General features: G+C 66.4%; 49 protein-coding genes, 1 tRNA gene and 11 pseudogenes (1 of these 61 only partly in view). 26 read left to right on the top strand and 35 right to left on the bottom strand.

Translation table 11 applies throughout. The features are described 5' to 3' along the window. Positions 1–76, bottom strand: partial view of a carbohydrate ABC transporter permease gene (locus MSM1_RS17625; protein WP_213444897.1) — the 5' end (the start) only. 809 nt of this gene lie to the left of the window's left edge; only the first 76 of its 885 coding nucleotides appear in the window; it begins with the start codon at positions 74–76; its stop codon lies off the left edge, out of view. A gap of 137 nt (positions 77–213) precedes the next feature. Between MSM1_RS17625 and MSM1_RS17630 the strand changes: the two genes are divergently transcribed. From MSM1_RS17630 to MSM1_RS23070, 6 genes and pseudogenes are all read left to right on the top strand, one after another. Next, positions 214–1,737, top strand: a complete 1,524-nt coding sequence (locus MSM1_RS17630) for a TldD/PmbA family protein (RefSeq protein WP_213444899.1) — start codon at positions 214–216, stop codon at positions 1,735–1,737. Then, entirely contained in the window at positions 1,734–3,104 is a 1,371-nt protein-coding gene (locus MSM1_RS17635) for a metallopeptidase TldD-related protein (protein ID WP_213444901.1), read from the top strand. Before MSM1_RS17630 ends, MSM1_RS17635 begins: the two co-directional genes overlap by 4 nt. 406 nt (positions 3,105–3,510) lie before the next feature. Then, complete coding sequence (locus tag MSM1_RS17640) at positions 3,511–3,960, top strand: helix-turn-helix domain-containing protein (protein WP_213444903.1); 450 nt, start codon at positions 3,511–3,513, stop codon at positions 3,958–3,960. Between the two features lie 200 nt (positions 3,961–4,160). Next, a pseudogene (locus MSM1_RS17645) lies at positions 4,161–5,174 on the top strand (IS256 family transposase); the annotation flags it as partial. A gap of 139 nt (positions 5,175–5,313) precedes the next feature. Further along, a pseudogene (locus MSM1_RS17650) lies at positions 5,314–6,348 on the top strand (tyrosine-type recombinase/integrase). A 1,049-nt stretch (positions 6,349–7,397) separates the two neighbouring features. Continuing rightward, positions 7,398–7,868, top strand: a pseudogene (locus tag MSM1_RS23070) (tyrosine-type recombinase/integrase); the annotation flags it as partial. A gap of 39 nt (positions 7,869–7,907) precedes the next feature. On the opposite strand, the gene MSM1_RS22780 reads toward MSM1_RS23070, so the two are convergent. Both MSM1_RS22780 and MSM1_RS17665 read right to left on the bottom strand, forming a co-directional pair. After that, complete coding sequence (locus MSM1_RS22780; protein ID WP_213445697.1) at positions 7,908–9,734, bottom strand: tyrosine-type recombinase/integrase; 1,827 nt, start codon at positions 9,732–9,734, stop codon at positions 7,908–7,910. After that, on the bottom strand, positions 9,731–10,771 hold the full coding sequence (locus MSM1_RS17665) for a tyrosine-type recombinase/integrase (RefSeq protein WP_213441018.1): 1,041 nt from the start codon (positions 10,769–10,771) through the stop codon (positions 9,731–9,733). The genes MSM1_RS22780 and MSM1_RS17665 overlap by 4 nt, the downstream gene beginning before the upstream one ends. A gap of 84 nt (positions 10,772–10,855) precedes the next feature. Between MSM1_RS17665 and MSM1_RS22100 the strand changes: the two are divergent. From MSM1_RS22100 to MSM1_RS17680, 3 genes and pseudogenes are all read left to right on the top strand, one after another. Next, positions 10,856–11,269 (top strand): annotated as a pseudogene (locus MSM1_RS22100) (integrase); the annotation flags it as partial. A 46-nt stretch (positions 11,270–11,315) separates the two neighbouring features. After that, positions 11,316–11,553 (top strand): annotated as a pseudogene (locus MSM1_RS17675) (transposase); the annotation flags it as partial. A 112-nt stretch (positions 11,554–11,665) separates the two neighbouring features. Beyond that, a tRNA-Ile gene (locus tag MSM1_RS17680) sits at positions 11,666–11,739 on the top strand. A gap of 45 nt (positions 11,740–11,784) precedes the next feature. Here the strand turns inward: MSM1_RS17680 and MSM1_RS17685 are convergent. From MSM1_RS17685 to MSM1_RS17695, 3 genes are all read right to left on the bottom strand, one after another. Further along, positions 11,785–12,300, bottom strand: coding sequence for a hypothetical protein (locus tag MSM1_RS17685; RefSeq protein WP_213444905.1), 516 nt, complete (start codon positions 12,298–12,300; stop codon positions 11,785–11,787). Positions 12,301–12,411: 111 nt separating this feature from the next. Beyond that, positions 12,412–12,639 (bottom strand): hypothetical protein, encoded by a 228-nt coding sequence (locus MSM1_RS17690; protein WP_213444907.1) that lies wholly within the window; start codon positions 12,637–12,639, stop codon positions 12,412–12,414. 126 nt (positions 12,640–12,765) lie between these two features. Beyond that, entirely contained in the window at positions 12,766–14,505 is a 1,740-nt protein-coding gene (locus MSM1_RS17695; protein ID WP_213443518.1) for an IS1634 family transposase, read from the bottom strand. 524 nt (positions 14,506–15,029) lie between these two features. On the opposite strand from MSM1_RS17695, the gene MSM1_RS17700 reads away from it, so the two are divergent. Then, a complete protein-coding gene (locus MSM1_RS17700) occupies positions 15,030–15,926 on the top strand; it encodes a hypothetical protein (RefSeq protein WP_213444909.1) in 897 nt (298 codons plus the stop codon). 339 nt (positions 15,927–16,265) lie between these two features. On the opposite strand, the gene MSM1_RS17705 is transcribed toward MSM1_RS17700, so the two are convergent. The 3 genes from MSM1_RS17705 to MSM1_RS17715 form a co-directional block, all read right to left on the bottom strand. Beyond that, complete coding sequence (locus MSM1_RS17705; RefSeq protein WP_213444911.1) at positions 16,266–17,159, bottom strand: IS3 family transposase; 894 nt, start codon at positions 17,157–17,159, stop codon at positions 16,266–16,268. Continuing rightward, a complete protein-coding gene (locus MSM1_RS17710) occupies positions 17,156–17,446 on the bottom strand; it encodes a transposase (RefSeq protein WP_213443526.1) in 291 nt (96 codons plus the stop codon). The genes MSM1_RS17705 and MSM1_RS17710 overlap by 4 nt, the downstream gene beginning before the upstream one ends. 512 nt (positions 17,447–17,958) lie before the next feature. Then, positions 17,959–19,356, bottom strand: coding sequence for an IS1380 family transposase (locus MSM1_RS17715; protein ID WP_213444914.1), 1,398 nt, complete (start codon positions 19,354–19,356; stop codon positions 17,959–17,961). 141 nt (positions 19,357–19,497) lie between these two features. On the opposite strand from MSM1_RS17715, the gene MSM1_RS17720 reads away from it, so the two are divergent. Continuing rightward, positions 19,498–20,844: an IS256 family transposase gene (locus tag MSM1_RS17720; RefSeq protein ID WP_213444916.1), complete on the top strand. Its 1,347-nt coding sequence runs from the start codon at positions 19,498–19,500 to the stop codon at positions 20,842–20,844. A 63-nt stretch (positions 20,845–20,907) separates the two neighbouring features. On the opposite strand, the gene MSM1_RS17725 is transcribed toward MSM1_RS17720, so the two are convergent. Continuing rightward, the gene (locus tag MSM1_RS17725) at positions 20,908–22,185 is read right to left on the bottom strand and encodes an IS1380 family transposase (protein ID WP_374101752.1); all 1,278 of its coding nucleotides are present in this window, start codon (positions 22,183–22,185) and stop codon (positions 20,908–20,910) included. A 161-nt stretch (positions 22,186–22,346) separates the two neighbouring features. Here MSM1_RS17725 and MSM1_RS17730 point away from each other — a divergent pair, with 161 nt between their 5' ends. After that, a complete protein-coding gene (locus MSM1_RS17730; protein ID WP_213444920.1) occupies positions 22,347–23,201 on the top strand; it encodes a site-specific DNA-methyltransferase in 855 nt (284 codons plus the stop codon). Here MSM1_RS17730 and MSM1_RS17735 read toward each other — a convergent pair. Further along, a complete protein-coding gene (locus MSM1_RS17735) occupies positions 23,167–23,745 on the bottom strand; it encodes a hypothetical protein (RefSeq protein ID WP_213444922.1) in 579 nt (192 codons plus the stop codon). The genes MSM1_RS17730 and MSM1_RS17735 overlap by 35 nt on opposite strands. A 670-nt stretch (positions 23,746–24,415) precedes the next feature. Between MSM1_RS17735 and MSM1_RS22105 the strand changes: the two genes are divergently transcribed. The 3 genes from MSM1_RS22105 to MSM1_RS17750 all read left to right on the top strand — a co-directional run bounded on the left by MSM1_RS22105 (position 24,416) and on the right by MSM1_RS17750 (position 26,927). Continuing rightward, a complete protein-coding gene (locus MSM1_RS22105; RefSeq protein ID WP_236056853.1) occupies positions 24,416–24,757 on the top strand; it encodes a hypothetical protein in 342 nt (113 codons plus the stop codon). Positions 24,758–24,859: 102 nt separating this feature from the next. Next, on the top strand, positions 24,860–26,323 hold the full coding sequence (locus tag MSM1_RS17745; protein ID WP_213444926.1) for an APC family permease: 1,464 nt from the start codon (positions 24,860–24,862) through the stop codon (positions 26,321–26,323). Positions 26,324–26,540: 217 nt separating this feature from the next. Then, the gene (locus MSM1_RS17750; protein WP_213444928.1) at positions 26,541–26,927 is read left to right on the top strand and encodes a DUF2237 family protein; all 387 of its coding nucleotides are present in this window, start codon (positions 26,541–26,543) and stop codon (positions 26,925–26,927) included. A 162-nt stretch (positions 26,928–27,089) separates the two neighbouring features. Here MSM1_RS17750 and MSM1_RS17755 read toward each other — a convergent pair whose 3' ends face one another. After that, on the bottom strand, positions 27,090–28,586 hold the full coding sequence (locus MSM1_RS17755) for an amidase (protein WP_213444930.1): 1,497 nt from the start codon (positions 28,584–28,586) through the stop codon (positions 27,090–27,092). A gap of 104 nt (positions 28,587–28,690) precedes the next feature. Between MSM1_RS17755 and MSM1_RS17760 the strand changes: the two genes are divergently transcribed. Further along, complete coding sequence (locus MSM1_RS17760; protein ID WP_213444932.1) at positions 28,691–29,662, top strand: aldo/keto reductase; 972 nt, start codon at positions 28,691–28,693, stop codon at positions 29,660–29,662. Positions 29,663–29,770: 108 nt separating this feature from the next. Continuing rightward, positions 29,771–30,622 (top strand): family 16 glycosylhydrolase, encoded by an 852-nt coding sequence (locus tag MSM1_RS17765; RefSeq protein WP_213444934.1) that lies wholly within the window; start codon positions 29,771–29,773, stop codon positions 30,620–30,622. Between the two features lie 227 nt (positions 30,623–30,849). Here MSM1_RS17765 and MSM1_RS17770 read toward each other — a convergent pair whose 3' ends face one another. Together MSM1_RS17770 and tnpA are read right to left on the bottom strand one after the other, a co-directional pair. Continuing rightward, positions 30,850–32,589 (bottom strand): IS1634 family transposase, encoded by a 1,740-nt coding sequence (locus MSM1_RS17770; protein ID WP_213443518.1) that lies wholly within the window; start codon positions 32,587–32,589, stop codon positions 30,850–30,852. Positions 32,590–33,172: 583 nt separating this feature from the next. After that, entirely contained in the window at positions 33,173–33,586 is a 414-nt protein-coding gene (gene tnpA, locus MSM1_RS17775) for an IS200/IS605 family transposase (protein ID WP_213445699.1), read from the bottom strand. A gap of 22 nt (positions 33,587–33,608) precedes the next feature. Between tnpA and MSM1_RS17780 the strand changes: the two genes are divergently transcribed. Next, the gene (locus tag MSM1_RS17780; RefSeq protein ID WP_307857427.1) at positions 33,609–35,276 is read left to right on the top strand and encodes a transposase; all 1,668 of its coding nucleotides are present in this window, start codon (positions 33,609–33,611) and stop codon (positions 35,274–35,276) included. Positions 35,277–35,333: 57 nt separating this feature from the next. Here the strand turns inward: MSM1_RS17780 and MSM1_RS17785 are convergent, their stop codons facing one another. The 5 genes from MSM1_RS17785 to MSM1_RS17805 form a co-directional block, all read right to left on the bottom strand. Further along, positions 35,334–35,831: a hypothetical protein gene (locus MSM1_RS17785; RefSeq protein ID WP_213444936.1), complete on the bottom strand. Its 498-nt coding sequence runs from the start codon at positions 35,829–35,831 to the stop codon at positions 35,334–35,336. A gap of 83 nt (positions 35,832–35,914) precedes the next feature. After that, the gene (locus tag MSM1_RS17790; protein ID WP_213444938.1) at positions 35,915–36,583 is read right to left on the bottom strand and encodes an arsenate reductase ArsC; all 669 of its coding nucleotides are present in this window, start codon (positions 36,581–36,583) and stop codon (positions 35,915–35,917) included. Between the two features lie 101 nt (positions 36,584–36,684). Continuing rightward, complete coding sequence (locus MSM1_RS17795) at positions 36,685–37,074, bottom strand: hypothetical protein (protein WP_213445703.1); 390 nt, start codon at positions 37,072–37,074, stop codon at positions 36,685–36,687. Between the two features lie 597 nt (positions 37,075–37,671). Then, positions 37,672–38,610 carry a hypothetical protein gene (locus MSM1_RS17800; RefSeq protein ID WP_213444940.1) on the bottom strand — a complete coding sequence of 313 codons (939 nt, stop codon included), beginning with the start codon at positions 38,608–38,610 and terminating at the stop codon, positions 37,672–37,674. 71 nt (positions 38,611–38,681) lie between these two features. Continuing rightward, a complete protein-coding gene (locus tag MSM1_RS17805) occupies positions 38,682–38,945 on the bottom strand; it encodes a hypothetical protein (protein ID WP_213444942.1) in 264 nt (87 codons plus the stop codon). Between MSM1_RS17805 and MSM1_RS17810 the strand changes: the two genes are divergently transcribed. Both MSM1_RS17810 and MSM1_RS22110 read left to right on the top strand, forming a co-directional pair. Then, complete coding sequence (locus tag MSM1_RS17810; RefSeq protein WP_213444944.1) at positions 38,935–39,147, top strand: hypothetical protein; 213 nt, start codon at positions 38,935–38,937, stop codon at positions 39,145–39,147. The genes MSM1_RS17805 and MSM1_RS17810 overlap by 11 nt on opposite strands. Before the next feature lie 53 nt (positions 39,148–39,200). After that, positions 39,201–39,347: pseudogene (locus MSM1_RS22110) on the top strand (hypothetical protein); the annotation flags it as partial. Positions 39,348–39,349: 2 nt separating this feature from the next. Here the strand turns inward: MSM1_RS22110 and MSM1_RS17815 are convergent. Genes MSM1_RS17815 through MSM1_RS17825 form a run of 3 tightly spaced genes read right to left on the bottom strand, consistent with a single transcriptional unit; the run spans position 39,350 to position 42,055 of the window. Continuing rightward, positions 39,350–41,056, bottom strand: coding sequence for a hypothetical protein (locus tag MSM1_RS17815; protein WP_213444946.1), 1,707 nt, complete (start codon positions 41,054–41,056; stop codon positions 39,350–39,352). Then, on the bottom strand, positions 41,053–41,682 hold the full coding sequence (locus tag MSM1_RS17820) for an IS607 family transposase (RefSeq protein ID WP_213444948.1): 630 nt from the start codon (positions 41,680–41,682) through the stop codon (positions 41,053–41,055). The genes MSM1_RS17815 and MSM1_RS17820 overlap by 4 nt, the downstream gene beginning before the upstream one ends. Before the next feature lies 1 nt (position 41,683). After that, positions 41,684–42,055 (bottom strand): hypothetical protein, encoded by a 372-nt coding sequence (locus tag MSM1_RS17825; RefSeq protein ID WP_213444950.1) that lies wholly within the window; start codon positions 42,053–42,055, stop codon positions 41,684–41,686. Between the two features lie 166 nt (positions 42,056–42,221). Here MSM1_RS17825 and MSM1_RS17830 point away from each other — a divergent pair. After that, positions 42,222–42,728, top strand: a pseudogene (locus MSM1_RS17830) (hypothetical protein); the annotation flags it as partial. A gap of 45 nt (positions 42,729–42,773) precedes the next feature. Here the strand turns inward: MSM1_RS17830 and MSM1_RS22115 are convergent. The 6 genes and pseudogenes from MSM1_RS22115 to MSM1_RS17850 form a co-directional block, all read right to left on the bottom strand. After that, positions 42,774–42,863: pseudogene (locus MSM1_RS22115) on the bottom strand (hypothetical protein); the annotation flags it as partial. 212 nt (positions 42,864–43,075) lie between these two features. Further along, complete coding sequence (locus MSM1_RS17835) at positions 43,076–44,125, bottom strand: DDE-type integrase/transposase/recombinase (RefSeq protein ID WP_307857428.1); 1,050 nt, start codon at positions 44,123–44,125, stop codon at positions 43,076–43,078. 8 nt (positions 44,126–44,133) lie between these two features. Continuing rightward, positions 44,134–44,457: a helix-turn-helix domain-containing protein gene (locus MSM1_RS22120; RefSeq protein ID WP_236056857.1), complete on the bottom strand. Its 324-nt coding sequence runs from the start codon at positions 44,455–44,457 to the stop codon at positions 44,134–44,136. A 621-nt stretch (positions 44,458–45,078) separates the two neighbouring features. Further along, positions 45,079–46,422, bottom strand: coding sequence for an ISL3 family transposase (locus MSM1_RS17840; RefSeq protein WP_213444953.1), 1,344 nt, complete (start codon positions 46,420–46,422; stop codon positions 45,079–45,081). Positions 46,423–46,760: 338 nt separating this feature from the next. Further along, positions 46,761–47,018 (bottom strand): DUF732 domain-containing protein, encoded by a 258-nt coding sequence (locus tag MSM1_RS23075; protein WP_213445705.1) that lies wholly within the window; start codon positions 47,016–47,018, stop codon positions 46,761–46,763. Between the two features lie 447 nt (positions 47,019–47,465). Then, positions 47,466–48,278: pseudogene (locus tag MSM1_RS17850) on the bottom strand (serine/threonine-protein kinase); the annotation flags it as partial. A gap of 346 nt (positions 48,279–48,624) precedes the next feature. On the opposite strand from MSM1_RS17850, the gene MSM1_RS17855 reads away from it, so the two are divergent. Genes MSM1_RS17855 through MSM1_RS17865 form a run of 3 tightly spaced genes read left to right on the top strand, consistent with a single transcriptional unit; the run spans position 48,625 to position 50,541 of the window. Further along, positions 48,625–48,906 carry a type II toxin-antitoxin system Phd/YefM family antitoxin gene (locus MSM1_RS17855; RefSeq protein ID WP_213444603.1) on the top strand — a complete coding sequence of 94 codons (282 nt, stop codon included), beginning with the start codon at positions 48,625–48,627 and terminating at the stop codon, positions 48,904–48,906. A gap of 19 nt (positions 48,907–48,925) precedes the next feature. Next, positions 48,926–49,195 carry a type II toxin-antitoxin system RelE/ParE family toxin gene (locus MSM1_RS17860; protein WP_213444957.1) on the top strand — a complete coding sequence of 90 codons (270 nt, stop codon included), beginning with the start codon at positions 48,926–48,928 and terminating at the stop codon, positions 49,193–49,195. A gap of 50 nt (positions 49,196–49,245) precedes the next feature. After that, positions 49,246–50,541 (top strand): tyrosine-type recombinase/integrase, encoded by a 1,296-nt coding sequence (locus tag MSM1_RS17865; protein WP_213444959.1) that lies wholly within the window; start codon positions 49,246–49,248, stop codon positions 50,539–50,541. Here MSM1_RS17865 and MSM1_RS17870 read toward each other — a convergent pair. Together MSM1_RS17870 and MSM1_RS17875 are read right to left on the bottom strand one after the other, a co-directional pair. Beyond that, entirely contained in the window at positions 50,506–51,291 is a 786-nt protein-coding gene (locus MSM1_RS17870) for a transposase (protein ID WP_213444961.1), read from the bottom strand. The genes MSM1_RS17865 and MSM1_RS17870 overlap by 36 nt on opposite strands. Before the next feature lie 333 nt (positions 51,292–51,624). Further along, positions 51,625–52,590 carry a hypothetical protein gene (locus MSM1_RS17875; RefSeq protein ID WP_213444963.1) on the bottom strand — a complete coding sequence of 322 codons (966 nt, stop codon included), beginning with the start codon at positions 52,588–52,590 and terminating at the stop codon, positions 51,625–51,627. A 99-nt stretch (positions 52,591–52,689) separates the two neighbouring features. Here MSM1_RS17875 and MSM1_RS17880 point away from each other — a divergent pair, with 99 nt between their 5' ends. Further along, a complete protein-coding gene (locus MSM1_RS17880) occupies positions 52,690–53,280 on the top strand; it encodes a transposase (RefSeq protein ID WP_213444965.1) in 591 nt (196 codons plus the stop codon). Between the two features lie 375 nt (positions 53,281–53,655). Here the strand turns inward: MSM1_RS17880 and MSM1_RS17885 are convergent. The 3 genes and pseudogenes from MSM1_RS17885 to MSM1_RS23080 form a co-directional block, all read right to left on the bottom strand. Then, positions 53,656–53,859: pseudogene (locus MSM1_RS17885) on the bottom strand (SDR family NAD(P)-dependent oxidoreductase); the annotation flags it as partial. Positions 53,860–53,935: 76 nt separating this feature from the next. Then, positions 53,936–54,367 carry a lipase family protein gene (locus MSM1_RS17890; protein WP_213444967.1) on the bottom strand — a complete coding sequence of 144 codons (432 nt, stop codon included), beginning with the start codon at positions 54,365–54,367 and terminating at the stop codon, positions 53,936–53,938. A 94-nt stretch (positions 54,368–54,461) separates the two neighbouring features. Further along, positions 54,462–54,689: an LppA family lipoprotein gene (locus tag MSM1_RS23080; RefSeq protein WP_213445707.1), complete on the bottom strand. Its 228-nt coding sequence runs from the start codon at positions 54,687–54,689 to the stop codon at positions 54,462–54,464. A 75-nt stretch (positions 54,690–54,764) separates the two neighbouring features. Here MSM1_RS23080 and MSM1_RS17900 point away from each other — a divergent pair. Then, a pseudogene (locus MSM1_RS17900) lies at positions 54,765–56,080 on the top strand (ISL3 family transposase). 224 nt (positions 56,081–56,304) lie between these two features. Here MSM1_RS17900 and MSM1_RS17905 read toward each other — a convergent pair. Beyond that, a complete protein-coding gene (locus MSM1_RS17905) occupies positions 56,305–56,652 on the bottom strand; it encodes an LppA family lipoprotein (RefSeq protein WP_307857429.1) in 348 nt (115 codons plus the stop codon). A gap of 54 nt (positions 56,653–56,706) precedes the next feature. Then, positions 56,707–57,033 (bottom strand): hypothetical protein, encoded by a 327-nt coding sequence (locus MSM1_RS17910; protein WP_374101739.1) that lies wholly within the window; start codon positions 57,031–57,033, stop codon positions 56,707–56,709. Between the last annotated feature and the right edge of the window lie 28 nt (positions 57,034–57,061).

Genomic DNA, 57,061 nt, shown 5'->3' on the forward strand with positions numbered 1-57,061 from the left:
CGAACAGGCTGGGGGCCAGCAGGGCATACCCCAGTGCGGTGACCCGGCGACCCCGTGCGGGCCCGCTGCCCTTCATTGGCGCCATTGGTGCGCGTCTCGGCCCGCAAGCGCGTCGCCCCCCGAAAGCGCAAAACGGCTCTCTTCGGCGCGACATGCCGGGGTGTCGCCGCAGCAGGTCATGAAGGTATTAAAGCCGGTCGCTACGGTGGTGCTGTGACAGCCGGGATCGATGCCGAATTTCTGGCCCTGCCGCGCCACGAGTTCGCCGACGCCGCCCTCTCGGCGGCCACCGCCGCCGGAGCCAGCCACGCCGACCTGCGGATTCACCGCATCGTCACCGAGCGCATCCAGCTGCGTGACGGGGAGCTGGAGACCGCGGTGATACACCGCGAGCTCGGCCTGGCGGTCCGGGTGATCGTCGACGGCACCTGGGGATTCGCCTCCCACGCCGAGCTGGCCTGCGACGCCGCGGCGGCCACCGCGCGCCGGGCGGTGCAGGTGGCCAGTGCGCTGGCGGCGCTGAACACCGAGCGCATCGAGCTGGCGCCGGAGCCGGTGTACTCCGACGCCAGCTGGGTGTCGAGCTATGAGGTCGACCCGTTCACCGTTCCCACCGCCGACAAGATCGCCGTGCTGGGTGAGTACTCGGGCAGGCTGCTGGCCGGTAAAGACGGCGGGGTCGGCGTCGATCACGTGTCGGCCGGTCTTACCGCCGTCAAAGAGCAGACGTTTTATGCCGACACCTTCGGATCCTCGATCACCCAGCAGCGGGTGCGGCTGATGCCCACCCTGGAGGCGGTGACCGTCGACGCTGCGCCCGGAGGGTTCGATTCAATGCGCACCCTGGCGCCCCCGATGGCTCGCGGCTGGGAGGTGATGGCCGGCGACGCGGTGTGGAACTGGACCGACGAGCTCGCGCAGATCCCATCGCTGCTGGCCGAGAAGGTCAAGGCGCCCAGCGTCACCCCCGGGCCCACCGACCTGGTGATCGACCCCACCAACCTGTGGCTGACCATTCACGAATCCATCGGTCACGCAACCGAATACGACCGGGCAATCGGCTACGAGGCCGCCTATGCCGGCACTTCGTTCGCCACACCCGACAAGCTGGGCAGCCTGCGCTACGGCTCACCGGTGATGAACGTGACGGCCGACCGGACCGTTGAATACGGCTTGGCCAGCGTCGGTTACGACGACGAGGGGGTCGCGGCCCAGCGCTGGGATCTGGTGCGTGAGGGAATCTTCGTCGGTTATCAGCTTGACCGGGTGTTCGCGCCGCGGCTCGGGCTGCCGCGCTCCAATGGCTGCTCGTATGCCGATTCGCCGCACCATGTGCCGATTCAGCGGATGGCCAACGTGTCGCTGCAGCCGGCCGAAGAGGACGTCACCACGGCCGACCTGATCGGCCGGGTCGATGACGGCATCTACATCGTCGGGGACAAGTCGTGGTCGATTGATATGCAGCGCTATAACTTCCAATTCACCGGCCAACGGTTCTTCCGTATCCGAGGTGGCCGCCTCGACGGCCAACTGCGCGATGTCGCCTACCAGGCCACCACGACCGACTTCTGGAACTCGATGGAGGCCGTGGGCGGCGCGTCGACGTGGCGCCTGGGCGGCGCCTTCAACTGCGGGAAGGCGCAACCCGGGCAGGTGGCCCCGGTCAGCCACGGCTGCCCGTCGGCGTTGTTCCGCGGCGTCAACGTGCTCAACACCCGGGCCGAGGGTGGCCGATGATCGGCGCGCAACTGGCCATCGAGATCGCGTTGGACGCGGCCCGCTCGGGTGGGGCAGACGAGACCATGGTGCTAGTCACCGATCGCTCCGAGGCATCGCTGCGCTGGGCGAACAACACGATGACCACCAACGGGGTGTCGACCAGCCGCAGCACGACCGTGATTTCGATTGTGCGCGACGGCGACAACGCGCGGGTTGGCACGCTGCGCTCCACCGAGGTGGACCCGTCGGTGCTGCCCGCCCTGGTGAGGGCATCCCAGGAGGCGGCCGCGTCGGCCCCGAGGGCACGCGATGCCGCGCCACTCATCACCGGCACGGACGTAGCGGATGACTGGGACGACGCGGTCTTCGGCACCGGGGCCGAGGTGTTCGCCGGTGTCGCCGAATCGCTGGCCCGGGGGTTCCGCGGCGCCGACCGGCTCTACGGCTTCGCGCATCACACGGTGGAGACCACCTTCTTGGCAACGTCGAGCGGGCTGCGGCGGCGCTTCACCCAGCCCACCGGATCGGTGCAGATCAATGCCAAGCGTGGCGGGGCGAGCGCCTGGGCCGGTGTGGGTACTCCCGATTTCGCCGATGTGTCAACGGATTTGCTGCTCGAGCAACTGGCGGCCCGGCTCGGGTGGGCGCAGCGGGCGGTGGCCCTGCCCCCCGGCCGGTATGAGACGATCATGCCGCCGTCGGCGGTGGCCGACATGATGATCTACCTGCAGTGGACGATGAGCGGGCGCGGTGCGCAAGAGGGGCGCACCGCATTCTCCGCTCCCGGCGGCGGGACCCGCGTGGGGGAGCGGCTCACCGATCTGCCGCTGACGCTATACTCCGATCCTTTCGCTGCGGGGCTGGAATGTTCGCCGTTCGTGGCGGCCAGCGCCTCCTCGGAGACGGTGTCGGTGTTCGACAACGGGATGGATATCGCTCGAGTGGACTGGATCCGCGACGGGGTAATCAACGCGCTGGCCTATCCGCGGGCGACGGCCGCCGAATTCGGCGCCCCGGTCGCGGTGGCCGCCGACAACCTGCTGATGACCGGCGGCAGCGGCGCGCTGGACGACATGATCGCCCGCACCGAACGCGGCCTGTTGCTGAGCACGCTGTGGTACATCCGCGAGGTCGACCCCACCACGCTGCTGCTCACCGGGCTCACCCGCGACGGAGTCTACCTGGTTGAGGACGGCCGGGTGAGCGCGGCGGTCAACAACTTCCGGTTCAACGAGAGCCCGCTGGATCTGCTGCGGCGCGCCACCGATGTCGGTGCCAGCGAGGTGACACTGCCGCGGGAATGGAGCGACTGGGCCACCCGGGCGGCGATGCCGCCGCTGCGGATCCCCGACTTTCACATGTCGTCGGTGAGCCAGGCGCTGTAGCGCACCCGATGGACCCGGCAAGGGGTCGCCGAGGTTGGGGGCGCCTATCGGCGGCCAACGGCTCTGGCCGGGCCCCGTGATACACACGGCATTGCTTGCCGTCTCCGGGTCGCACCGCCGACTCGTTATCGGTGCTTCAAGACGTTTGCCGCGTCGGCTCGCATCGGCCGGTGTCCCCGGGCGTCTGCTGCGCTGGGTCGCGTTGGCGTGTTCGGGACATACCGGCTTCTAGCTGGGCCGATAGGGCTTGTCGCGTCGGCCGGGACCGGCCGGGTCTGGAAATGCTGTGGTATCGACTGCGGTATCGGCCTAACAGAGCCTTACGCAACGGCGACACCACCGCCATGGATTCACACCCATGCGCGCCTCCTCGACTTTTCGTTTCTTTCGTTTTAGCCTGGGGTGTATGACAGCCCCGCCCATCCTTGAAGAACGCACCGTTTTACCACCTCAACAACCCGAGGACTTCTCGGCGCTGCTGGCGGCGCTGGGCTCGGACCAGGTTTTCGTGTGCGGCGGCGACGCCCATCCGATCAGCCTCCCCGACCCTGTCCGGGAGGCGCTGTACAACATCGTGCTGGCCCTCTCGCAGGGCAAGGGCATCACCCTAGTGCCGCGCCAGAGCAAGCTCACCACTCAGGAGGCAGCCGACCTACTCAACATCTCCAGGCCGACGCTGGTGAAGCTTCTCGAAGAGGGCCGCATTCCTTTCGAGAAGCCAGGACGGCACCGCAAGGTCAGCCTCGACGCGCTGCTGCAGTATCAGCGGGAGACGCGGACCCGCCGGCGCGCGGCGCTTGATGAGCTGACCCGAGACTCGGCGAACGAGATCAAGGCGATCCTCCAGGCGCGGTGAGGGTTTAAACGAGCATGGCGTTCCCGGTGTTGTTGGATGCTTGCGTGCTCGTCCCCATGCCGCTTGTTGATTTTTTCTAGTTGCTTCCAGGGAGGGGTGTACGACCCGCTGATTAGCGGGTGTGTCGCAGCCCGGTAGAGGGCGGTCATCGCGTGATCCTTCGAAACGACGGATCAAGTCACCCGAAGGAGAACAACGCGATGACCAACCACCACCCTATCGATGTTGAGAAGCTGTTGGAGGAGCAACTCGCCACGGCGAGCCCGGATTTGCTGCGGGCGCTGTTGTCGACGTTTATTCAGGCCCTGATGGGCGCGGAGGCCGACGCGGTGTGCAGCGCTGGCTATGGGCAACGTAGTCCGGGTCGCACCAATCGGCGCAACGGGTATCGGCCTCGGGATTTCGATACCCGCGTCGGCACGATCGAGCTGGCAATTCCCAAGTTGCGCCAGGGGAGCTATTTCCCGGACTGGCTGCTGGAGCGGCGCAAGCGGGCCGAGCGGGCGCTGACCAGTGTGGTGGCGACCTGCTATCTGCTCGGTGTGTCCACCCGGCGCATGGAGCGCCTCGTCGAATCCCTCGGCGTGACAAGCCTTTCTAAATCGCAGGTCTCGGTCATGGCTGCCGAGCTCGATGAGGCGGTGGAGGCGTTTCGCACCCGCCCACCAGATGCCGGCCCCTACACGTTTGTGGCCGCGGACGCCCTGGTGCTCAAGGTGCGCGAGGGCGGGCGGGTGGTCGGGGTGCACACCCTGATCGCCACCGGCGTCAACGCCGAGGGCTACCGCGAAATCCTGGGCGTGCAGGTCACCTCCGCCGAGGATGCAGCGGGCTGGTTGGCGTTCTTCCGCGACCTGGTGGCTCGCGGGCTGTCCGGGGTGGCCCTGGTCACCAGTGACGCCCATCCCGGGCTGGTCGAGGCCATTGGCGCCACCTTGCCCGGAGCAGCCTGGCAGCGCTGCCGCACCCATTACGCGGTCAACCTGATGACCGGCACCCCGAAATCGTCCTGGCCGTGGGTGCGCACCCTGCTGCACTCGATCTTCGACCAGCCTGACGCGGAATCTGTTGCAGCTCAGTATGATCGAGTACTCGACGCGCTGAGTGGCAAGCTGCCGAAAGTGGCTGAGCACCTTGATGCCGCCCGCGCCGAGCTGCTGGCGTTCACCGCCTTCCCCAAACAGATCTGGCGCCAGATTTGGTCGAATAATCCCCTATCCGTTAACCGGCCCTCGCAGGGCGACACGAACCGCGCAGCGGCGTGAGATCCGGGTCGGTCGGTGACGACCGGTGGATGCTGCTGAGGACAGAGCACGGCAGGAAGGGCAGACGGTGATGATAGTGCGGGTGCGCATGGTCGATGGCGGGTAGCGGGTCGAGGGAGACTGGGCTGATCGAGATTCGGCGAACGCGTTCCTGACGCATTTGGTCGGGCGCGGGTTCAGTCTGGCCACGGTGCGCGGGTACGCATTCGACGTGGTGAACCTGGCGCGGTTTCTCGGCGAACGGGGTATGGGGCTGGCCGAGGTCGATGCTCCGGTGGTGTTCGACTGGATCGATTGGCAGGGGGTGCACCGCGCCGACGGCCCTGGCGGTGCGGATCGGTCCCGCGCGGCTGCGGCGTCGACGGTGAATCGTCGGGTGGCGGCGGTGCGAGCCTTGTTTGAGTACCTGGTGATGACCGGCCGACGTGGTGATACTCCGGTGCCGTCACCGCGGCGCGGGCAGGGACTGCGCCGCTCAGAACGGGGGCTGCTGGGTCATCTCGGTCCAGGGCGCGCTCGCCCCGGTGGCAGGCTGGTGCGGCAGCCGCGTCTGCTTCCGGAATCGTTGCCGGCCAGTGACATCGACGCGTTTGTCGCGACCTTGGCGACGCACCGAGATCGGGCGATGGTGTTGGCGATGCTGCTGGGCGGGTTGCGGTCGGCAGAGGTGCGGGGGCTGCTGCTGGCCGATGTAGATATGGGTCGACGACGGCTGCGGGTGATCGGCAAGGGCAGCAAGGAACGCCACGTGCCCGTGGATGCCGCTTTCTTCACCGAGGTCGCAGCGTATCTGCGGTGGGAGCGCCCACCGGGCCTGGCGGCACCGCAGTGTTTCGTAGTACTGCGGGGCCCGACCGCCGGCGCACCGGTCAGCGAGGCAGGGCTGCGCAGCCTATTTCGCCGCCACCGGGAGCTCTCCGGCGCGACCCGGGTGCGCCCGCATCGGCTGCGCCACACCTACGGCACCGAATTGGCTTCCGGGGGAATTGATCTGCTCGCATTGCGGGCGTTGATGGGGCATGTCTCGCCGGAGACCACGGCCCGCTACGTGCACCTGTCGGTGGAACAACTCGCCGCCGAATATTGCGCCGCGCGCGCGAGTCTGGCTGGAGCACTGCGATGACCGCGCCGGCAGTCGACCGGGGTGTCGACACCGATGCACTGCTGGGCGGCTACTTCGATTACGTCGCGGGCCTGGGCCTCGGTGAGCGGGCGGTGCGCGACCGCATTCGCATCGCGCGCGACTTCCTCTCCCGCCACCGGAATCTTGCCGCGTGGATGACTCTGCCCGCCACCGTGCGGGCCGCCGAGCTGCAGTCGAGCAGAGCCTGGCCGCTGGTGTGCTACGCGATTGGCACCGACCGGATCCGGCTGGATGTCGAGCTGGCCGCGGTCAAGCAGCTGACCAGGCTCGGCCACGCCGTCGCGGCGCGTGATCCGGGTGGGTTCGCGGCGATACGAGATGCGGGAAACCGGTTGGGCTGGACCAGCTCCTGGGTCGAAACGGTGCTCGGTGAGTGCCTGGCGGTGCTGCTGGCCTGCCGCGGAGGGCTGGTTGCCGACCTCACCGTGCAGGGCATCGACGAGTTCGATGCCGCGCTATCGGTCAGCTCGATCCCACCCTCGTCGCGGCGCGCCTACCGGGCACGGCTGGCCAGCCTGCGCCAGCTGCTGTTCGAGACCGGTGTGGTCGACACCGCACCGCGGCGGCGAGTCTGGGCGCGCAGCCTCGAGCCGCGCTTCGCCGACGTGGCGATGGCCGAACCGATCCGGGACACGTTGTTGCGCTATGTCCGGGTGCGCGCAGCGGTGCTGCGCCCGAAGTCGGTGGAGTCGCTGATCAACGATCTGCTGCCGTTCGCCGAATACCTCACCACCCACCACCCCGATATCACCTGTTTGAGCCAGCTGGACCGGGCCTGCATCGAGGGCTACCTGACCTGGAACCGCACCCGGGGCTGGCGCGGGCAACGCGCCGCCGCCGGCGCGCGGCGCACCATCTCGGCCGCGGTCGCCCAATCGGCGGTGCTGAGCCTGCGCAACCTGCTCGACGACATCACCGCCTGGGGCTGGCAGCAGGCACCACCGCGGCGGCTGGTCTTCGCCGCCGATGTCCCCAAACTCGACCAGCCGCTGCCGCGTGCCCTGGCCCCCGACGTCGATGCGGCGGTGATGAACGCCATTGCCGACCTGGATGATCCGTTCACCCGCGTCGGGCTGACCGTGCTGCGCGGTGCCGGGCTGCGGGTCGGCGAACTGCTCGACCTGGAACTGGGCAGCATCATCGATTACGGACCCGCCGGCACCTGGTTGAAAGTGCCGCTGGGCAAGCTGGCCACCGAACGCATGGTGCCGCTGTCGGCGGCCACCGTCGCCGTCCTCGATGAGTGGGTCAGCTACCGTGGTGCGCACCGGCCGTTGCCGCACCCACGCACCGGTGTGCTCACCGACTTTCTGTTCACCCAGCGCGGGCGTCGCCTCGGCTATACCCGGCTTCGCAATGGGCTGCTCGCCGCCGCCAAAGCCGCCGGGCTACGCGCACCCCACGGCGGCGCACTCGTCGTCACTCCTCATCAGCTGCGCCACACTTGGGCCACAGAACTGGCGAATGCCGGCATGAGCCTACAGGCGTTGATGGCGTTGCTCGGGCATTATGCGGGTGATCTTGTCAAGTGGGTGCGGTCAGGAGGCGGCATCGTCGAGGCGGGCGAGCAGTCCGTCGAACACTTTCTGGCGGCCGAGTTGTCCTTTCTCGGCGGCGTCGTCGCGTTGTGCCTGCAGAGTCGGGCGGAATTCGATGGTGGTCTGGAAGAAAGTGCAGGATTCGCAGATGGATTCGAAGTGGCAGTCCAGGCCGACGGGTCGGGCGCAGTAGCCGTTGCCGAGCATGCGGCGGTGCATCTCGGCACGGAGCTTGCGCATTTCAGCGCCTTCGGCGTCGGCGGGAAGTGCGCGCGGCTGATCGTAGAGGGCTTCGACTTTTTCACTGACGGAGAAGTATTCGTCGGCGACAGTGCGATCGGCGATTCGGGCGTAAACGAGCGTCATACGCATAGATCGGTGACCCAACAGCGCGGCCAGCGCTTCCAGGGACATGCCGCGGTTGATCGCCTGGGTCGCCAAGGTATGCCTGAGACGATGCGGCGAAACACGGCCGATGCCAGCCGCTTTCGCGGCTTCAGCGACTGCCCGATCGACGCGGCCCTCGCCGATGCGTTGGCCGTATTCGATAAACAGGTAGGGGCTGCGCAAGCTGGTGGGTCGGTTGGCGATCCAGGCGTCGAGGAGGTCCTTGAGTTGGGGGTGCAAGGGGATGTAGCGGTCGGTGCGCAGTTTCCCCAGCGGCACGTGCAACCAGTATGCCGCCCCGATCTGCACCACGGAATCAACTGTGAGATCGAGGAATTCGCCCTTGCTCAGCCCAGTGCGGGCCAGAAACTCCACACACAGTCGAACGAACGGATCATCAGCGGTGCGCGCGGCCTGCAGCAGCTTGGTGAACGCGGCGTCGTCGAGGAAGCGGGGCAGCGGGTCGTCGCGCAGCGGCAGGTCGCCGGTGAACATGAGCACGCGGGCGGGAATGTCGTCGCCGCACCATTCGGTGAGCCGGTCGAAGCAGGTGCGCAGGGTACCGAGGTGTTCGGCGAGACTGATCTTGGACAACCGCCCACCGCGGGCCGAGGGCCGGGTGCTCAGGTGCAGCTTGTAGGCCTCGATGTGTGTCCGACGCAGGTCGGCGACGCAGACCACCTCGGGGGCGTTCGCGGCGAGCCAACCGGCGAACTCCCGCAGCACGCCTTCGACGCGCACCATCGTCGACGCCCGCAGCGACAGCCGTGTCTGGGCGATGTAACCGGTCAGGGTGGCCGCCAGCCGCGGCGGGACCGCCGCCCACTGGGCGGCCCGTTCAGCCGAGCGGTTTGGGCTGGTCTTGCGGGGCGCGGTGTCCAGGACGCCGAGGTGGAACAGGGTGGTCTGCGCACCGAACAGCGCCGCGCTCAGTGCCTTGGCGCCGTGGCTGCCGGGTCGGTGGCGAGTTATCGCGCTGATCAACGCTTTTCGCTGCGTATCGATCACCGGCTGGGTCAGCTTCTCGGGAGTCAGCCCGGCCAGCGCGGCCACCTTGGCCAGGGCGGACCACTGCAGGCGGGTCACGACGGGACCGAACCCGAGCTCAGTGGAGGTCGCCACGAACCGTTGGTGGAACCTGCGGTGATGGTGAGCGGCGACTTCGCCGAGGTAGGGCCGGCACGCCACGAGATAGTCCGGGCTGGGCCGCAGCCGTCCCGTCACGATCAGCCAACCGACCACCCGTCGATCCTTCAGCGGCAAAGCGCACTGGGTTGCCAGCGGCAACGCAGACCAGCCCGCCACACCCACGCGGGTGAAGAACGTGCGGGCCACCGAGGTCACCGGGTGTCCCGCGAACATCCTGGCCGCAACGAGGTCGGCCCTATACGCCTCGACGAGCTCCTCGATGTCGGGGCGAGGTGCCGGTGACCGGTTCATTTCTCGGCCGCCTCACCGGACGCGACGACCTGCGCCTCGATCGCCTCGGCGGCCCGCAGGTACTCCCGTTCCAGCCAGTCGTTGGCCAGATGCAGATAGATGCGGGTCGAGTCGATCGATGCGTGGCCGGCCTGAGCCTGGATCGCCTCCAGCGCCATCCCCGCCTCCCGCAGCCGGGTGAAACAGGTGTGCCGCAGCTGATGGCACGTCGCCTGGGTCAGCCCGGCGCGACCGCGCGCACCCTCGAGGATCTCGTCCAGACCGGCAGCCGACAACGGCTCGCCACGCCGGGATCCCTTCAACACCACGAACACTCGATCGGTCGACGTCTGCGGGCGCTCCTGATCCAGATAGTCCCCCAGCGATGCGAAGAACCGCGCCGATACCGGCACCATCCGCTGCCGACCGCCCTTGCCTTCGGCCACGAACACCCGCCGCTCGCCGGCGTTGACATCGTCGAGGCGCAGTCCCAGCACCTCACAGCGTCGCAGACCACCCAGCAGCATCGCCTCGACCATGGCCCGGTCGCGGTGGGTGCGCAGCGCCGCCCGCAACGCGTCGACCTCGCTTGGCACCAGCACCCGGGGCAGCGTGCGCGGGGTGCGGATCAACGGCACGCCGCCCTTGCCGCGCCGAGCACCGGGGCGACGCGCCGCCAGGCTTGTCGGGACGGGGTTGCAGGTGACGCCGGTATCACCGCGGGCCGCGAGGTAGGCATACAGGCCACGCACACTGGACAACCGGCGGGCGATCGTGCGCGACGCCAACCCTGGCTCGCCGTCCTCCAACCGCACCACCTGCTCGCCCAAGCGGGCAGTGCGTTGAGAAGCCAAGAACGCGAAGACATCTGCGGCGTTCACCTGAGCCGGTTGCTTGGCAACTACACCGAAGAAGATCTTCAAATCCGACGCCACCGCCAGCCATGTGTTGGTCCGGGCTCGCGCCGCAACGAAGGCCAGGTAGTCATCCAGCAGCGAATGCCCTAGGGTGATCGCGACCAGTTCCGCCCCACGATGGTGACGAACCAGGCACGGCATGAACACGACAACCTCCCGCCGCCAGCATCCGCGTCAGCCCCGCTGGATCACGGCAGACACGCCGAATATCACCCGTATATCAAACATGTCACGCCGCAGATGACGATCCGCTACGCCACACTCGCCTCGCCCACTCTGCGCGCCGCTTACGACGAGGCCATGGGCAAGATGCGCCGCCAGTTCACCCTCACCCCGGTCGGCAAACCCATCCTGCCCGACAAGGTCAGCTGGCTGAACAGCGAGATGCTGAAAACCCGTGTGGCGCACGGCTACTGCGCCCGCCACCCGGCCGCCGGCGCCTGCCCGTATGCCAACATCTGCGAAACCTGCGACAACTACATCACCGCACCCGAATTTCGCGGCGCCCTCACCGATCAACTCGCCGACATCCAGGTCCTCAAGACCGACGCCGAGACCCGCGGCTGGACCGACGAAGCCGCCCGCCACGCCCACGTCGCGCACGCCCTCACGGACCACCTGCAGCGCCTCGACCGCTGAAACCCCGAACCAGCCACCGGGTTGACCCACCCCCGAGGGCCGGATAAAGGAGCGGCTCAACAAAGAGATCCGGCGCCGAACCGACGTGGTGGGCATCTTCCCCGATCGCAGTGCGATCATCCGCCTCGTCGGCGCGGTGTTAGCTGAACAGCACGACGAATGGATCGAAGGCCGCCGCTACCTTGGCCTCGACGTGCTCACCCGATCCCGCGCAGTGCTGGCCCACCACCGACCAACCAATCGATGACCAGTCCGGCACCACCACCCCGGCATTGACGGCCTAAACTCCCACCCGAAGGGTCACGCATCGAGCGAACTCATACACCACCACTCCGGACTTGGCCCGGGAGCCGAGCATCACAAAGCAGAGACCATATCCGCAGCTAGATAGCATAAGGGGCGGTAGCTCAGTCGGTTAGAGCCGCGGACTCATAATCCGTTGGTCGCGGGTTCGAGCCCCGCCCGCCCCACCGAAAAGTGCCTGCTAGAGCTCTGCTAGAGCGCATTTGTGACGGTTAGCGCGCTAGGTACTGAGCCAATTTACCGGCGTCGTACCGGCGTGTGGCGCGGTACGGCGGCGCTAGCCGCTTGAGGATCGACTTTCGACAATTTGTTGTCGATGTGAAGTGGCTGGGATGGTTGTGAATCCTCAAGCGGCTAGCGGGGTTTCGATGGCCAGTTTCGATGGCCAAGTCGGCGAAGAGGGTCTGCATGTTGACGCGGAGTTGTTCGTAGTCGCGGTCGAGGCGGGTCCAGTGCGCGGGTTTGCGACCCATGCGTGGGCTGGGTATCCCGGCGAGGATGGGCGCGATGACCTGGTCTCGCGGGGTGAGCAGCGCGGCGATGGTGCGCGCGGCCTGCGTGGGCACCAGGTAGCGGCGGGTCTGTGCGGGCTTGTCGACGAGCTGTGTGCCGCGAAGTTTAGGTAGGCCGTAGGCCGCCTGACGCACGGTGTAGCTGCTGTGGTCGTGCCCGGTGACGGCGTGGACCTTGGCGGTGCACTCGGCGAGGGTGCACCCGCACCGCGTCATGCATGCGGGGTTTGTTGAGGTCGACACCGCCGACCCGGGTGGCACCCAACCGGACACCGGCGGGCAGCTCGTCGAGGATGTCGTCGGCGAGGAATCCGGTGTCCACGCAGTCTAGACTAGGGCGGTGGCGAACCGCTCGACGACGCCGGCCAGCCAAGTGACGATCTCGGGAAACTTCTCGATCATCCGCCCGCGGCGCAACTCCGCGGTGCTGTGCGCGATCGCCTCGAACCAAAGCACGCGGTCGCTTTTGGTATAGGCCTTGCCGGTCAGCCTCCCGAAGTGCAGCTTGAACACGGCCAGGTCAAACGTAGGTGTCTTGATCGCGGCCTCGATCACCGAGGCCTGACTTCCGCAGATAGTGGGCACACGGATCGCCGGATTTGGGCGTTTACTAGCGCAAACGTGGGATGAGCCGATTTGGGTCGTGTTACTACACGACGCCAGCGATCCGGGCGGGGTTCGTCAGTCGGCGACGGCGGCGTCGATGCCGGGTGTGAAGTCGAGGTACTTGGGTGGTTCGGGTAGGTCGAGCGCGGCGAGGATGGTTTTCTGATCGCCGGTGAGGGCGGAGCGTTGCGCCACGCGGCCGTCGGCGGTGGCGAAGGTGACCAGGTGCATGCGGTCGAGTTCGTGGCGCAGATTGCGCCAGGTGTCGCCGGTGCGGGTTTCTGCGACGCGGATGAGAAGCAGTGCCAGCCAACACAGTTGGACGTGAGCGCGGATGCGGTCCTCGCGGTGGTGGTAGACCGGGCGCAGCCCCAGCGAGCTCTTGGCGTCGCGCCAGCCGCGTTCCACCGCGAGCAGCTGCTTGTAGGCGGCGGCCAAATCCTCGGCGGTAAGCGTGAGGTCGGAAGTGCGCAGCAGCCACTTGCCGTCGTAGTGGGCTTCACGTTGGGCGGCGGCGCGGTCGATGCGCAGCAGCCCGGTCTTGGTGCGCCGCAACAGCCTGCGCAGCCCGGGCTTGCCCTTCAAGGAGCCGACGAACTCGTCGCGCTTGCGTTTCGGCCAGGCGTCCGAGCCATCGATCAGCCCGGAGAGGTGCTCGATGAGCCGCTCACGCACTGCTGCGTCACGGTCGGCGGCATCCGGGTTGTGGCACACCACGAACCGCTCCGCACGCACCCCCTCGTTGTTGCCGCCGCCGGGTGCCACCCGAATCTCCTTGACCCGCAGGTTGTCGGCCACGTCGTGGTAACGGCCGGGGCGGGCCAGCGCGTCGGCGGCCTCGGCGTTGGTGTGGCGCAGCTTCTCGGCGTGGATGTAGTGCCCGCCGCCGCGGGTGAGATAGGCGCGGTTGGCCGCGGAAGCAAACCCGGCGTCGGCCACCCACACCAGCCGGTGCAGATTCCACGATCCCAGATCGTCTTTGACCGTGCGGATGATCCGCTGATCGCTCTCACTGCCGGGAAAGGTCCAGCAGCGCACCGGGATTCCGTCGCGGGTCACCGCCATCGCGATCACCACCTGAGGCCGGTCGTCGCGGTGGTCCTTGGACTTGCCGAACCGGCGCGCGGCCCGCTCGACCGCTTTCGCGGTGCCGTCGTCGACCTCGGGTTCGGGGGCCAGGTCGGCCAGTTCGTCGGGCACATCGACCTCCCAGTAGGTGGAGGTGGTGTCGATGAAGACGATGTCGACGTCCAGGTTGAGCAGGTGCGCGACCGAATCGAAGATCTGCGCGGCGATCTCGCCTAGCGCGGCGAGCAAAAAGTCCATCGACCGATACGCCGCGTCATCGGAAAACCCGGGGCACTCGGCGATCGCGACCCGTTCGGCGACCCACCGTGTGGCGCCCAGCTTGCTGCCCGGTTCCAGCGCCCGCTGCGCCACCAGCGCGAACAGCACCCGCTCCACGGTCGCGGCGTCCAGGCGCCGGTCCGCGGCGACCCGGCGCAGCGCCGCGCCCACACCCAGCCGGTCCCAGAGTTGGTCGAGCACCCATGCCCCGCCGAAGCGGCGCGAGTCCAAGATCTCGATCTCGCCGGTGTGCGCGGCCGCGATCGCCTGTGCCGGGTCGAGGAACCGCGAGATCGAGGCGACCAGTCGGGCCAGCGCGTCGCGGTCCACGGTGTCAGCGCGGCCGAAGTTGTGGATCACCTTCGCCGAGGGCACCCCGGTGACCGGATGGCGTTCGCTGTGCGCCAGCTGCAGATACGACACCGTCGACCCGTCGCGGTTGCGCCGCTTCGTCTCCCGCAGGTACACCCCTACACTGCTAGCACATATTCGCTGGTGAAGTCCAGCGACACGCCAGAACTCGTGTGCCTACACGAATCCGCCGTTTCGGTGACTCTGCAAGCCTCCTACCAGCACAATCGCTCCGCGCTACCCCGAAATATGCCTACGAACTGCGGAAGTCGGGCGAGGAGCGTTTGCGGGTGCGGCGTGGCCGTTGTGCGGTCCCGAAGATGGTGCGCACCTTGGGCACGTCCAACCGGGAGCGTGATGGCCCTCGTGCGGCGGCGCCGCACGAAATCATCTAGACCGGCGGCAACTGCTACATGACGTAGATGAGGGGCTGCGGTGCCCGCTGACCGGCAACGATCACCCCGTCTGCTTCCTCAACCTTGTCGAATACAGCACGAGTGCCGACGCCGTGCACTTACACGTAATCCTGTTACCAATGTGAAAATTGTTGTGTATACACCACGTTCGGGCAACGCGCCCGGATTGCATCACCGGCGTGTCGCACCGGGAAGTGTCGGCGCACAATGCTACACTGGACGAGCTTGATCGAACGTGTGATCGAGCCGGTAGCGCGTGCAGGCGCTACCGAACTCAACCACAACAAGAAAGAACAACAACAACAAGTGTTCCCTGCCAATGTACTAAAAGTGTTGATCGCCACGCCGGGAGATACCGGCGATGAGGTCGACGAGATCATCAAGAGCATCCACAGCTGGAACGGACGCCGTGCTGAAGCGGAGGGCGTGATACTGCTCCCGCGCTTCTGGAAATTCGACGCCGTACCACTGATGAGTTCGGATGGGCCCCAGAGCGTCATCGATTCCCAGCTGGTGAATGACGCCGACATCGTGATCGCGGTGTTCGACAGCCGCGTCGGGACCGCCACGCCGACAGCAGTTTCCGGCACCGCCCACGAAATCGAACGCACTGCCGAGGCGGGCAAGCCGGTACATGTCTACTTCTCCGACGAGCCCGTCAGCCGGAATGCGGACCCCGAAGAACTGGCCCGGCTCAACAAGTTTCGTGCGGAGATGAAGGCCAAAAACCTCTTGGGCGTGTACGTGGATCCCACTGACCTTGGCGATCAGGTCCGTGAGGCTGTCGAGCACGACATCGTCATGATGGACTTGGGCGTATCCGCGTTGTCGGTTGCTGCACCTGACCACGCGATGCCACGGTTACGGTACGACGGGTTCGCCAAGCGCCTTATTGCGGAGAACCTCAGCACCACGGTTCGGGCCGACGAGTTCACGCTCGACATTCCTGACGGCCATTATTTGATCGGCTATGACGGCGAGCCGCTCGACCTGCTCCCACAGGCGGATGCGCGCTGGCGGGTGACATTATTCATGGGCTCCGACAATTCCGTGAAGATCAAGATGCGGTGGCTGGAAAACGGTGAGCCGCAAGAGGAAACCCAGACGGTGTTCCTCGACTGAGTTCTGGGGCAGCCGAGGCGGGGAGCCTGGCCGACAACCCCTTAACCCGCCCCGGCGACCGACTAGGGTGTGCCGCTTCGGGGCCTAGGACGGCGCTGAACAAGGCAGCGTAGTAGGGCGGGAAGGACGCCGACAAGGCCGTTTCTTCGGCAGTGAGTCAACCTGGTTGGTCGACAACGTGGTCGTTCTTCTCGCTAGTCCTTAAATAAGCGAGTCGCTGCCAGCGGATTGCAGGATTGTGCGGGAGTTCGATTTGGTTTGGCGGTCGGGCGGTGTCTGGGGCGTCGATGACTGTTTTCGGATGGGTGTGGGTTTCCCCTGAAAACGTGGAGGTTTCCGTTATGCGGCCTGCGGTTGGATGGCCGTGATTTTTTCGTATTCGACGGGTGGCGGCAACCCGGCTGAGCTGTGCCGACGTCGGGTGTTGTAGAACTCGTAGCACCAGGTGGTGATGGCCTCGCGTGCCTGTGCCTTGGTGGCGAAGTGGTGGCGGGACAGCACCTCGTGTTCGAGGGTGGAAAAGAACGCCTCGCTGGCGGCGTTGTCGAAGCACGACCCGACACGTCCCATCGATTGGGGCACCCCGAGCTTGCGGCACAGCTTAGTGAAATCATTGGCGGTGTAGGTAGATCCGCGATCAGTGTGAAAGATCACGCCAGCGATCGCTGCGCGCCCGCCACGTACTGCGACGGCCATCTTGATCGCGTCGCTGGCCAGCTCGGCATCGGGGTGCTCCGACATCGGGCAAGCCAGCAAACGTCGCCCGCACAGGTCCAGGACCGAAGCCAAAGACAGTTTGGCCTCATCGGTGGGGATTTCGGTGATATCACCGCACCACGCCCGGTTGGGCGCTGCGGCGGTGAAGTCCCGTTTGAGCAGGTCGGGGAACTGAGGTGCCTTCTTGTCCTGGCGGGTCAACCCCCTGGGGCGCTTAGGCTTGCGCCCGGCCAGCCCGTGCCGGCGCATCGAGTCGGCCACCGTGTTCACGCTGACCTTCCAGCCTTCAGCGAGCAGGTCGGCGTGGATCCGCGGCGAGCCGTAGGTGCGCTGGGAGCGCTCGAACAGCTCCGCCACTCGCGCATCCAGCCGCGCGCGGCGTCGCTGCCGCTCAGTGGGCTCGCGGTCCAGCCACTTATAGAACCAGGAAACGCTGACCCCCAAAAGCGCGCAGCACACCGTGTGTGGCACCCCATGCACGGTCCTCTGGTCGGCGATAAAGCGGGCCACACTCACCTCGTCGCCTCCTTGACCCAGCCGACCACGGATCGCTTGAGCACATCACGCTTCATGCGCAGCTCGGCGACCTCGGCGCGCAGCCGCTTCAACTCGGCGATATCACCGGTGGAAAGCCCCTGGGCGCCTTCCCGTTCAGCACGATCTTTGGCAACCCAATTACCCAGGGTGCCCGGATGGATCCCGAGGTCTCGGGCCACCTGCGCGATCGGCTTACCGGTATCCCGGACTATCCGTACCGCTCCCTCCCGAAACTCCCGGTCGAACTTCCTGCGCGTCTCTGACATGCCCTTACCTCATAGTGCATGCCTCCACACTTTCGGGGGATTTCCCGTGAGCGGTCGTCGATTGGCTGGATTATTGCTTCTGCGTGGGTTGTTCGGGTGTGAGGGCATGCGGGGACGCCGCGAGGTGCGCTGGTTTGGGCAACGGAGACAGGGCTGGCGTGCTGTGGGGTGCGGCAGGACCGTAGGCGAGTGGCGGGTGTGGGTGTCAGCCGAGGTCGTGTCCCTGCGGCGGTGTAAAAGGGTTCGGACGTAGGTTCCCTCCAAGACGGGAAGTCTGACCCTGATTTTTCAGCCGGCCTGTGATGATCTTGTTTTCGGTGGCCGGGGCGGTGGTGGCTGCGCTGTTGGGATGCGCTGATGGGGGTTGGAAGCTGTTGGGTGATGGCGTAATTGGGGGTGGGCACGGCCGCGGGGCTGTGGTGACCGGTTTTAGGGATGGGTCGATCGCGTTGTGGCGGTGGAGGGTTGGAGATGGGGTGCGAGGTGTGCGGTGACGGGCCGGTTCGCGGCGGTCAACCGAAGGCCGGTAGCGCCCGGATGCGTGGTAGCGCGGTGGCGAACGCCTCCACGTGGGGGTAGGCGGCAGCAAAACGCAGGTGCAGGCGTCGGCCGTGACGCACCAGCCGGGCGGCGACGTTGAGAAATGCCAGGCGTAGTCGTTTTCCCCGCGCTCGACGCACCGCGCGGGGCAACGCCAGGGCGCGCAACCAGCACCCGATGTTGTGGGCCAGCGCGGCGGCCTGCCAGGACAGCCAGTTACCGAAGAACGATCGCGCCGGGGCGTGGATCATCCCCAAGTCGTTTTTGAGCGCCCGGATGGTGTCTTCGGGGATGCCGCCGCGCAGCCGGTGATGCGCCTCGACCTCGGCGGCGCTGAGCCGCTCGGCGGGCACGTTGGTGATGATCGCGTGCAGCCGCCAGCCATCCAGGTCATCGAAGGCCAGCTGCTCACCGGGCTGTTTGGGTTGGCGGCGCACGATCAGCCGCACACGCCGTCCCAGCACCGTGGTGGTGGTCTCGGCGATCTGGCTGCCCTTGTCGGTCTCCTGCCCTTTTGCCGGGGCCCATACGGTGTGCGGGTCGGTGGCCAGCGCGTGGATCACGGCCGCGACCGGCTTGTACTGTTTGACCGTGACCGAGTAGTCCGCGCCGTGGCGTTCGGCGGCCTCGATCACCTGCTGCTGGTAGCCGGCCGAGTCGACCCGCGGCCACAACCGGTAGGTATCGCGGCAACCGGCCGGGATCGCGCTCACGCACTCGTCGATGAAGCTGCCCATCGCCGGCCCGTCGTTAGCTGCGCCGCCGCGGGCGCGCAGTGCGAGCACGTCTCCGGTCTCGCCGCACACGCCCACCAGCGGGGAGAGCGCGCTCTGCCCGGTGCGCGAGAATGCGCTGCCTTGCTTGCCCGCCCCGTAGGTCGCCACCCGGGTGGCATCAGGGTCGATGGTCAGCCGCTCACCTTCAGGGGCGGCGCCAGCAGCCCAGGCTCGGCGCAGCATCACCCGGTTGACCGCGCCGGCCTTGGCCACCCGACCCAAATCCGCGCCCGCCACAAACCGCCACAACGTGGGCACCGACGGCAACGGGTTGGTCCCGCGCAGCACCGTGGTCGCCGGGTCGGCCAGCACCACCCGATCACTCAAGAAGTCCCCACCGGCCAGCAGCGTCTCGGTCAACGCCCGATAACACTGCCCACCGCTATAGCCGCCCGGCCCGATCAGACGCAACCCCCGCCGATCGGCCTCGCCGACCACACCCAGCCGGTCCAGCAGCGGACCCCACAACGCCACCCCCGCCACCGGCGTCAGCTCATCCTCGCCCGCGCTGATCAGCGGGTGCGGCACCGGGTGTTTCGGACTCGCCAGCACCACATCATCGACATCGAACAACAAACCGCTAGCATTCACCACACGGGTGCCCTTTCTCTGGGATCATCGTCGCCTTCCACAAACACGATTATCCCTTGCAGGAAGGGCACTTCCGCGCTACGACGCGGCCCTCAATCCATAGCCGGCTGAAAAATCAGGGTCTGAGGAAAGGAACCCACGTCCGTGTCGAAAAGAGTATCGCCTGCGCAGCGGTTGCAGGCAGAGATTGATGGGGTGTTCGCCGGTGGTGAGGATTTGTCGCGTGCAGTCGAGCGGGTGGCCCAGTTGGGCGCGCAGCTACTGCTGCAGTGCGCGTTGGAGGCCGAGGTGAGCGCGTTTTTGGGCCGGGATCGCTACCAGCGGGCCGCTACCAGCGAGGATCCGCGGGCTGGGATGCGTAACGGGTATTGCCCGACCACGGTCAAAACGACCGCCGGCCCGATCACGCTGCACCGGCCGAAGGTGCGCGGCACCACCGAGCGGTTCGCCAGCCAGTTGCTCGGCACGGGGGTGACCAAGACCAACGCGCTGGAGTCGCTGGTGATCGCCGGGTTCGTGCGCGGGTTGTCGACCCGCGACGTGGAGGCCACCTTGGTCGAGGCGCTCGGCGAGGGCGCGGCGGTGTCGAAGTCGACGGTGTCGCGGGTCTGCGAAGACATCAAGACCCAGTTCGAGTCCTGGAGCCGTCGGCGCCTCGACGAGGTGGAGCTGGACTACCTGTTTTTGGACGGCAGCCATTTCACGTACCACGCCAACGCCTCGGCCGAGCCGGTGCTGGCCGCGTGGGGCATCGACACCGACGGCAAACCGGTGTTCGTCGGGCTGGAGGCCGCCTGCAGCGAGTCCGGGGATGCCTGGGAGGGGTTTTTGCGCGGGCTCGGCGAGCGCGGGCTGGCGTGCCCGCTGCTGGTGATCAGCGACGGCGCACCCGGGTTGATCGGCGCGGTGGAGCGCACCATGGGTGCCGCGCTGCGCCAGCGGTGTCTGGTGCATCGCGCCAGAAACATCCTTGCCAAAGTGCCCAAAAACGCCCAAGCCGAGGTGAAGGCCGACTACTGGGCGATCTTCGATGTGCCCGAGAACATCGCGCCTGGCCGCGACGCGGTCACCTACGTGCACAAGAGGATCGACGCGTTCGCCAAGCGTTGGCGCGACTCGTATCCGGCGGCGGTGCGGTGTCTTCTTGATGACCGTGACTCGCTGACGGTCTACCTGCGGTTCCCACGGGAGCATTGGGCCCGGGTGCGCCACTCCAATTTCATCGAGCGGACCTTCGGGGAGACCCGCCGCCGAGTCAAGGTCATCGGCCGACTGCCCGGCGAGCACTCCTGCCTGAAGCTGGTGTGGGCCGTACTCGACCGCGCCTCGGCCGGCTGGCGCGGGTTCACCATGACACCGGCCGTGCTACGGCTACTACAGGACCTGCGAAGGTCGTTGCATGACCCACCGACCAAACTGCCGCAACGAAATTCGCAAGTACGCGCCGAAACTGAAGCGGCGCCGGCCGATGCTGTCGGCGCCATCGTATAAAATCACAATCGCAAGTGAGCGGAATCTATGCCCGAACTTTTACACCGCGATTGGGACGCCACCTCAGCCGAAGCGAGTGCGCTCAATGGTGTTGTAGGCGCTGAAGAATCGGTCCAGGCTGGGGTGGTAGCCGATGATCCGGACGGTAATGGCACGGGCGCGGCGGATGATCATGGCGGGGATGAGGATCACCTGGGTGCAAAAGCGGCGGAACTCCATGTTGATCCAGTCTCGCCGGTCGGCCTTGTGGTGCAGCATCATCGCAAACCAGGACTTGATGTTCCAGGCCAGGGCGGCGATGACCATGTGGGCCCAGTTGGAGACCAGGTCATAAAGCGGCACCCGCAGCGCGTTGACACCGTTTTTCAGCTGCTCGATGACGTTTTCCTGGTCGCAGCGGTCGTTGGCGCAGGCCACGACCTGCGCGGGGGTCAGATCGGTGCGGGTGGTGATGTAGAAGAAGTAGCGGACCTCGTCGATGAGCGCCTGCTCACCGCGGGTCTTGCTGATGTTCTTGCGCAGCGCGATCACCCGGTAGGGTCGGCCACACTTGCCGGGCTGGTAGGTGAACTCGGCGACATCCTCGCCGTTGAGTTCAAGGTTGACATAGCCGCGTTCGGCGACGATGCGCCGCTTGTGGTTGGGCTCGCGCCGGCGCTGCTGCCCGCTGCGCGGCGGCGCGGGGTCGGGCCGCTGCAGCGGTGTCCAGCAGGCCTCGGCCAGCGCCTCGGCGCGCGAGCGCAGCGCGGCACTGGCGTCCATGCCGAACACGAAGTCGACCTGCTTGGCCCATCGGTCGAAGTGCGCGGTCAACGAGAAGTCGGTGTCCCCGCGCAAACACACCCGTGCGGCGTGCGGGGTGACCAGCTCGATGGCCTTGTCGATCCACTGCGCCGCGCCGGCGTGGCTGGGCGCGTTGCCGGGCCGGTTGACCAGGTAGAGCACTTCCTTGGTGTTGGCCAGCGACACGATCAGCGGCGCGTAGCCCCAGATGCCCTGGTAGGACATGTCCATCCCGGCCTTGTGTTGGCCGTAGGTGGGTGCGATGGTGCCGTCCACGTCAAGGTAGGCGATCGGGCCCAGCAGCTCAGCGCCCCGGCCCGCCCACAGCTGCGGGCGCACCGCGTTGATGGCCTCCATCAACGTGGCCACGTCGGCCTCGCTGAACCGGCGGCAGAAATCGCCGGCCGTGGTCGGATCCGGGATCAGCTGCGCGCCCAAAGCGTTCATGTAGGCGCTGTCGTGGCGCAGCCGCTCGATGTCTTCAAGGCGGGTGCCGCCACAGGCCACGTTGTAGGCCAAGTTCAACACATGGTCGGATTCGTGATAGGGCAGGTGCACCTTCAACAACTGCAGATCCTCGTCGATCCGCTCGACCTAACATCGTCGGGAAGAGTTCTTGATGAGTTATCAACAGATGACAGCGAGGTGCTCAGGCGCATTGTCGGCAATCCGCGGTATGGTGCGAACACATGTTCGATACTCGGCAGAAGGAGGGCGCTGTGGACGCGGCTTACAAGTCTGAGCTGGGCTTACTCTACAAGGGCGACTGCTTGGAGTTGTTGCCAGCACTAGACGATGGATGCGTTGATCTAGTCTTCGCGGACCCGCCATTCAATCTCAAGAAGGACTATGGCAAGGGGATCGACGATGCCCGTCTAGCGGAGGAATACCTCGCATGGTGTGAGTCCTGGATCAAGGAATGCGTTCGCGTCCTTGCGCCAGGTGGAGCGTTCTACCTCTTCAACATCCCCCGCTGGAACATCGAACTTGGTCACTTCCTCAACAATGCCGGCATGGCCTTTCGGCACTGGATCACCATCGACATTAAGTATGGATTGCCGATTCAAAACAAGCTTTACCCGTCGCACTACAGCCTTCTGTACTACACGAAAGGCAAGCCCAAATCCTTTGTGCGGCCGCGGGTTCCCATTCCGGTGTGCCGACACTGTGGCGGCGATGTGAAAGACTATGGCGGTCACAGAAACAAACTGCATCCGGATGGTCTCAACCTAACAGACGTCTGGGCTGACATCCCTCCCGTCCGACATGCCAAGACTAAGCGACGTGGAGCCAACGAGTTGTCTGAGAAGCTTCTTGAACGCGTACTCACGATCTCGTCTGTGCCCGGGGACTTGGTGCTTGACCCGTTTGGTGGCAGCGGCACCACGTACGCCGTCGCGGAGCGAATGCACCGTCACTGGATCGGTATCGAACTCGGCGATGTGGAGCCGATTGTGCGGCGGATGACCGGTCAGGCAGCCGACGTGGTGCTCCCCGGGCTGGGCGATTCAGCCAAAGGTCTGACAGCAGAGCGGCGGCTCAAATCAGCGCCCGCCCATCCGTCCCTTTGGTGATGGTCGGGACACTTTCGTCGAGCGCGTCATGCTCGAAGACGACGATTCCCAGATAGGCCTTGGCCGGTAGAACCTTGCCGTAGCTCGACCACAGGGGCAGGTATGGCACGAGTTCTTGGTAGTTCCCGACACGATCGGTAAGAAAGCGATAGGTAGCGCGACTTGGGACTACCAGAATGCCTCCACGAAGCTCGCCCTCAAAGGCGCCCAACAACATACGATTTATTGCCCGGTGGCTTGATGAAATGTTGCCCGTCTCCCATTCAGCGCCAAACTTCACCCCATCGTTGAACGTGTACTCGGCATCAAGCCGCCTGGGCCTGCTCTCCGGCAACCATCCTCGCGCTACAAGAACCTCCACGAACGCATTTTTGATCGGCTTGACGCCATTGCCGTCTCTCGTCGGGTTCAAGGTGAAGTCGGCCGCGCCAGGCGGCCAGGCGATAGCAGCAATCGCAGCCGTGATGTCGTTGTGCACTTTCGTGAACTCGGGGGTTGTCGTGAACGAGTTGTCGATCATGTGGTGCCACCCCACCAGCTTCATGCTTAGCATTGTGTCAGCCCCCTGCGGTATTGACGTCTAGCTAACACGTCCGTGCCGGCGAGATACCGGCGCCCGAGGGCAATTTGTAGGCGTACCGTAGGCGTACCGCAACCGTACTGGCAACGCCCGAAAGCGTTATCTTGCAGGTGATTCGGTGCGATCAGCTAACCATTTTCCGCTGGTCGAAGGGCGTTGAAAAGGGACTCATAATCCGTTGGTCGCGGGTTCGAGCCCCGCCCGCCCCACGTCAGACGCCGATTTTTCAGCCGGGTGGCGCGCGGATCCGAGCCGGGCGCGGGCGGCCGTTAAGCTTCAAGAGCCAGATAGTTACCCGCGCATCGGTGTGCCCTGTGCAGGCCGTTCGGCGGGGATGTTCCGGAGGGGCGACCAGGGGATGAAGACGACGTCGCTGGTGGCGACCGCCGTACTTGCTACGGCGGCCGCGGTCCTGGGGGCCTCTGTTGCTGGATGCAGCAGCAATTCGAAGCCGGCCGCGCCGCAGCGATCAGCCTCCCCGGCCCCCGGCGGCCGGGGCCCAGCCCCCGCCTCGGCACCGGCCCGCTCCGCGGACTACACGACGCTGCTCATCGGCCCCGGTGAGATCAACGCGCCGGAAGCCTTCGCCGCAGGCCAGCCGAGGCGGAATCCGGATGGTCAGGAAGGCGCGCAGATGACATTCAAAACTCAGGACGGCGGCCACGCCATCATCGACACCATCCTGATCTTTCCGGACCCCGCCGCGGCCCAAGCCGCGCTGGACGCCGCAAAGGCCACGCTGCCGGGGGCCGGCACCGGAAAGCCCGCCCCGGTACGCGTCGGCACCGGGGGGACGACGGTCTCGGGAGACGCAGCGGATGGGTCCAAGGGTATGACGATGTTGCGTTTTACCGAGGGCAGGGCGTTCGTCACCCTCGAATTCGACGGCCCTCCCGGCGTGCCCGCACCGCGGGATTTCATCACCGACGTAGGCCGAAAGCAAGACGCCGCGATCAAACAGCGACTCCCAGCCTAACCGGGCTGCCTAGCTGGCCGCCGGGCCGGTGGCGTACCCGGTGATTTGTCGATGCCCCCCGGGAACCCTGTCATACGCATAGCATCCTGGCGAGGAGGCACCATGTCATCTCCGGCGCTCGGCCTGCCGCAGCAGATGCTGCGGCGCCGGCCGCTCAGTGGGGGACCGGTCGCTCCTGGCGCCTCAGATCACCTGCGGCGCAGGCTGGGAACGTTTCAGCTCACCATGTTTGGCGTCGGCTCGACGGTGGGCACGGGTATCTTCGTCATTCTCTCGGTGTCGGTACCGCAGGCCGGTCCGGCAGTGATCATCTCGTTTGTCATCGCCGGCGTCGCAGCGGGTCTGACCGCCATCTGCTACGCCGAGCTCGCTTCGGCGCTACCGGTTTCCGGATCGGCCTACTCGTACTCCTACGCCATCCTTGGTGAGTTCGCGGCAGTTTGCGTCGCGGCGTGCCTTGTGCTTGAGTACAGCGTGTCCACGGCCGCGGTGGCTGTCGGGTGGAGTCAGTACCTGAACAAGGTGTTCAGTAACACGTTCGGAGTTCAACTGCCCCAAGCTATTTCAGCTGGGCCGTGGGATGCCCATGCCGGCGTTGTCAACCTGCCCGCCATCGTCTTGGTGGCCATGTGCACGGCGCTGCTAATCGGCGGCGTCAGCGAATCGGCCAAGGCGAACACGGTGATGGTGCTGATCAAACTGGCAGTGCTGCTGATGTTCGCGGTTATTGCCTTCACCGGGTTCAGCGTGCGGCGGTTTGCCGACTTCGCGCCGTTCGGGCTCTCGGGCATTAGCCTGGCGGCGGGCACGATCTTTTTCACCTACATCGGGCTGGACGCGGTCTCCACCGCCGGTGACGAGGTCAAAGACCCCCAACACGCGATACCGCGAGCGATTATCGCGGCCATGCTCATCGTGATCGGTGTCTATGTGCTCGTGGCGGTCGCCGCGGTGGGCGGCCAGCCATGGCAAGAGTTTCAGGGTCAAGAGGCGGGGCTGGCCGCGATCCTGGACGCCATCACCGGGAATGCCACCGGCGGCACGATCCTGGCTGTCGGCGCGGCGGCATCGATCTTTTCGGTCACGCTGGTGACGATGTACGGCCAGACCCGAATCCTGTTCGCGGTGGGCCGTGACGGACTATTGCCCGCGACGTTCGCGACGGTCAACCCGCGCACGATGACGCCCATCAGCAACACCGCGATCGTGGGTGTCGTGGTCGCGATCCTGGCCGGCCTGGCGCCCCTGGAACAGCTGGCCGAAATCGTCTCCCTCGGCACCCTGGCCGCGTTCATCGTGGTCTCGCTGAGCGTGATCGTGCTGCGGGTCCGGGCGCCGGAGGTGCCCCGTGGCTACACGATGCCCGGCTATCCGATCACGCCGATCCTGTCCGCGGCGGTGTGCGCCTACATCGCGTGCAGCCTGCATTGGTACACCTGGATCGCGTTCGCCGGCTGGTTGGCGCTGGCGTCGGTTTTTTACCTGGTGTGGGGTCGCCGGCACAGCGCGCTCAATGACCGTGGGAACGCCGACATCGCCACGCCCCCGCCCGCCGACGGCCTCTAGGCGGTCGAGCCGCCAAGGACGGCCGGTGCGGTGGGGTGTCGGCCGGGCTGATCCCCGTCGCCGGTGCAGCGGCGAGCGGCGCCGCGCCGAGGCGTCACCCGGCAGCGGGCGGTGGCTGGCATACGTAAAACGGCGACCGGCGCGCCATGGCCGGCTGGCCACGAGTCTCACGGGCATCGCGGCAAACGCCGGCGGCCGTGCCCGGCATACTGGGGCAATGCCCGATCGCAATGTGCTGGGCGGCCCCCTGGAGCCGTGCGGCACCGATCCGCTCACCGGCTTTTACCGCGACGGCTGTTGTTCGACCGGGCCCGAGGACCTTGGCCTGCACACCATCTGCGCCGTCGTGACGGCCGAGTTCCTCGAGCACCAGCGCTCCATCGGCAACGACCTGGTGACGCCGCGGCCCGAGTACCGGTTCCCGGGCCTGACACCCGGTGACCGCTGGTGCGTCACCGCCCTCAACTGGCTTCGCGCCTACCGGGACGGCTGCGCCGCTCCGGTGGTGCTGGCCTGCACCCACGAGCGCACCCTCGACGTGGTCGCTTTGGAGGCGCTGCGGGAGCACGCCGTCGACGTACCGGATGACCTGGGCGAGCTGTAGGCGATCACCGGCCACCGCGCCGTCGTAGCTGGCGGTGCGGGCCACACCCGGCACCGAGTTGCTTGCTTGACGGCACTCCACGGCAACGCCGGTGAAAGGTGCCGTCTTGACGGTGCCGCCCCGCCGATGCACCTGCCGTGCTGCCAGGGCACACCCAGGGGGCTAGCCGGCCGGTGACACCGGCGCCGGATGCCGCTGCGCCCATGGGCGGGATTCTTCGAGTTGGGCGGCCAGCTGTAAAAGATCACCGTCGGCACCGAGGCGGCCCACGAACTGCACGCCCAGGGGAAGCCCGGTGCCGGTCCAATGCAGCGGCACGCTGATCGCGGGTCGTCCGGTGAGGTTGGCGAGCTGCGTATAGGGCACCCAGCCCAGGCTCTGCTGGATGAGGTCATCCAGAATTTTGAGCAGCGCCAGCACTTTTCCGGCGCGCAACTTGCTGATCACCCGCGAGAGCGCCTGCAAGGGACGTGGTGTCGCGGTGGCACCGATCATCAGGGGAGGGGTGGCCAGGGTGGGGGTCAGAAAGTAGTCGTAGCTCTCGTGAAACGTCGCCAGGGATTGGATGTAGGTGTTGCGGTTTTCCAGCGCAAGCATCGGCGCCAGCACGCCGGCGGCCCGGCCAAGCTCACTCATGGCCAGGGTGTCGGCCTCGAAGTCGCTGTCACGGGCGCCGATCCGCTGTTTAATCTCCGCGACTTGCCGGTGGAGCTGCGCGAACCAAATGGCGAGAAAGTCGCGTGCCAGTGCGGCCTCATCGAAGGGTGGCGGGACTTCCTCGACGTGATGGCCCAAATCGCTCAGCAGCTGCGCCGTCTCCTCCACCGCGGCGATGGCCTCCCGATGAGGATGGGGATTGATCACCGAATAGGTCGAGTACCCGATCTTGCAGTTGCCCGGCCGCTTCTTGATGTGTGCCGCGAACGGGACCTCCGGAAGCGCAACCTGATAGCCGGAGCGTGGGTTGGGGCCGATGATCGCGTCGCAGAGGGCGGCGCTGTCGCGCACCGTGCGCGAAACGACGCCCTGGGTTGCCATGCCGAACAATGGCTCGCCGGTCTGGGGCCCGTAGGGCGAGAGCCCCCGGCTGGTTTTGAGGCCCACGAGCCCGTTGCAGGCGGCGGGGATGCGAATCGAACCGCCGCCGTCGTTGCCCCCTGCTGCCGGAACGATTCCCGCCGCGACGGCCGCCCCGGATCCGCCCGACGAGCCACCGGGAGTGCGCCCGGTGTTCCACGGGTTTCGGGCCGGACCCCAGTACTCGGACTCGGTTACGGCCTTGGCCCCGAACTCGGGCGTATTGGTCATGCCGAAGATCACCAGGCCCGCATCGAGGAACCGTTGCGTGACCAGGGCGTGCCGGTCGGCCACGTCGTTGGCCAGCGATCGTGACCCGCACGAGGTGGGAAACCCCCGGTAGTGCTGATCGAGGTCTTTGATCAGAAACGGGACTCCGGCAAATGCGCCGCGCAGGTTCGGGTCGGCGGCCTGCCTGTCGGCGACGTCGTCGAGGCGACGGACGATCGCGTTCAACCTGGGATTGACGGCGTCGGCGCGCTGGCGCGCCAAAGCCAGCAGTTCGGCCGGGGTGATCTGCTTGCTTTTGACCAGCTCAGCAAGCGCCGTCGCATCCAGTGACAGGTACTCGTCGAGACGCATTGGCCGATCCTATGGCCCAGCGCCCGATTGGGGTCGAGGGGCACTTACGGTTTGCGGGCCTTCGGCGCTAGGTGCGCGTCGGCCGTCTCAGTACGGTGGTCGGTATGAAATACCTGGATGTCGATGGAATCGGAAAAGTCAGCCGGATCGGGCTGGGTACCTGGCAGTTCGGCTCGCTCGAGTGGGGCTACGGCAAGCGCTACGCCGCCGGTACCGCCCGGGACATCGTTCGGCGGGCCCTGACGTTGGGGGTCACGCTGTTTGACACCGCCGAGATATACGGGCTGGGAAAAAGCGAACGGATACTCGGCGAGGCGCTCGGCGAGCGTCGTGGCGAGGTCGCCGTGGCCAGCAAGGTCATGCCGATCGCCCCGTTTCCCGCGGTGATCAGGCAGCGGGCGCGAGCCAGCGCGCGCCGACTGCAGTTGGACCGCATCCCGCTCTATCAGATCCATCAGCCCAACCCGCTGGTCCCCGACGCGGTGATCATGCCGGGAATGCGGGACCTGCTCGACAGCGGGGTCATCGGCGCGGTCGGCGTCTCGAACTATTCCCTGTCACGGTGGCAGAAGGCCGATGCCGCGCTCGGGCGCCCGGTCATCAGCAACCAGGTCCATTTCTCCCTGGCCCATCCCGGGCCCCTCGACGACCTCGTCCCGTTCGCCGAGCGCGAGAACCGTGTCGTGATCGCCTACAGCCCGCTGGCACAAGGACTACTGAGCGGCAAATACGGCCTGGACAACCGCCCGGGCGGAATTCGCGCGCTAAACCCGTTGTTCGGCGGCGAGAACCTGCGCCGAATCGAGCCGCTGCTGGGCGTGTTGCGTGACGTCGCGGCGGAGGTGGGCGCCAGACCGGCGCAGGTAGCGCTCGCCTGGCTGATCAGCCTGCCGGGCGTGGTCGCCATTCCCGGGGCGTCCAGTGTCGAGCAACTGGAGTTCAACGCCGCCGCCGCGGACATCGAGCTGAGCGCAACGTCACGCGACGCGCTCACGGACGCGGCCCGAGCCTTTCGGCCGGTGCCGATGAGGCGCTTCCTCACCGATACGGCCCGCGAGAAGCTCGCACGCCGGTGATCCGGGCTGCGCTGAGTTGCGTGACGAGCGGCCAGCGCACCGTGGTCTTAGCGGCCGGCGCCGGATCCCCCGCTGCGCGTCACCGGGCCGCGTGGTTCCATTTGACACATGCCTGAGATAGACCGACGCAGGCTGATGGTGACGATGGGGATCGGCGTCGTGGCGAGCGCGATCCGGGTTCCGGGTGCCCGGGCCCGCCCGTCGCTGCTGGCCGCACCGGTGGAGCAACGGCGCTCGCCCGCCGCACCGCCGGGCGCCGGCTCGGGGACCTATCTTTTTCAGGACGAGTTCGACGGGCCGGCCGGGTCCGCCCCGACTCCGTCGAAGTGGACGGTGGCGCGCGCCCGGGAGTCGATGAAGAACCCGACGTTTTGGGAGCGGCCCGAAAACGTCGGGCAGTATCGCGACGACCGCCGAAACGTGTTCCTCGACGGCAACTCCAATCTGGTGCTGCGGGCCGCAAAAGACGGCGCAACCTACTACAGCGGCAAAGTACAAAGCGTGTGGAAGGGTGGCATCGGCCACACCTGGGAAGCCCGCGTCAAGCTGAACTGCCTGACCGCGGGTTGCTGGCCGGCCTTCTGGCTGGGCAATGAGGACCGCGGCGAAATCGACGTGCTGGAGTGGTACGGCAACGGCAACTGGCCGTCGGCGACCACAGTCCACGCGAAACCCAATGGCTCCCAGTGGAAGACCCACAACGTCGCTGTGGACAGCGCGTGGCACACGTGGCGATGCCAATGGGACGCCGCCGGTATCCGTTTCTGGCAGGACTACGTTGACGGCGCGTCACCGTACTTCGACGTCCCGGCGAACTCCCTGCCGGACTGGCCGTTCAACGACCCCGGCTACCAGATGTTCACGGTTTTCAATCTCGCGGTTGCCGGCTCGGGCGGGGGCGATCCCCGCGGAGGCACGTATCCGGCGGACATGCTCGTCGACTGGGTGCGTGTCTGGTAAGGCCTACGTGTCTGGTAAGGCCTACGTGTCTGGTAAGGCCTACGTGTCTGTTAAGGCCTGGCGCAGCGCTGCCCGCAAGCCGGCCGTGGCAGTCCCGTTCCCCAGCCCTGACTTCCGCAGATAGTGGGCACACGGATCGCCGGATTTGGGCGTTTACTAGCGCAAACGTGGGATGAGCCGATTTGGGTCGTGTTACTACACGACGCCAGCGATCCGGGCGGGGTTCGTCAGTCGGCGACGGCGGCGTCGATGCCGGGTGTGAAGTCGAGGTACTTGGGTGGTTCGGGTAGGTCGAGCGCGGCGAGGATGGTTTTCTGATCGCCGGTGAGGGCGGAGCGTTGCGCCACGCGGCCGTCGGCGGTGGCGAAGGTGACCAGGTGCATGCGGTCGAGTTCGTGGCGCAGATTGCGCCAGGTGTCGCCGGTGCGGGTTTCTGCGACGCGGATGAGAAGCAGTGCCAGCCAACACAGTTGGACGTGAGCGCGGATGCGGTCCTCGCGGTGGTGGTAGACCGGGCGCAGCCCCAGCGAGCTCTTGGCGTCGCGCCAGCCGCGTTCCACCGCGAGCAGCTGCTTGTAGGCGGCGGCCAAATCCTCGGCGGTAAGCGTGAGGTCGGAAGTGCGCAGCAGCCACTTGCCGTCGTAGTGGGCTTCACGTTGGGCGGCGGCGCGGTCGATGCGCAGCAGCCCGGTCTTGGTGCGCCGCAACAGCCTGCGCAGCCCGGGCTTGCCCTTCAAGGAGCCGACGAACTCGTCGCGCTTGCGTTTCGGCCAGGCGTCCGAGCCATCGATCAGCCCGGAGAGGTGCTCGATGAGCCGCTCACGCACTGCTGCGTCACGGTCGGCGGCATCCGGGTTGTGGCACACCACGAACCGCTCCGCACGCACCCCCTCGTTGTTGCCGCCGCCGGGTGCCACCCGAATCTCCTTGACCCGCAGGTTGTCGGCCACGTCGTGGTAACGGCCGGGGCGGGCCAGCGCGTCGGCGGCCTCGGCGTTGGTGTGGCGCAGCTTCTCGGCGTGGATGTAGTGCCCGCCGCCGCGGGTGAGATAGGCGCGGTTGGCCGCGGAAGCAAACCCGGCGTCGGCCACCCACACCAGCCGGTGCAGATTCCACGATCCCAGATCGTCTTTGACCGTGCGGATGATCCGCTGATCGCTCTCACTGCCGGGAAAGGTCCAGCAGCGCACCGGGATTCCGTCGCGGGTCACCGCCATCGCGATCACCACCTGAGGCCGGTCGTCGCGGTGGTCCTTGGACTTGCCGAACCGGCGCGCGGCCCGCTCGACCGCTTTCGCGGTGCCGTCGTCGACCTCGGGTTCGGGGGCCAGGTCGGCCAGTTCGTCGGGCACATCGACCTCCCAGTAGGTGGAGGTGGTGTCGATGAAGACGATGTCGACGTCCAGGTTGAGCAGGTGCGCGACCGAATCGAAGATCTGCGCGGCGATCTCGCCTAGCGCGGCGAGCAAAAAGTCCATCGACCGATACGCCGCGTCATCGGAAAACCCGGGGCACTCGGCGATCGCGACCCGTTCGGCGACCCACCGTGTGGCGCCCAGCTTGCTGCCCGGTTCCAGCGCCCGCTGCGCCACCAGCGCGAACAGCACCCGCTCCACGGTCGCGGCGTCCAGGCGCCGGTCCGCGGCGACCCGGCGCAGCGCCGCGCCCACACCCAGCCGGTCCCAGAGTTGGTCGAGCACCCATGCCCCGCCGAAGCGGCGCGAGTCCAAGATCTCGATCTCGCCGGTGTGCGCGGCCGCGATCGCCTGTGCCGGGTCGAGGAACCGCGAGATCGAGGCGACCAGTCGGGCCAGCGCGTCGCGGTCCACGGTGTCAGCGCGGCCGAAGTTGTGGATCACCTTCGCCGAGGGCACCCCGGTGACCGGATGGCGTTCGCTGTGCGCCAGCTGCAGATACGACACCGTCGACCCGTCGCGGTTGCGCCGCTTCGTCTCCCGCAGGTACACCCCTACACTGCTAGCACATATTCGCTGGTGAAGTCCAGCGACACGCCAGAACTCGTGTGCCTACACGAATCCGCCGTTTCGGTGACTCTGCAAGCCTCCTACCAGCACAATCGCTCCGCGCTACCCCGAAATATGCCTACGAACTGCGGAAGTCGGGTCAGCGGCTGTTGGCGTTTTCGCGGCCGAATTCGGGGATCGGGCGCTGAATCGACCGGCGGCCATACGGCCGCTAGCCTCACCGGCAGCTCATGCAGGGGCACCCTGCGGCAATCACGGTGAACGACTGGCTAAAAAGCCAGGGCCTTGATTGGTGATTGCGTGCCGATCCCATGGTGTTGATGGATCCCACCGTGATTCACGCTGAACTGGTATCGAGGCGGTTAAGGTGCGGGACCGACTGCTCCCCAACCGGTTACGGTGCTGGTCCGACTGTAGTCCGGCGCGATCACCTGCGACGAGCGGAGCCGGTCAGCGGCCGACCGTCAGCCGGCTGGAGCAGGCAGATGACCGAATTCTTGGCCGCAAGCCTCGCCATTCATGGCGGGTGAGCCCATCCTATGTGTCGGCGGGCGTAGCCCGGCGCTTAGAGAGGTCGGGCTTGGCCGTCGATGTATTGCTTGATGATCGACAGCGGGGCGCCTCCGCAGGAGACGGCGAAATACGAAGGGGACCACAGGTGGCTGCGCATGCCGGCGCGCCCGCATGCGCCGGTGTATTCCCGGCGAACGGCGTAGGCCGTGCGGCCTTTGAGGCGGTGCGCCAGCGTCGAGATCGCCAGCGTGGGCGGATAAGCGACCAGCAGATGCACGTGGTCGGCTTCGCCGTTGAACTCGACCAACTCGACATCCAGCTCGGCGCACACGGTGCGCATGGTGGTGTCGGCGAAGGTGAGCATCGGGTCGGTGAACAGTTTGCGTCGGTATTTGGTCACGAAGACGAGGTGGGCGTGCAGCAGCGACACCCTGTGCCGGGCGCGGCGGTACGTCGTTTGTGTCAGTGGGCACCTCTACGGTTGAGCTGTGGGTAACAGCTACCAGCAGGCAACGACACCGGACACTATGCCGGTGGGCAAGTCGCGTGCGCGGAAACGCGCGAAGGGGGCGCCCACGCATGTGCGGTCGTGGCCGCTGCGCCCGGCGCCGACGCAGTGCCGAGAGATTCGGACCCGGTTTTTCACCGGTGCGCGGGTGTATAACGCGGTGCTCGATGAGTTCATCGCCCGGTGTCGCGCGGTGAAGGCCGATCCGGCGTGGCAGGCCGCCCGTGAATTGCCACATCGCAGCCCCGCTGAGCGTCAGGTGCGGCGGGCGGCGTTTCGGTCGGTGCAGGCCGCTCATGGTTTCACCGCCGATGCCGCGCAGTCGTTGGCCTCGTCGCTGCGGCGGTCGTGGGTGCGGGAGCACCTGCCGGCGCAGGAGACCCAGAGTCTGGGGGCGCGAGCGTTTGATGCTGTGTGCCAGTGGCACGTCGGCACGAAGGGCAAACCGCGTTTCAAGTCCAAGCGGGGGTTGCGTTCGCTGGCGGCCAAAGACGGCAACGGTGCGCTGCGGCCGAACACCGATGATGCTGGGCGGTTAATCGGGTTGCAGTGGGGCGCGGGGTTCGTGGTTCCGATCGCCGCGCCCGCCCAGACAGGTCGCCGTGGTAAGGAGCAGCGGGCCGAGTTGGCCGAGATTGAGGCGCTGATCGCCGCGGGCAAGGTGTTGTCCACCCGCATCGTGCGCACCGTCATCAATGGGCGCGACACCTACCGCATGCAACTGGTCTGCGATGGGCGCCCCACCCGGCGGCATCCGGTCGGTGATGGCCGGGTGTCGTTTGATCTGGGGCCCAGTCAGATCGCGGTGGCCCTCGAGCGCAGCGACGGGGCCTGGGTGGGATGGGTTGAGCCGCTGGCTGATCGCATCCGTTTGAACACGCTGCGGTTACGCCGTGCCCAGCGGCGCATGGATCGTGCGCACCGTGCCGGCTCGCCGGGCTGCTTCAACCCCGACGGCACGCATAAGACTGGCCGCTGCGACTGGCAGCAGCGTTCCCGCGCCGCCACGCAGAGCGCCACGGTGGTAGCTGAGCAGCATCGCCGGCTCGCGCAGCACCGTAAGACGTTGCACGGGGCGCTGGCTAACAGGTTGTTGGCGCACGGCGGCGATGTGGTGTGTGAGAAGCTGAATTACGTTTCGTGGCAGAAGAACTTCCCGCGCACTGTGCGCGACCGGGCACCGGGACTGCTCGTGGAGACCATCCGCCGCAAGGCTGAAAGCGCCGGCGGTGGTCGTCTCTACCAGTACAGCCCATACACGACCGCCTTGTCGCAAACCTGCCTGTGCGGGACGAAAAAGAAAAAGCCGCTCTCCCAGCGGGTGCACCGTTGCGGGTGCGGCATCAAAGAAGATCGGGACCTGTTTTCGGCCTACCTGGGACTGCATGTCCGGACGCAGGCTGATGGTCGCGACCGGCTGGACTTGCCGTCAGCCCGCGCGGGCTGGTGGCATCGTCAGGACGTCGACGAGCCGCCGAAGTCCAGCCGTAGTGCGCAAGCACACAAGCGGCGAGGCCGCAGACATCCGCCTTCGCGGAGGTCCGTGGCGCGTATCAAAGCCCGGCGTAAAGCCAAAACCGCGATACGACAGAGCCGCTCGGCGCGAACCTCCACTACCGACCAGCCCACGGCGTTGCTCGCAGCATGAACAACGAGACAGCTGGCCGGCACGAGGAATCCCCGCATCTTCAGTGCGGGGAGGACGTCAAGGTGCTTGGGGTGGGGTTGGCGTGGCGGCCGATGTTCGGTCCTGCTCGGAGTCGACGAGATACGCGGTGGTGAACGGGCTGCCGTCGATGCGACGCCCCGTGTACTCGGAAAATCCCGCCGCGCAGTCTTGATTGGCCACCTCGGCGAAGGCTGGGGTATCGGCCATCGGTGCCCGCAGATAAACCTCCGCTTGGTGTGTTGTCGCGCAGTCGACGGTTGTCACGGTCAGCACGCCGGGATCGAGAGGCGCAGGGTCAGCGAGGCATTCCCCGATTTGCAGGTCAATCCACTTCTTGGTTAGGGCGCCGTGCACGGCCGGTGCGGCCGCGATCGCGGTTGTCGAGGTAACCGCGACCGGGGCGGTTGTTGCCGGCGTTCGTTGCGGCGACGTCTGCCCTGAACTTGCGGCGTCCGGGCCACACGCCGGCAGCAATACCAGTGCGGCCAGCCAAGCAGTCAGGCTCGACGACACTCGACGGCCTCGGATCCGCATCGCGGCCTCCTTGATCCCGAGCCGAAATCAACTGGCGAGCGAATCTAAGCACAGGAACCCGAAAGAAATGGCCAGTAGCCCGTTCAGGCGCGGCAGGGGAGCCCCAATTCGGCGATCAGTCCGCGCACTTGACGCTCGATTTCATCGCGGATGGCCCGCAGCTCCGCGGCGTCTTTGCCGTCTGGGTCGTCGATGACCCAGTCCTGGTAGTGAAGGCCGGGCCCGGTTGGGGCGTCGCCGCAGCCCATGGTCGCGATCAGATCGGCAGCTTGAACGATCTCATCGGTCCACGGTTTGGGGAATTCGCCGGTGATGTCGATGCCGCGCTCCGCCATCACGGCGACGACCGCGGGGTCCACCGCACCCTGGGGCCGCGAACCGGCAGACCACGCCACCGCCTCGCCGCCGGTGAGGTAGTTGAAAAAAGCCATCGCCATTTGGGATCGGCCCGCATTGTGGTTGCACAGGAACAACACCACGGGCTTGCCGTCGCGTGATTTGCCCTCCACCTTGGCCAGGGCGCGAAGTCGCTGCCGGGTGAAGCGCTCCGCCAGCAGCGCCAAAAAGTCGTAGACGGTCGCGCTGGCGGCGACCTTGTCGTAGGAGGAGTACACGAACCGTTCAATGGTCTGCGCATCGAAGGTGCCGGCGAATTCGGTGTGCAAGCGCGCGGCGGCGGCTTTGAGCGCCCGGCGCTGGTCAAGGGACAACTCAATATGAAGCCCGGGCTCGGTATCGGGTTTATACGTCATCGCCGGGCTTTTCGTGGTCGAAGGGCCGCAGGTTCGCCGCCATTAGGTCAATGGTCACCGCAGCCGATCCGCTCGTCAACTCGAGCGGCGAGCAAGGTGAGCTACCACCGTACGAGCTGGAACGGGTAGGTGTTGGTCCCTCCGGGCGCGCCGCCACACCCCGCGTCGTAGCTGGATTCCACCGAGCCGGCCAGCGTCACCGCGTCCCAGGTGTAGGTGTCATGGGAGGGAAGGAAGTAGACGACGCAGCGCACCCCGTCGGGCACATCGACGCTCATGGTGTAGCGACCGCCGGCCAGTTGCGCGTCGGCGTCATAGGGGGCTGCTTGCCCGTTGGGCTGCGGCACCGCCTGCACGTGGACACATTCCGGAGAGCAGGGTCTGATCACCCAGATCCAGGAGTGGCCCGGATCCCTGTTGGTCTCTAGAGCGTAGTTGCCGATCTGCATGCCCGCTCGGGCCGCGGGCGCAAGGGCCACCGCCGCCGCCATCACCACAACGCTGAGCGTCCACGTCTTCACGGGCTTCCCCTTCACGCGTTTCGGCATGCCCGGCCGGGCTGAATATAAGGCTTGAATGAAATTCTGCGAACTACCGGGCTTGCACCGAATCGTCAATGCGCGTGGTGGTCGGTGCTTGGCCAGCCGGGGTGCCGCGGTCCGACCGATTCGGGTGCAGGCTGGCCATCACTTCGCGGGCGGCCCGTTCGCCGAGGGCGGATGGCGTCGTCGACCCGGCCACACGTCACGGCCGGGATCCCGGTGCCGGTCCAATAGCGTGCGGCCGCACGGACGGCGCGGCACGTGGCCGAACCGGATGGAAATGGTGACATCGCGCCGCTCGGCACTCTCTGGAGCAGGAGCGACCTTTCGGCTGGAAGCGCTGGCCCACAAATGATTTCGCTTGCGATCGCACTGGCGTTGACTCATCGTGGACCCCAGGTGGTTGTCGAACCGCCGCCGCCCGATTCCCGGCTGTCGGGCCGGCGGCGCCCAGGTGACAGCAACCGGGCTGGCAGCGCCTCCACGGCGGCTAATGGTTGCCTGCTGGTGGGACAGCCGTTGAGGTTGCGCCGCCGCGCAGCTGGCTCACGGGCCGCAGCAGCCAACGTCGGATAGCCGATTCACCTGTTCGAGGGCCTGGTGAGCCATGTGGTACACGTCAGCCGTCGACGCCGTTTGGCATGGCATCTTCCGGAGCGTTGCCGCGGCGATCCCGAGCCGCACCAGCACGTCCGCGACCGCCGCCCGAGGAATGTCGACCTGGGCACCTCGATAGTTGCTCAAGATGCACTGGATCGCCTTCGGGAGGCGCTTGGCGTCGGGCGTTCCATCCGCCAAGCGGTACGGCAATTTCCAGGTGCGCGTGTCGTCGGCGGCGCCGACGTACGCGAAGCAGCGCATGCCCAGTCCGTGCTTGGGATGCAGCAACGCGTCGCCGTCGACCTCGCGCACGCTCATGGTGTCGTGACGGGGGCCGGAATCAAGATCGGCCGCCGCGAATGAGCACGGCCGGTAGATGCCGTGAACCGATACCCACCACAGGGCCTCAGGAGCATGCTCCGTGTCAAGTGTCACCAGGGCACGATCGCGCAGCCCGCCGTCGACGACATCGGCTGCGTACAGCATGGTCGCGTCGCTGACCGCGACCGCGCCGACTCGCTGGCTGGCGGCGTAGCGGCGCGCCTGCTCCAAGGCCGCGTCCACCGCTGCTCGGCGCCAGGTCAGCGAGCCGGGCCGTTTCACCTCGAGCACCAGCCGCTTGATCCCTAGCGCGGAGAGCACCACATCCGCCCGTCCGACCTGAAGGTTGACATCCGCCAGAGACCAGTCCAGGACGATCGTGAACAAGTCCTCCAGGATGTTCTCCGCGATTTTTTCAACCGGCGCGCCAGACAAGCCTTGTTGAAGTCGCTCACGTCGTCGGGCGACGAACCCTGGCCACGCCGATCGGATACGCTGCACACATTTTCGATAGGAAGCCAGCTGCATGATCTGACGTGCCGGGTCGCCGGCGGACTCGCTCATGCGTGGAGGGTACGCAAACCGCACAGCACAGTGGGGCGCTTTGCGCAAGCAAGCCCGCAGCCGGCGGCCGGTCAGTCCGGATCGGTCACGGGACGGGATGTCCTCCGATCGCGCTGGTCGGCGTCCGGGCCGCTGGCCCGATCCAACGGTTCGCCGGGTCGGTGGTTAGGCTCGGCCGCGAGGTGCTCCCAGGAGGTCGGCGGGTAGTAGTCCGACCAGCGCCCCGCGGTCTCGTAGCGAACCGCCAGCACACCCCCGGGCAGGAATTCGTAGATGTCATCATCCCCGCGGTCGAGCGGGTGATCGGCGCCGCGAAGCCACACTTTGAAGGCCATATCCACCGAGTATGGCCCGAACGCCGCACCCACGGCACCCGAGCGGGCCATCGGGCACCACGACGACGTCTACCGTGTCGAGACCGAACGGCGTTGGTATGTGTCGCTGCTGGTCGACGACGGCCCTGCGCCGGATACCGTGGTGGGGGCCGCCAGCTGTCGCGTTGCGGGTGGTCGGTGGGTTGCCGGTCGCGTGCTGTAGGAACACGTGCGGGAGGAGCAAATGCATGAATTTGGGGGCGTGGGCCGAGCGCAATGGCAGATGACGCAAGGCTCGTGATCGGCCTGTCGATCGGTGCCACCCACCTGGCGGCGGTGACCGCCGAGCGCGCCGTCATCCGCCGGTCCGTGCTGACCCTGTATCGGCAGCGGCCCCCCGAAGTCGGTGTGCCGTCGGAGAACCGTTACAAACGTAGTTGGTCGTTGTTGGCCAACTGTGCCGGGGTAACGGTTGCCCGGCCCGGATCACCGCGTACGTTCCGGCAAGGTGGGCGAGATTCGGTTCCTCGCGTCCTTGGTCGGTGGCGGCTACCGGTGGTCACCTGTCGGCTGTCGGGCCCGGCCTGGTTGGTAGCTCTCACCACATGATCCTCTGGTCGCTGTGGTGTCACACCTTCCCGCCGCCGGGCTGAAAAGCCTTGGGCGCGACGCCCGATCACGGTGGCTGCTGCCTGGTGTCGGGTGACGTTGGGGTAGGGGCGCTGCCAGTGTTGGGCGCCCCAAATGCTGCTGTAAGCCGGGTTGACTGCCAGCAGTTGGATGCCGGCGGCCGCGGCCATACCGGTCAGCCGGGTACGGAAGACCGCGGTCGGGATGCGTGATATCACGGTGTGGCGGAACCGTTTCCCGCGTGCGCCGCGGCCCATAGTTTCCCGCCCGCTCATCCTGGCGTCGGCGAAGTCGAGGTCCTCCACCGCGATCGTCGCAACACCGTGGCGGCGCGTGTACTTGATCAGCGCGGTGATGGCGTGGCGGACCTGGGCGTCACGCCGCGACGCCGACCCGGTGAGGTCGATGTCGATCCGCCTGGGCGCACCCACGGGGTTGCCGTGGGCGTCCAGCCGGCGCACCGCCAGGTGCCCATCGTTGAGATCCACTCCCACCACCGACCCGATGGCGTAGACGTCGTCGCCGACTGCGCAATTGTCGCGGCCTACCCAGTACGGCACAGACGGGATCGCCCACGCCGCGGTGAGATACACCCCAGCCCTGCCGGGTTTGCGGCTGATCGCGTAGGACACCGAGTTAGCGCCGATGATCCGCTGGACCCATTCACCGCCGCGGTGCGCGAACACCGCGCGGCCGGAGAGGACGTAACGGCCTCGTGGGGCGTTCGCGAAGTGTTCCAACGGTTTCGGCAACCGGATACTGACCTGCCCGGCCGGGGTCACTGTGATCGTGAGATTCCCGAACGGTTCATCGGGCGAGCCGTTCGCCCTGATTCGCCACCGGGATGCCTGCCACCGCCGGCGCCACTGGGCTTCGGTCAGACCGGCCTTGTCGAGGTGATGGCGCGTCGCAGCCAGGCGTTTACCGCCCTCCACCACATGCGCCACACCGTCAGCGCGGTCCTGTTGCGCCCGGGCCAGCTCGCCCCGTAGATGCCGCAGCCTACGTTGCTTCTGGAAACGTTCAGCTTGGTTGGCATACCCTCTGGCGGCCTTGGCTTTTCGGCGGGCCTTACGCTCAGCGACGGACAGCATGTCCGCGGTCGGCGCCGCTAGACGCGCCTCGATGGTGGCGATCGCCGCCCGTAACCCCGCCCCATGGCGGTACTGGGCATCGCGGGCCCGGCGGACCCGATCATCATTGGCGGCGATGATCGCATTAGCCCACCGCGCCGACGACGCCGCAGTCAACCCTTTCTTGCGGGCATTCAACCGATCCCGACGCAGCTGTCGCCGCTCGCCGGCGTTCAGCGCCGCGTCGACCGGCCCGGGCCGAGACACCACAGCAAGATCAGCGCGCCGCAACCGGCCTAGATGCTCAGCCACACGCTCTAACACCTGATCGTCCTGCGATGTCGTGCGCACCCGGGTGCTGATCGCCACGCCCACCGGTGCAGCGACCGGCTTCACCCCGCGCCACGCGCGCAACTCACGATCGGTCATGCCGCATCACCGGATTCGGTTTCAGCTGACACCGCGGCCCGTAGCCGCTTCGTCTTCGCTGAGCGCTGCCCGTACAGTCGGCCGGCGAAGCTGGTCACGATGGCCAGCATGTCGCGCGCCAGCTCTGATTCAGCCGACTCATTCTCAGGCCGGCCGATGTAGACCACCGACACCCCATAGCCGGCCAACAAGTGTTCGATCACCCCGACCCCGAACCGCGCCAACCGATCAGGATGCTCCACCACCAGCCGATCCACACCAGGTTTCATGCACTCGCTCAACGCTTTACCCAGCCCCGCCCGGCGGTCCGACAGCCCGGACGCGACATCGGCAAACACGATCAAATCGATGCCATGTTCCTGTAGTCGCGCGACCTGCCGATCGAGGCCACCTTCGGCCTGCTGCCGCCGCGACGACACCCGCGCGTACCCAACAGCCGTGCCTGTTGGAGGTTTACGCGTGAGGGCATCGAGGTCGCCGACCCGGAAGATCCGTCGCCCACCAGCACTGCGGGCATCGGGCAACCGGCCCTGTTGGGTGTAGCGGCGCAACGTACGCGTCGACACCCCCAACCGGTAGGCCGCCGCGGTCGCCGACACATAATCATCAGGGCCACGATGAGCCATGTCACCAATGCCTCATCAGGTCTTCGACCGGAAAAGGCAATTCGAGGCCATCTTCGGCCAGCATCGCCCGCACATCCGCTGCGGTGACGTTCTCGCCGTCCTTGATCGCGTAGAACGCCGCCTGTTCGAGGTGCTGCACGAATTCTGGGCGCTGCCCACACCAACGCTGCACACGTCGTTTCGCCGCGGCGCGCTCGCGCTTCTTCTTCGCCGACATCGACTTAAAGGAGTGTGCGCGGTGCGCGTTTTGCGCGGTCTTGTATCCGTAGCCCTGAGCATCATCGAGCACCTCACCGGTCGCCTCGTCGACGACGACATACCGCTTGTCATAGCTGCTGGACAGCGAGGCGCTGACGACAACCTTCGCGCTCATCGCATTTCCTCCATCACGCATCGAACGTACCACCAACGTGGCCAATAATGACCAACAAAACCATCCGAACCCAGACCGGCGAGAGTCCGGCAGTCACATACTCTCAAACAAGTCCGACAACAACCGGCCCGACCGCTACCGGCCAACAAAATCACCAGCTGTTCTCAACCCGCGGATCGACGAACCGGGCCTGGTGATCACCGACTTTGTGGACCGGGTGGGTGACCCGGCCGGTATCGAGGCGTCCGACGGTTCGACGCATCGCGGCGAGGCACTGGTTGCCCTCGCGTTGCGCGCACTTGCTTACAGCGCCACCGGTGGGCGAGCGGTGCCGCAGGTGGTGGCGGTGACCTATCCCGCCCACTGGGGACCGGCAGCGGTGGACGCGTTACGCGGGGCGCTGAGCCGGGTGTCCGAATGGTCGCGCAGCCGGTTGTCGCTGCTACCGGACGCTACGGCGGCGCTGGTCGCGCTGCACGTCGATCCTGGCGTGCCGGCCCGCGGGATCATCGCCGTCTGTGATTTCGGCGGCAGCGGGACCAGCATCACCCTCGTCAACGCAGCCGCCGGCTACCAGCCCATCGGCCCGACAGTGCGGCACACCGATTTCTCCGGCAACCTCATCGATCAAGGGCTGGTAAACCACGTCTTGGCCGACGCGGCGACGGCAGGTTGGTTGCACATCCGTAAGCTACCCCCACAGGTTGGGCATTAACGCTCACCGGTTCCACTCCACCAGCTTCATCCGCACGTCGACACCTGGTCCGAGCTTCTGCTTGAGACCCTGCATAAAACCGGCCCTCCTGACGTATCCGTGGGTGGATGGGGCCGATTCGGGGCCGTGATCTGATGGTTGAATTCGTTTGTGCTCCCTTCCGCGATAGTTGCCTGTAGCGCTGCCTGGGTGGGAGGTGTCCATGTGGAGCCCCCGAGCGCAGCGAGGCGGAACGACATGGACACCGACGAGCGGGTGAGGCGTTTCTGACTTAACCGCAGAGATGGCGTGAGAAATTACCCAACTCATGGCATCTCCCCGGTGGGGGTGGTGCTGGTGTGCCGATGGTAGTCGAGTCGCCGTTGCCGGGCACGTTCGAGTCCGTCGCGGCGGGCTTGCCGGATGGTTTCGCCGCGCCCTGTGTGCTCGTCGTCGGGGGTCACGTAACCGATCGCCTCGTACAGCCCCACGGAATTGTATTCCGTTCGCACTCTTGCGAGTTCGGCTTCCAGCAGGGACGGGTCGGTGATGGTCTCCAGGTGCGGCCACTCGCCCTTGATGTGGCCGAAGAACGACTCGATCCACGCCTGATCGGTAGGCGTGTGCGGGCGGCCATGGTGTTGGGCGATGGCCATCAGCGCCATGAACGCGCGGGTGTCGCGGGCGGTCATCGGCGGCCCGTTGTCGCTGACGGCGAGCAGGATCGGGCGGCGCGGGTCGTCGGGGTCCAGGTCGAGGCGTTCGTCAGTGAGCAGCTCCAGCAGGCCCTCGAGCTGCAGCGCGTGCTCGAAGAGCACCTTGACCTGGGTGGCGGTCTCCTCGACCGAGACCAGGGTGTCGATCCACTTGCGCGACACCACGTCCACCACCGCGAAGCAGACCCTGCGGGCGCGGGTGAAATGCGTCGCGTCCCAGATCCAGATCCGGTTCGGCGCCCACACCAGCCAGTCTGGCCACGGCTTCTTCTCGGATCGGCCGCGCGGCGCCGGCTGCGGCAGCGACAGGCCGTGCTCGACCAGTACCCGCCGGAAGCTCGACGGCGACACCCACACGACGCCCTGGTAGGAGCCGCGGTGGGCGAGCTTGCGATGGCTGCGGTCAATGGTGCCCCAGCGCTCGGTGATGTCGAGGATCGCGGCGATCTCCTCGGGCACCAGCGCGTGCACCGGATGCCCGCCCGGCGCCCGATCGACCAGGGTGCCCTCATCGCGACGGCGTGCCCGCCACCGGTGCACCCGGGAGTCGGAGACCTGCCACAGCGAGCACGCCCAGGTGTGGGCGAAACCGGCCGCGACCGCGTCGTCGACAGTTTTGAGGACTAGCTCCTTGACCTCGGCGGGGACCCGCGCCGGCACCGGCCCGCTCAGCCCCAACCGGATTTTCCCCCCACGACCGCCAACTCGATGGCCTGGGCCTTGACCGCCTCGGTCAGCTGCGCGATCTCGGTTCGGGCGGCTTCGAGTTGCCAATCGCGTTGCGCACCAGGACGCCCCGGCTTGCGGGCCAGCGCGGCAAGAGCGGCGTCCTTGACGGTGCGCCGGATCGCGATCACCGTCGACACATCGACGTGCCACTTGCGCGCAGCCTCGGCCTGGCTGATCTCCCCGGCGGTGACCTGCAAGAAAATCTCCCACTTCGTCTCCGCCGACAGCCTCGACGGACGACGACGACATTTGGGATCGGGCATGAACAGCTCCTCTCGGATCACCCGAGAAGACCGCCAGCCTTGGGTAATTTCTCACCCCGATCTCTGCGGGGAAGTCAGACGCAAACCACCACTGTGCCGTTCGAGCGCCGGGCTGAGCGGTCGCGCTGGCGCCGCGCGGTGGAGGCGCAGCAGGCGGGCCAGGCTCCAACTTATCCGTCGCGTGCGGTCCCAACGGTCACGGAATCTTATGGCTTTTTCACACGGACCCGTTCGCCAATTGGGGTGCTGTGACCGGAGGTGGTTGTTCCGGGTGATTAGAGGCTGCCTGGCGTGCCGGCGGGTACTTGCATACCCCACCAGTTACAGGGCATCCAAGTCATCCACGCGACCAAGCCGCACTGCTGCTCAGGCGTAAGTGGCCCAGGACCAGCACACGGCGGCAGCCCCGGTGCGTTACAGACTGGCCCAGGAGGGTCAGCGTGGCTCGCAGGCGGGTTAGCCGCTATGTCTGCGGCATACGTGACCATGGCTCCGGCCGCCGCAGCTATACATAGGGCAATTTTGCATTTCATGGTGCCCTCCGCCAAACCTCGTTGTTTGACTCCTACAGCGTAAGCACCGTCCGAGTCGGCGCGATAACATTTGCCCAAATTTGTGGCCCTACTGACTGATCCGTGGGTGTTTGGCGCGGCCGGGCAGGGCGGGTCGGTGCCCGCCGAGGGCGAGCATGGCCAGGGCGATCAGCGCGGCGGGGTTGTGGAATCCGAATGCGATGCGGGTGAGCAGGCGGATCTTGGTGTTGGTGGATTCGATCAATCCTTGGGACAGGCCGTGGTCGAGGGCGGCGTCGATGGCCTCGCGGTGGCGTTTGATGCGGTGGGCCAGCTCGACGAAGACCGGGATGCGGCAGCGCCGCGCCCAGGAGATCCACTTGTCGAGGGCGTCTTTGCCGTCCTGGCCTTTGACCGAAAACACATGCCGCAGGCCCTCTTTGAGCAGGTACGCGCGGTAGAGCCGGGTGTCGGTCTTGGCGATCCAGGCCAGTTTGGCGGTTTGGCGTTCGGTGAGGTCTTCGGGGTTTTTCCACAGCGCATAGCGGGCGGCTTTGAGCCGCCGTGCCCGTTCATGACCCGGCCGCGGTGCGGTGTTCCTGCCGGGGCGACCACGGCCCCATTTGGCCTCGCCGCGCGCGATCGCTCGCGCGTCGTTCCAGGCCCGGCGCCGCTCGGCATCCAGCGCCTCGGTGGCCCAGGCCAGCACATGAAACGGATCTGCGCAGCGGATCGCGTCCGGGCAGCGCTCGGCGACCACGTCGGCAATCCACTCCGCCGCATCGGCGGACACATGGGTGATCTGCGCGCACCGCTGGGCGCCCAGAGCGTCGAAAAACCGCCGCAGCGTCTTGGTGTCGCGGCCCGGGGCGGCCCACACCAGCCGGCCGCTGTCGTGGTCAACCACCACCGTGAGGTACTTGTGGTGACGCTTGTAGGAGATCTCATCGATGCCGATCCGACGCAGACCCGCAAACCGGTCGATCCTCTTCTCCGTGTCGGCCCACACCCTCGCCACGATCGCCCCTACGGTGCGCCAGGCGACCCGCATCAACTCGCACACCGCGGTTTTCGAACACGCCACCGCCAGCCAGGCCACCGTGTCATCAAAGGCCAAAGTGTGCCCGGCATGGTGGCGCGCCCACGGCACCGCCACCACCGTAGGCCCATGGGCGGGGCAGTTCACCCGCGGCGCATCGGCCTCCAGCACCACCTGCATCGTGCCCCAATCCAGGCCCCGCCACCGGCGCCGACCCTCACCCCGGTCATACCAGGGCGCCCTGCGACCGCAGCGGCCACAACGGCGCGAAACACCACTTCGCGGCCGCACCCGCGCCACCACCAGCGTGTCGCCGTCGGCGTCTTCCTGCCCGAACTCCTCGAACTCGATGTCTTCGATCACGGTGCGCTGGTCGACACCCAGCAGCGCACGCCATAGCCTCACATTGCGCACGTCGTTGTTGGCTCCTTTGGTTCCTGACCTTCCACAAGCCAGAAACCTTAAGCCACAACGACGTGCGCCCCTTCCATCAACAACCGGCCCACGGAAGCGTCAGAAGAGCCAAATATGCGGGAGAATCACCTGGGCACCTCGGTAGTCGCTTTCGCCAGCGCCGGCGCCGAGAGTTCAGTCATCGCCTCGACGGTGGGTAGGTCACTCATTGGGCTTGCCTTCGTTGGGCGGGTGACCCCGGTTTGCCAGGCGCTTGGCAACCAACCTACGCCACTCGGCTGGCCATCGAGCAGGTTGTACTTCGCTGTGCCACAAAGGATATCGTCAAGTAACGAAAACTACTGTGGGCAGTACACCTCGGAGGCGGCTACCACGACAGCGCTGGTCCGCGCCCACTCCGTCTCGGGATCTATTGCCCCATTCCCCGCCGCGCCCGCTGCCGTCTGTTCCGCCAGTAGCGTCCGGGTGGCCGCGGACGGCTCGGGGTTCTGCGCCAGCAGTTCACAGGCGCGGTGGCCGTTACGAATGGTGGCATCGGGGTTACCAGGCGTCCCGCCCCACAGGGCGCTGATTTCGTTGAGGTACCGCTGATCCAGCTCGGCGGGGCTGGTCGCTTACGTTGTGGTCGGCCGCGTGCGTGTAGGCGTAGCCGTCACTGTGACCGTAGGTGTTGAAGCCGGGACGATAGACGGCGGTGGCGCGGCCACTGGAGCCGAGGTTCCGGTTGGCGGGGTAGTGGTTGCGTGATTCTCCCGCTCGACCACGTAGAGGGTCGCACCAACGGCGGCGAACACCACCACCGCTATCGCCGCCCCGACGAGGATTGGGCGACGCCGCCTGCGCTGCTTCTTTGCCACGGCTGGCTCGGTGCCCGATGGCGGGCTTTCCTCAGGGCGCGGCGGGGACTTCGTGGTCGTCGACGGTGGTTTCGCGCTGTGTCGTTCCGCCTGCGCGGATCCCGCGGTGCGGGCGGCGACGGTGACGCCAGCCTCGGTGGGACGATCACTTTCCGCGTCGCCGGCGGCCCGCTCACTGAGCTTGGTGGCAAAGTCGCAGCACCGGTCGAACCGGTCGGCGGGGTCCTTGGCCAACGCTATTGACAACACCTGAGCGAGGTACGCCAACTCCGGGCGCCGATCACTGAGCTTTGGCAGTGCTGCGTTGAGGTGTTGGCTGATGACTGCCACTGGGTTGGAATGCTGATACGGCGGTGCGCCCGTGAGGAGATGAAACGCGGTGGCGGCCAGCGCGTACTGGTCCGCGCGCCCGTCGATGTCCGCGCCCATCAACTGCTCAGGTGCGGCGTAGGCCACCGTTCCCACGGTGAAATTGGTCGCGGTAAGTCCACTAATGTCAGCGAGTGGTCGCGCAATGCCGAAGTCGGCCAGCAGGATTCGTCGCTTACCGTCCTCAGGCTCGGTGAGCAAGATGTTGGCGGGCTTGACATCGCGATGCAACAGGCCACGGTGGTGGGCGTAGTCGAGCGCGTCAGCGACGGCGGTGACGATGGCGCACACGTCGCTTATCGGCGTCCCGGCCGGGTAGTGGTTTTTGACCAGTTGCGCGGCGTCGGTGCCCTCGACGTAGTCCATCGAGATCCACAGGTGGCCCTCGAACTCGCCGCGGTCATGCACCCCGACAATGTTCGGGTGCCATAGTGTCGCGGCCAGGTCGGCTTCGCGGTGAAACCTCTCGCGGAAGTCAGTGTCCGCTGTTACCGCCTCGGAGATGACTTTTAGCGCGTCGCGCCGCGGCAACCTGGGGTGCTGAGCAAGATAGACGTCGGCCATCCCGCCAGAACCGAGTAGCCGCAGGATTGTATACCCCGCGATGGTCGTGCCAACCGCCACTGACATGGGCGAATACTACCGCCGTGGCACGCGACCGTGGGCTACTAACCGACCCCACCACACCGTGAGGCAGTCCGGCACCCACAACATCCACACGAGCCGACTATCAAGCCTCCAAGATCTCAACCGAACCCCGAGCGAAACACCAATCGAAAGGCATGCCACCTATATCCGGGACTTTGGGCGACACGCCGTAGGCTGTCACGATTATCGGGAAAAGTGCCAACTAAACCTGGAACGGACAACCCGAAGCTTGCGGCCAAGAATTCGGTCATCTATGCCAACTGTGAGTTGAGCGTTATCGGCACCGAATTAAGGTTATTAACAGACCTGACTACGGTACTATAGTGCTATGCGAGTCATACCTGTTACTCAAGTCAAGGCCAAGATCAACGAGTACATCGAGGCGGTACGCGACACCCGCGACCAGATCACCATCACCAAAAACGGAGCGCCCGCCGCAGTCCTGATCGGCGTCGAGGAATGGGAATCCATTCAGGAGACGTTGCATTGGCTGTCCCAGCCTGGTGTCGTGGAGTCGGTACGACAGTCCGAGGCCGACGTCGCAGCCGGTCGGACCTACGGCGAAGATGAGATCCGAGCCGAGTACCAGGTCCCGCGGCGGTCACGCTGAGGTGGCCGACTCGGATCGTATGTACACGACCCGGTTCACGGCCTCAGCCAAACGCGACCTCGACAAGGTACCGCGGCGAATCCTCGCAGCAGTGATCGAATTCGCCTTCGGCGACCTCGCTCGCGAACCGCGCCGGGTTGGCAAGCCGCTCCGCGGCGAGCTCGCCGGCTACCACAGCGCCCGCCGCGGCCCCTACCGCCTCCTCTACCGCATCGACGAAGAGGCACAGACGATCTGGGTTCACCGCGTCGACCACCGCGCCGACATCTACCGGCGCCGTTGCAAGTGAGTGATCGTTAGTAAGAATTCGGTCATGATGTGCGAGCGTAAGCGGGCTTTGTGGCGTGGTCGAGGCGATTCCGGGCGCGTCGCCGGCGCCATTCTCTCGGATCGGCGCTGGTGTTCTTCGACTACCTCGCTGAGCACCACCCCGAGGTGACCCGGCTGCAGGAGATCGAACGGACCCGCCATATTGAGCCGTATCTGGCGTGGGCGCGGGCCCGGCCGTGGCGCGGCAAGAACCGCCAGCGCCGCACCATCGGCGTGGTCGCGTTCCACCAAGACGTGGTCGACCTGCGCTGCTTCTTCGAAGACATCGCCGGCTGGAGCTGGCCGTCGGCCCCGCCGCGGCGGCTGCTGTTCTACGCCGACATCCCACGCACCCCCGACGCGCTGCCCCGAGCCCTGACCCCAGACGTCGACCGGGCGCTGACGACGGCCGTCGCCAACCTCGATGACGCACTCGTGCGTACCGGCCTGCTGCTGCTACGCGCCACCGGCATGCGCCTCGGCGAACTGCTCGACCTGGAACTGGACTGCCTGCTGGACTTCGCCGGGCATGGCACCTGGCTGCGAGTGCCGGTCGGCAAGGGCAACTCCGAACCCATGGTGCCGCTGGAGCCGGACACCGTGCAGGTGATCGATGCCTGGATCGCCCAACGGGGCCGCCAGCGTGCGCTGCCTCACCCCCGCGGCGGCCGGCTAACTGAGTTCTTATTCCTCGAACACGGCCGTCGGCCAACGTCATTGCGGCTGCGCAAGGGCCTGCTCGATGCCGTCGCCGCCGCCGGGCTGTGCGGCCGCGACGGGCAGCTGCTGCACGTCACCCCACACCAGCTGCGGCACACCTTCGGCACCAGCCTGATCAACGGCGGTATCGGGTTACCCGCGCTGATGGCGCTCATGGGCCACGTCACCCCGGAGATGACGTTGCGCTACGCCAAGCTCACCACCCCGACCATCCGCAGTGCCTACCAGGCGGCGATGGACAAGGTCCGCGCCGGTCAACTGCTGCCACTGACCGCCGTCAACGCCGCACCGCCAGTACCTGACAAGGTCGCCTGGCTGCACGCCGAGATGCTCAAAACCCGGCTCGCGCACGGCTTTTGCGCCCGGCCCAAAGCCGCCGGGCCTTGCCCCTACGCCAACATCTGCGAACAGTGCGACTTCTTCGTCCCCGACCCAGCGGCCACCACGACGATCAGCGCGCAACTCGACGACATCCGCGCCCTGCAAGCCGATGCCCACGCCCGCGGCTGGGACGACGAGGCCGCCCGGCATCAGCGCGTCGCGGCCAATCTCGATCAACACCTCCAACGACTACGCCGCCATCACTCGACCGATCTGCCTTCTTGACTCCGGCCGCGAGGGCCGGTTAATTCTGGCGCGATGCACCAGACACCGCTGGCGCAGCGCGGCACCTATGGTGCGCTCCACCGCGCCGATCAACCCGGGTGCGCCGTCGCTGATCACCAGCAGCGGGCAGGCCAGCCCGCGCTCGCCGAGCCCGCGCAAAAACCCCTCCCAGGCATCCCCGGACTCGCTGCAGGCGGCCTCCAGCCCGACGAACACCGGTTTGCCGTCGGTGTCGATGCCCCACGCCGCGAGCACCGGCTCGGCCGAGGCGTTGGCGTGGTACGTGAAATGGCTGCCGTCCAAAAACAGGTAGTCCAGCTCCACCTCGTCGAGGCGCCGACGGCTCCAGGACTCGAACTGGGTCTTGATGTCCTCACAGACCCGCGACACCGTCGACTTCGACACCGCCGCGCCCTCGCCGAGCGCCTCGACCAAGGTGGCCTCCACGTCGCGGGTCGACAACCCGCGCACGAACCCGGCGATCACCAGCGACTCCAGCGCGTTGGTCTTGGTCACCCCCGTGCCGAACAACTGGCTGGCGAACCGCTCGGTGGTGCCGCGCACCTTCGGCCGGTGCAGCGTGATCGGGCCGGCGGTCGTTTTGACCGTGGTCGGGCAATACCCGTTACGCATCCCAGCCCGCGGATCCTCGCTGGTAGCGGCCCGCTGGTAGCGATCCCGGCCCAAAAACGCGCTCACCTCGGCCTCCAACGCGCACTGCAGCAGTAGCTGCGCGCCCAACTGGGCCACCCGCTCGACTGCACGCGAAAATCCTCACCACCGGCGAACACCCCATCAATCTCTGCCTGCAACCGCTGCGCAGGCGATATCCTCTTCGACACGGACGTGGGTTCCTTTCCTCAGACTTCCCGTCTTGGAGGGAACCTACGTCCGCACCCTTTTACACCGCCGCAGGGACACGACCCCGCCCGCATCGCTGGGCCTGTCCGGGTGGTGTTGGCACGTACTCGCCTGTCCACATTGACCAGGGTGTTTCGTCCGTTTTGTCCGGCACGTACCGGGCTGCGCTCGCCTGTCTTGGCCCACTGGTGGCCCGCTGGCCCGAACACTGTGCGTCGTCTCTCAGCGCGGACCGGGCGGCAGCGGTGGCCAGTCGCTTTCACCTACAGTCGCCCCACCATCCCCGCCGACGGTGATGAGCCTCCAACCGCTAGTCCCGTAGTCGGCACGCTCCAGCCGTGCGGCCGCGAGACGCGGGCGTTGGACACTTCGCCCGTCCGGCCCGTAGCGTCCCCAGGTTCCTTCGACGTGCCGCCACAGCCAATACTCCTTCGACTTGCCGATGTACTCGGCAAGGTCGATGCGAACCTTCCTGACGCCGATGACTTGTTCCCAGAACCATCCGAAGAACTCGCGGACCTTGGTCGAGTAGGCCGCGACGACGGGCAGGAACTCGATGTCACCGTCATGGGACTCGATGTACCTGCGCGAGGCCCCCTTCCAGCCGCTCCACTTGAGCAGTTCCGCGCGGTCCACGAGCACCTGATTACCCTGCTCCAAAGGCCTGCCGCTAGACCGGCGCTTTGTCGTGCCCACGCGAACTGGCGGGATTGAGTAGTGCAAGGAGAAGTTGCGCAGATCGATCAGGAACTTGATCGAGTCGTCACCGAACGCCTCCGTGACCTTCGGCTCCCAGACGCGGACTTCCCACGTTGTCCGCCTGTCGGTATCGCTGTCTGGCGCGTGTCGCTCCGGCCACAGCTTCCGGTGCACCATTCGCTGGACATCCCGCAGCGTCGCCAGCGAGGCCAGGTAGTTGTGCAGCAGGCGGTTCGCCTCCACGTCGAAGCCATCGGGAAGCTCGCTGACGTGAACACTGGTGCCGACGAACTTCGTCAGGTGCTTCATCAGCTCCTCGGTGTTCCCGCTGAACACCTGTGATGCGCGGTTCAGGGACTCAAACCACTCGTGGTAGACCTTGCCGGGCAGCGCGGCCAGATGGGACTCGCGCATGTCGACCTCGGTTCCGAACGGGGACCGATAGCTGGTGGTGGTCGCGTCGTTGTCGCCGCTGTCATCCTCGGTCATAGACCGAAGCGTACGAGGTATCCACGACAACGAGGTCACCTGAAGCGAGCCAGTCCCCGCGTCACCCACCGACCTGCACAGTACAAGCCGGTCGCGGCCGTGATCCACGCGCTGGCCATCGACCCGCACACCGTATGGGCCCCGGCAAAAGGGCAGGAGACCGACAAGGGCAGCCAGATCGCCGAGACCACCACCACGGTGCTGGGACGGCGTGTGCGGCTGATCGTGCGCCGCCAACCCAAACAGCCCGGTGAGCAGCTGGCCTTCGATGACCTGGATGGCTGGCGGCTGCACGCGATCATCACCAACGTGCCCGCCGAGCGGCTCAGCGCCGCCGAGGTCGAGGCGCATCACCGGCTGCGCGGCGGCATCCCCGAAGACACCATCCGGGCGCTCAAAAACGACTTGGGGATGATCCACGCCCCGGCGCGATCGTTCTTCGGTAACTGGCTGTACTGGCAGGCCGCCGCGCTGGCCCACAACATCGGGTGCTGGTTGCGCGCCCTGGCGTTGCCCCGCGCGGTGCGTCGAGCGCGGGGAAAACGACTACGCCTGGCATTTCTCAACGTCGCCGCCCGGCTGGTGCGTCACGGCCGACGCCTGCACCTGCGTTTTGCTGCCGCCTACCCCCACGTGGAGGCGTTCGCCACCGCGCTACCACACATCCGGGCGCTACCGGCCTTCGGTTGACCGCCGCGAACCGGCCCGTCAACGCACACCTCGCACCCCATCTCCACCCTCCACCGCCACACCGCGATCGACCTATCCCTAAAACCGGTCACCACAGCCCCGCGGCCGTGCCCACCCCCAATTACGCCATCACCCAACAGCTTCCAACCCCCATCAGCGCATCCCAACAGCGCAGCCACCACCGCCCCGGCCACCGAAAACAAGATCATCACAGGCCGGCTGAAAAACCAGGGTCAGAGCGCACAAAATTACCTCGGCGGCTATCCCAGCAATCTGCCGCGGCCACGACCCATCCCTGCCTTCATTCGGGCGACAGCGTCATCGAGTTCGACGTCAACCAGGGGCCGCATCGCATGATCTTCAGCGAGGAGTCCCACTAAGTTTAGCGGCGGGAACCGCCGCGCGGATCTGGTCGATCGCCGCCTCACCCTTGCTGCGATTGCGGATCGCCATCACAACGTCGGCGCCGGCCGCGGCCAGCCGACGCGCCAACCCGAACCCGAGGCCGCTGTTGGCTCCGGTGACGACCGCCAACTTTCCAGACAGATTGGGGACGGGGACAACGAGATTGGTGGCCATGGGTCTCACTCCTTCATGCGTAGCGGCGGAGACGGGGCTGCGGGCAACCCCGAACGCCTTGATGTCGTCGGCCACGTCAATCGACGGGCCCTTGCTTTGTTGCCGAAGGCTGGCAAGCGGATTCGAGCGGTATCACCGGGCCGCCGGATTGAAGCGACAACAGATGCAGGTACGTTACGAGCGAGTGTTCGCATCCGGGGGTGAACGCGACCAGGGTCTTTGGCGGAGGCGGCAGTAATCGGATCGGGTTTAGCTCGTATGGCTTGAGCACATGTTCGTAGTTCGGGGGAGGGGGCAACGCCGGGACGATGTCTAGGCGATTCGCGATCCGATACGAGTTCGTGACCACCTGGTCGAAGGTGCTTGCGAACAGCGGATCCCCGGTGCGCGGACTGCCGTAGGTGTATACCGCCGGGTCGCTAAAGCCCGTATTGGCCGCCACGTCGAGGGCCAGCAGCGTCGCAAGGGCGCCTCCCAGGCTGTGCCCGCAAATCGTTACGGAGCTCACCGGACGGGGAAACGAAAGGTTGCTGACAAGTCACAAAGCTACCCTCATCTATCCCAGCGGCTACCCGATTCGCCCCGCGGGTTTAGTTGAGATGTTATTTCTTGTCGCGGGGTAATCGGCAGCCGGTGTAACCAGTGACAACCAGGCTCTTCTGGAACCCGATCCCGATAGATATCCGCGCTGGACCGTAGAGCCTGACGTCGTGATCGCCTGGCTTGTCTTGCATGACTTGGCTTTCGGTAGCATCTAATTTCGCCGCAGCCTCTTTGGCCGCCTCTAGAATTTTTGGCTCTTCTGACGCTTCCGTGGGCCGGTTGTTGATGGAAGGGGCGCACGTCGTTGTGGCTTAAGGTTTCTGGCTTGTGGAAGGTCAGGAACCAAAGGAGCCAACAACGACGTGCGCAATGTGAGGCTATGGCGTGCGCTGCTGGGTGTCGACCAGCGCACCGTGATCGAAGACATCGAGTTCGAGCAGTTCGGGCAGGAAGACGCCGACGGCGACACGCTGGTGGTGGCGCGGGTGCGTCCGCGAAGTGGTGTTTCGCGCCGTTGTGGCCGCTGCGGTCGCAGGGCGCCCTGGTATGACCGGGGTGAGGGTCGGCGCCGGTGGCGGGGCCTGGATTGGGGCACGATGCAGGTGGTGCTGGAGGCCGATGCGCCGCGGGTGAACTGCCCCGCCCATGGGCCTACGGTGGTGGCGGTGCCGTGGGCGCGCCACCATGCCGGGCACACTTTGGCCTTTGATGACACGGTGGCCTGGCTGGCGGTGGCGTGTTCGAAAACCGCGGTGTGCGAGTTGATGCGGGTCGCCTGGCGCACCGTAGGGGCGATCGTGGCGAGGGTGTGGGCCGACACGGAGAAGAGGATCGACCGGTTTGCGGACCTGCGCCGGATCGGCATCGATGAGATCTCCTACAAGCGTCACCACAAGTAGCTCACGGTGGTGGTTGACCACGACAGCGGCCGGCTGGTGTGGGCCGCCCCGGGCCGCGACACCGCCACCCTGCGGTGCTTCTTCGACGCCCTCGGAGCTGAGCGCTGCGCGCTGATCACCCATGTGTCCGCCGATGCGGCGGACTGGATTGCCGATGTGGTCGCCGAGCGCTGCCCGGGCGCGATCCGCTGCGCGGATCCGTTTCATGTGCTGGCCTGGGCCACCGAGGCGCTGGATGCCGAGCGGCGCCGGGCCTGGAACGACGCGCGAGCGATCGCGCGCGGCGAGGCCAAGTGGGGCCGTGGTCGGCCCAGCAGGAACACCGCGCCGCGGCCGGGTCATGAACGAGCACGGCGGCTCAAAGCCGCCCGCTATGCGCTGTGGAAAAACCCCGAAGACCTCACCGAACGCCAGAGCGCCAAACTGGCCTGGATCGCCAAGACCGACACCCGGCTCTACCGCGCGTACCTGCTCAACTGCGGCATGTGTTTTCGGTCAAAGGCCAGGACGGCAAAGACGCCCTCGACAAGTGGATCTCCTGGGCGCGGCGCTGCCGCATCCCGGTCTTCGTCGAGCTGGCCGGCCGCATCAAACGCCACCGCGAGGCCATCGACGCCGCCCTCGACCACGGCCTGTCCCAAGGATTGATCGAATCCACCAACACCAAGATCCGACTCCTGACCCGGATTGCGTTCGGATTCCGCTCCCCGGAAGCACTCATCGCCCTGGCCATGCTCGCCCTCGGCGGCCACCGCCCCACCCTGCCCGGCCGCGGCTAACACCCCTCCACCAGGGCACCCCTCGGGTTTCCCCTCTCAGACGTCGCCGATTCTGCGCTACCCGCTCGTCGGTGTCCATGTCGTTCCGCCTCGCTGCGCTCGGGGGCTCCACATGGACACCTCCCACCCGGGCAGCGCTACAGGCAACTATCGCGGAAGCGAGCACAAACGAATTCAACCATCAGATCACGGCCCCGAATCGGCCCCATCCACCCACGGATACGTCAGGAGGGCCGAATTTTTGCCCAATTTTGCTCGGACAACGTGACATGGTTGGCGACGCGATTCGGCAGGAAGTAGTCTTTCCCATCAGTTTGCTCGTAGGGCTGCTGGCAGTTGCCGGTGTCCGCGTTGTCGGCGGTTTCCCAGATTATCCCCGGGATAAGCTTGCTTGCGGCGCTGGTGATTTCGTTCATCGCCGCGTCCACTTGGGACGTCGTGTCTTCAAGCGAGGGCAGCGTTTTGAGTACTTCCAGGGCCTTCGCCGCATCGGTGGGTGGGGTGGGTTCGTAGGGTTGTTTCACGTGGCATCCTGCCGTGGTCAGTGCCGTGGCGACGATGGCGGCGAGCACAAGTCCGCAATGTCGTCGGTTCGGCGGCTTTCGCATTTGGTTGTGTTTCATTTGTCAACAATCGGGGCGGTACCGGCGAGGACAGCGGCAATAGTTGGTGGTGCGTGTGCCTCCGTCGTCGGGGAAGCGGGGGTAATCGCTGTGGCCGTGCGCGCCTTCGAGGTGACGGCCGTCGGGCGCGAGACTGGGGCCGGTGGCGAGGTGGGTGAAGTTGGGGTTGGTGGCCGGGTTCGGGTCGAAATGCCCAGCCCCGGTGGCGTCCGCGCCGCCTAGGATGCCTTCGGCGATGGTGTTAAACGGCGGTGGCAGGAACGGGGCCACACCGTGGGCGATGCGCGGGCCGTCGTAGGTCCACTGGATCGGGTCGTCGGGGGTTTCCATAGTGAACACATGGCCGGGCGGGCGCGTC

This window comes from Mycobacterium sp. SM1, assembly GCF_018361265.1.
Classification (GTDB): Bacteria; Actinomycetota; Actinomycetes; order Mycobacteriales; family Mycobacteriaceae; genus Mycobacterium.

Bases quoted from the DNA above. Each gene is read 5' to 3' on its own strand.
- MSM1_RS17760 (WP_213444932.1), top strand. From the start codon at position 28,691: ATGAAATACCTGGATGTCGATGGAATCGGAAAAGTCAGCCGGATCGGG.
- MSM1_RS17685 (WP_213444905.1), bottom strand. From the start codon at position 12,300: ATGACGCGGTGCGGGTGCACCCTCGCCGAGTGCACCGCCAAGGTCCAC.
- MSM1_RS17785 (WP_213444936.1), bottom strand. From the start codon at position 35,831: ATGCGGATCCGAGGCCGTCGAGTGTCGTCGAGCCTGACTGCTTGGCTG.
- MSM1_RS17800 (WP_213444940.1), bottom strand. From the start codon at position 38,610: ATGAGCGAGTCCGCCGGCGACCCGGCACGTCAGATCATGCAGCTGGCT.
- MSM1_RS17815 (WP_213444946.1), bottom strand. From the start codon at position 41,056: ATGACCGATCGTGAGTTGCGCGCGTGGCGCGGGGTGAAGCCGGTCGCT.
- MSM1_RS22780 (WP_213445697.1), bottom strand. From the start codon at position 9,734: ATGAACCGGTCACCGGCACCTCGCCCCGACATCGAGGAGCTCGTCGAG.
- MSM1_RS17665 (WP_213441018.1), bottom strand. From the start codon at position 10,771: ATGCCGTGCCTGGTTCGTCACCATCGTGGGGCGGAACTGGTCGCGATC.
- MSM1_RS17710 (WP_213443526.1), bottom strand. From the start codon at position 17,446: ATGTCAGAGACGCGCAGGAAGTTCGACCGGGAGTTTCGGGAGGGAGCG.
- MSM1_RS17765 (WP_213444934.1), top strand. From the start codon at position 29,771: ATGCCTGAGATAGACCGACGCAGGCTGATGGTGACGATGGGGATCGGC.
- MSM1_RS17820 (WP_213444948.1), bottom strand. From the start codon at position 41,682: ATGGCTCATCGTGGCCCTGATGATTATGTGTCGGCGACCGCGGCGGCC.
- MSM1_RS17805 (WP_213444942.1), bottom strand. From the start codon at position 38,945: ATGGCCTTCAAAGTGTGGCTTCGCGGCGCCGATCACCCGCTCGACCGC.
- MSM1_RS22120 (WP_236056857.1), bottom strand. From the start codon at position 44,457: ATGCCCGATCCCAAATGTCGTCGTCGTCCGTCGAGGCTGTCGGCGGAG.
- MSM1_RS17750 (WP_213444928.1), top strand. From the start codon at position 26,541: ATGCCCGATCGCAATGTGCTGGGCGGCCCCCTGGAGCCGTGCGGCACC.
- MSM1_RS17825 (WP_213444950.1), bottom strand. From the start codon at position 42,055: ATGAGCGCGAAGGTTGTCGTCAGCGCCTCGCTGTCCAGCAGCTATGAC.
- MSM1_RS17910 (WP_374101739.1), bottom strand. From the start codon at position 57,033: ATGGAAACCCCCGACGACCCGATCCAGTGGACCTACGACGGCCCGCGC.
- MSM1_RS17855 (WP_213444603.1), top strand. From the start codon at position 48,625: ATGCGAGTCATACCTGTTACTCAAGTCAAGGCCAAGATCAACGAGTAC.
- MSM1_RS22105 (WP_236056853.1), top strand. From the start codon at position 24,416: ATGACATTCAAAACTCAGGACGGCGGCCACGCCATCATCGACACCATC.
- MSM1_RS17875 (WP_213444963.1), bottom strand. From the start codon at position 52,590: ATGACCGAGGATGACAGCGGCGACAACGACGCGACCACCACCAGCTAT.
- MSM1_RS17790 (WP_213444938.1), bottom strand. From the start codon at position 36,583: ATGACGTATAAACCCGATACCGAGCCCGGGCTTCATATTGAGTTGTCC.
- MSM1_RS17745 (WP_213444926.1), top strand. From the start codon at position 24,860: ATGTCATCTCCGGCGCTCGGCCTGCCGCAGCAGATGCTGCGGCGCCGG.
- MSM1_RS17795 (WP_213445703.1), bottom strand. From the start codon at position 37,074: ATGGCGGCGGCGGTGGCCCTTGCGCCCGCGGCCCGAGCGGGCATGCAG.
- MSM1_RS17735 (WP_213444922.1), bottom strand. From the start codon at position 23,745: ATGAAGCTGGTGGGGTGGCACCACATGATCGACAACTCGTTCACGACA.
- MSM1_RS17640 (WP_213444903.1), top strand. From the start codon at position 3,511: ATGACAGCCCCGCCCATCCTTGAAGAACGCACCGTTTTACCACCTCAA.
- MSM1_RS17860 (WP_213444957.1), top strand. From the start codon at position 48,926: ATGTACACGACCCGGTTCACGGCCTCAGCCAAACGCGACCTCGACAAG.
- MSM1_RS17635 (WP_213444901.1), top strand. From the start codon at position 1,734: ATGATCGGCGCGCAACTGGCCATCGAGATCGCGTTGGACGCGGCCCGC.
- MSM1_RS17755 (WP_213444930.1), bottom strand. From the start codon at position 28,586: ATGCGTCTCGACGAGTACCTGTCACTGGATGCGACGGCGCTTGCTGAG.